Source organism: Roseimaritima sediminicola, assembly GCF_009618275.1.
GTDB classification, from domain to species: Bacteria; Planctomycetota; Planctomycetia; order Pirellulales; family Pirellulaceae; genus Roseimaritima; species Roseimaritima sediminicola.
This window is the reverse complement of record NZ_WIAD01000017.1, coordinates 1-57,671: the sequence shown is the minus strand read 5'-3', so window position 1 is coordinate 57,671 and position 57,671 is coordinate 1. Positions and strand designations below refer to the sequence as shown.

At 60.2% G+C, this 57,671-nt stretch carries 39 protein-coding genes, 1 tRNA gene and 1 pseudogene (1 of these 41 running past the window's edge); 21 read left to right on the top strand and 20 right to left on the bottom strand.

Annotated features, from left to right (window positions below):
* The 6 genes from GE027_RS10720 to GE027_RS10695 form a co-directional block, all read left to right on the top strand.
* Positions 1 to 1,880, top strand: the 3' portion of a protein-coding gene (locus GE027_RS10720; protein WP_162006677.1) for a flavohemoglobin expression-modulating QEGLA motif protein. The gene continues 67 nt to the left of window position 1, outside the view; 1,880 of the gene's 1,947 nt are visible here — the last part of the coding sequence; its start codon lies off the left edge, out of view; its stop codon occupies positions 1,878 to 1,880.
* Entirely contained in the window at positions 1,877 to 2,923 is a 1,047-nt protein-coding gene (locus tag GE027_RS10715; RefSeq protein ID WP_153557188.1) for a glutathione synthetase, read from the top strand. The genes GE027_RS10720 and GE027_RS10715 overlap by 4 nt, the downstream gene beginning before the upstream one ends.
* A 175-nt stretch (positions 2,924 to 3,098) precedes the next feature.
* Positions 3,099 to 3,557, top strand: a complete 459-nt coding sequence (locus GE027_RS10710) for a CsbD family protein (RefSeq protein ID WP_162006676.1) — start codon at positions 3,099 to 3,101, stop codon at positions 3,555 to 3,557.
* A 177-nt stretch (positions 3,558 to 3,734) separates the two neighbouring features.
* Entirely contained in the window at positions 3,735 to 5,756 is a 2,022-nt protein-coding gene (locus GE027_RS10705) for an AI-2E family transporter (RefSeq protein WP_153557186.1), read from the top strand.
* On the top strand, positions 5,743 to 8,640 hold the full coding sequence (locus GE027_RS10700) for a response regulator (RefSeq protein ID WP_153557185.1): 2,898 nt from the start codon (positions 5,743 to 5,745) through the stop codon (positions 8,638 to 8,640). Before GE027_RS10705 ends, GE027_RS10700 begins: the two co-directional genes overlap by 14 nt.
* A complete protein-coding gene (locus GE027_RS10695) occupies positions 8,633 to 8,995 on the top strand; it encodes a response regulator (RefSeq protein ID WP_153557184.1) in 363 nt (120 codons plus the stop codon). Before GE027_RS10700 ends, GE027_RS10695 begins: the two co-directional genes overlap by 8 nt.
* Positions 8,996 to 9,252: 257 nt before the next feature.
* Here GE027_RS10695 and GE027_RS10690 read toward each other — a convergent pair whose 3' ends face one another.
* From GE027_RS10690 to GE027_RS10660, 7 genes are all read right to left on the bottom strand, one after another.
* Complete coding sequence (locus GE027_RS10690) at positions 9,253 to 10,323, bottom strand: type III polyketide synthase (protein ID WP_153557183.1); 1,071 nt, start codon at positions 10,321 to 10,323, stop codon at positions 9,253 to 9,255.
* Positions 10,320 to 11,498, bottom strand: a complete 1,179-nt coding sequence (locus GE027_RS10685; protein ID WP_162006675.1) for an NAD(P)/FAD-dependent oxidoreductase — start codon at positions 11,496 to 11,498, stop codon at positions 10,320 to 10,322. The genes GE027_RS10690 and GE027_RS10685 overlap by 4 nt, the downstream gene beginning before the upstream one ends.
* Positions 11,495 to 12,163 carry a methyltransferase domain-containing protein gene (locus tag GE027_RS10680; RefSeq protein ID WP_153557181.1) on the bottom strand — a complete coding sequence of 223 codons (669 nt, stop codon included), beginning with the start codon at positions 12,161 to 12,163 and terminating at the stop codon, positions 11,495 to 11,497. Before GE027_RS10680 ends, GE027_RS10685 begins: the two co-directional genes overlap by 4 nt.
* 50 nt (positions 12,164 to 12,213) lie before the next feature.
* Complete coding sequence (locus GE027_RS10675; RefSeq protein WP_153557180.1) at positions 12,214 to 13,728, bottom strand: TrbC/VirB2 family protein; 1,515 nt, start codon at positions 13,726 to 13,728, stop codon at positions 12,214 to 12,216.
* 55 nt (positions 13,729 to 13,783) lie between these two features.
* A complete protein-coding gene (locus GE027_RS10670; protein ID WP_153557179.1) occupies positions 13,784 to 14,344 on the bottom strand; it encodes a hypothetical protein in 561 nt (186 codons plus the stop codon).
* Positions 14,345 to 14,474: 130 nt separating this feature from the next.
* Positions 14,475 to 15,290 carry an inositol monophosphatase family protein gene (locus GE027_RS10665; RefSeq protein WP_153557178.1) on the bottom strand — a complete coding sequence of 272 codons (816 nt, stop codon included), beginning with the start codon at positions 15,288 to 15,290 and terminating at the stop codon, positions 14,475 to 14,477.
* A complete protein-coding gene (locus GE027_RS10660; RefSeq protein WP_153557177.1) occupies positions 15,283 to 15,636 on the bottom strand; it encodes a Rieske (2Fe-2S) protein in 354 nt (117 codons plus the stop codon). Before GE027_RS10660 ends, GE027_RS10665 begins: the two co-directional genes overlap by 8 nt.
* A 250-nt stretch (positions 15,637 to 15,886) precedes the next feature.
* Between GE027_RS10660 and GE027_RS10655 the strand changes: the two genes are divergently transcribed.
* Both GE027_RS10655 and GE027_RS10650 read left to right on the top strand, forming a co-directional pair.
* On the top strand, positions 15,887 to 18,673 hold the full coding sequence (locus GE027_RS10655) for a M16 family metallopeptidase (protein ID WP_153557176.1): 2,787 nt from the start codon (positions 15,887 to 15,889) through the stop codon (positions 18,671 to 18,673).
* A gap of 92 nt (positions 18,674 to 18,765) precedes the next feature.
* Positions 18,766 to 20,190, top strand: coding sequence for an excinuclease ABC subunit UvrC (locus tag GE027_RS10650; RefSeq protein WP_153557175.1), 1,425 nt, complete (start codon positions 18,766 to 18,768; stop codon positions 20,188 to 20,190).
* Between the two features lie 962 nt (positions 20,191 to 21,152).
* Here the strand turns inward: GE027_RS10650 and tnpA are convergent.
* The 3 genes and pseudogenes from tnpA to GE027_RS10635 form a co-directional block, all read right to left on the bottom strand.
* Positions 21,153 to 21,617, bottom strand: coding sequence for an IS200/IS605 family transposase (tnpA, locus tag GE027_RS10645; RefSeq protein WP_153557174.1), 465 nt, complete (start codon positions 21,615 to 21,617; stop codon positions 21,153 to 21,155).
* Positions 21,618 to 22,276: 659 nt separating this feature from the next.
* Positions 22,277 to 22,762 (bottom strand): annotated as a pseudogene (locus GE027_RS10640) (DUF1501 domain-containing protein); the annotation flags it as partial.
* A 133-nt stretch (positions 22,763 to 22,895) separates the two neighbouring features.
* Positions 22,896 to 23,873, bottom strand: a complete 978-nt coding sequence (locus GE027_RS10635; RefSeq protein ID WP_153557213.1) for a DUF1559 family PulG-like putative transporter — start codon at positions 23,871 to 23,873, stop codon at positions 22,896 to 22,898.
* Between the two features lie 513 nt (positions 23,874 to 24,386).
* On the opposite strand from GE027_RS10635, the gene GE027_RS10630 reads away from it, so the two are divergent.
* From GE027_RS10630 to GE027_RS10610, 5 genes are all read left to right on the top strand, one after another.
* On the top strand, positions 24,387 to 24,830 hold the full coding sequence (locus tag GE027_RS10630; protein WP_153557172.1) for a hypothetical protein: 444 nt from the start codon (positions 24,387 to 24,389) through the stop codon (positions 24,828 to 24,830).
* 435 nt (positions 24,831 to 25,265) lie between these two features.
* Positions 25,266 to 26,207, top strand: coding sequence for a hypothetical protein (locus tag GE027_RS10625; RefSeq protein ID WP_153557171.1), 942 nt, complete (start codon positions 25,266 to 25,268; stop codon positions 26,205 to 26,207).
* Positions 26,208 to 26,924: 717 nt separating this feature from the next.
* On the top strand, positions 26,925 to 27,338 hold the full coding sequence (locus GE027_RS23735) for a transposase (RefSeq protein WP_162006674.1): 414 nt from the start codon (positions 26,925 to 26,927) through the stop codon (positions 27,336 to 27,338).
* Complete coding sequence (locus GE027_RS10615) at positions 27,313 to 29,124, top strand: glycosyltransferase family 39 protein (protein WP_153557170.1); 1,812 nt, start codon at positions 27,313 to 27,315, stop codon at positions 29,122 to 29,124. The genes GE027_RS23735 and GE027_RS10615 overlap by 26 nt, the downstream gene beginning before the upstream one ends.
* Before the next feature lie 386 nt (positions 29,125 to 29,510).
* Entirely contained in the window at positions 29,511 to 30,245 is a 735-nt protein-coding gene (locus GE027_RS10610) for a glycosyltransferase family 2 protein (protein ID WP_153557169.1), read from the top strand.
* A 168-nt stretch (positions 30,246 to 30,413) separates the two neighbouring features.
* Here the strand turns inward: GE027_RS10610 and GE027_RS10605 are convergent, their stop codons facing one another.
* From GE027_RS10605 to GE027_RS10580, 6 genes are all read right to left on the bottom strand, one after another.
* Complete coding sequence (locus GE027_RS10605; protein WP_153557168.1) at positions 30,414 to 32,108, bottom strand: DUF1573 domain-containing protein; 1,695 nt, start codon at positions 32,106 to 32,108, stop codon at positions 30,414 to 30,416.
* Between the two features lie 130 nt (positions 32,109 to 32,238).
* The gene (locus GE027_RS10600; RefSeq protein ID WP_153557167.1) at positions 32,239 to 33,294 is read right to left on the bottom strand and encodes a hypothetical protein; all 1,056 of its coding nucleotides are present in this window, start codon (positions 33,292 to 33,294) and stop codon (positions 32,239 to 32,241) included.
* A 1,038-nt stretch (positions 33,295 to 34,332) separates the two neighbouring features.
* Positions 34,333 to 35,235: a hypothetical protein gene (locus GE027_RS10595; protein WP_153557166.1), complete on the bottom strand. Its 903-nt coding sequence runs from the start codon at positions 35,233 to 35,235 to the stop codon at positions 34,333 to 34,335.
* A gap of 97 nt (positions 35,236 to 35,332) precedes the next feature.
* The gene (locus GE027_RS10590; RefSeq protein ID WP_162006673.1) at positions 35,333 to 36,778 is read right to left on the bottom strand and encodes an ArnT family glycosyltransferase; all 1,446 of its coding nucleotides are present in this window, start codon (positions 36,776 to 36,778) and stop codon (positions 35,333 to 35,335) included.
* A 584-nt stretch (positions 36,779 to 37,362) separates the two neighbouring features.
* A complete protein-coding gene (locus GE027_RS10585) occupies positions 37,363 to 38,826 on the bottom strand; it encodes a DUF1501 domain-containing protein (RefSeq protein ID WP_153557164.1) in 1,464 nt (487 codons plus the stop codon).
* A gap of 8 nt (positions 38,827 to 38,834) precedes the next feature.
* Positions 38,835 to 41,393 (bottom strand): PSD1 and planctomycete cytochrome C domain-containing protein, encoded by a 2,559-nt coding sequence (locus GE027_RS10580; protein WP_153557163.1) that lies wholly within the window; start codon positions 41,391 to 41,393, stop codon positions 38,835 to 38,837.
* 218 nt (positions 41,394 to 41,611) lie between these two features.
* Here GE027_RS10580 and GE027_RS10575 point away from each other — a divergent pair, with 218 nt between their 5' ends.
* Genes GE027_RS10575 through GE027_RS10565 form a run of 3 tightly spaced genes read left to right on the top strand, consistent with a single transcriptional unit; the run spans position 41,612 to position 46,185 of the window.
* Positions 41,612 to 42,445, top strand: a complete 834-nt coding sequence (locus GE027_RS10575) for an amidohydrolase family protein (RefSeq protein ID WP_153557162.1) — start codon at positions 41,612 to 41,614, stop codon at positions 42,443 to 42,445.
* Between the two features lie 22 nt (positions 42,446 to 42,467).
* The gene (locus GE027_RS10570; RefSeq protein WP_153557161.1) at positions 42,468 to 43,745 is read left to right on the top strand and encodes an aminoglycoside phosphotransferase family protein; all 1,278 of its coding nucleotides are present in this window, start codon (positions 42,468 to 42,470) and stop codon (positions 43,743 to 43,745) included.
* Positions 43,746 to 43,770: 25 nt separating this feature from the next.
* Positions 43,771 to 46,185: a protein-disulfide reductase DsbD family protein gene (locus tag GE027_RS10565; protein ID WP_153557160.1), complete on the top strand. Its 2,415-nt coding sequence runs from the start codon at positions 43,771 to 43,773 to the stop codon at positions 46,183 to 46,185.
* Positions 46,186 to 46,271: 86 nt separating this feature from the next.
* On the opposite strand, the gene GE027_RS10560 is transcribed toward GE027_RS10565, so the two are convergent.
* Positions 46,272 to 47,441, bottom strand: a complete 1,170-nt coding sequence (locus tag GE027_RS10560) for a 3-dehydroquinate synthase (RefSeq protein WP_153557159.1) — start codon at positions 47,439 to 47,441, stop codon at positions 46,272 to 46,274.
* A 239-nt stretch (positions 47,442 to 47,680) separates the two neighbouring features.
* Here GE027_RS10560 and GE027_RS10555 point away from each other — a divergent pair, with 239 nt between their 5' ends.
* From GE027_RS10555 to GE027_RS10540, 4 genes are all read left to right on the top strand, one after another.
* The gene (locus GE027_RS10555) at positions 47,681 to 50,722 is read left to right on the top strand and encodes a VWA domain-containing protein (protein WP_202617385.1); all 3,042 of its coding nucleotides are present in this window, start codon (positions 47,681 to 47,683) and stop codon (positions 50,720 to 50,722) included.
* Positions 50,723 to 51,200: 478 nt separating this feature from the next.
* Positions 51,201 to 52,205: an AAA family ATPase gene (locus GE027_RS10550; RefSeq protein ID WP_153557158.1), complete on the top strand. Its 1,005-nt coding sequence runs from the start codon at positions 51,201 to 51,203 to the stop codon at positions 52,203 to 52,205.
* A gap of 150 nt (positions 52,206 to 52,355) precedes the next feature.
* Positions 52,356 to 52,748 (top strand): hypothetical protein, encoded by a 393-nt coding sequence (locus tag GE027_RS10545; protein ID WP_153557157.1) that lies wholly within the window; start codon positions 52,356 to 52,358, stop codon positions 52,746 to 52,748.
* Between the two features lie 96 nt (positions 52,749 to 52,844).
* Positions 52,845 to 52,927: transfer RNA gene (locus GE027_RS10540), tRNA-Ser, on the top strand.
* A gap of 107 nt (positions 52,928 to 53,034) precedes the next feature.
* Here the strand turns inward: GE027_RS10540 and GE027_RS10535 are convergent.
* From GE027_RS10535 to GE027_RS10525, 3 genes are all read right to left on the bottom strand, one after another.
* Positions 53,035 to 53,391: a PGPGW domain-containing protein gene (locus GE027_RS10535; protein WP_153557156.1), complete on the bottom strand. Its 357-nt coding sequence runs from the start codon at positions 53,389 to 53,391 to the stop codon at positions 53,035 to 53,037.
* 261 nt (positions 53,392 to 53,652) lie between these two features.
* Positions 53,653 to 54,174, bottom strand: coding sequence for a hypothetical protein (locus GE027_RS10530; protein WP_153557155.1), 522 nt, complete (start codon positions 54,172 to 54,174; stop codon positions 53,653 to 53,655).
* A gap of 161 nt (positions 54,175 to 54,335) precedes the next feature.
* Positions 54,336 to 55,508, bottom strand: coding sequence for a zinc-dependent alcohol dehydrogenase (locus GE027_RS10525; protein WP_153557154.1), 1,173 nt, complete (start codon positions 55,506 to 55,508; stop codon positions 54,336 to 54,338).
* Between the two features lie 189 nt (positions 55,509 to 55,697).
* Between GE027_RS10525 and GE027_RS10520 the strand changes: the two genes are divergently transcribed.
* Positions 55,698 to 57,449, top strand: a complete 1,752-nt coding sequence (locus tag GE027_RS10520) for an FAD-dependent oxidoreductase (RefSeq protein ID WP_237607454.1) — start codon at positions 55,698 to 55,700, stop codon at positions 57,447 to 57,449.
* Positions 57,450 to 57,671: the final 222 nt, after the last annotated feature.

Sequence of the window (57,671 nt, the reverse complement as noted above, 5' to 3'; positions counted from 1 at the left end):
GACTGGCGAAGAATCGTCGTGTGCGCCGCAACCTGCCCGGCGGCGGCCGGCTGCGAATGGATCGTCAGTTGCCTTTTCTTTGCGTGTATCGCCAGCCACCCCGGTCCGATGCGGGAACACGCGAGTTGGTCACCAGTGAAGCGGCCTACTTGCACGCCAGCGGTCAGCCGCAACATCAACGCGGCATCGGCCAACTGTGTGGCCAGATCGCGTCGACCATGCGGGAACATTTCGGAACGTTCCTGATCGTCGAAGTCTGGTCCCAGCAGCAGGCGGCGGAAGCGAGCGGCGGCGACGTCCCGGATTTTCAAGTGCATTGCCGGGAAGCCAGCAGCATGCCGGGGACGCTCGAGACGTTTTGCGATGCGCTCGGTCAGATCGATGTCGATGGTGCGGCCGCCACGGTCGAGGTCTGCCAGACGGACCGAATCACGCCGCCGGAATTGCCTCCACTGGCACTTGCCTGCCAGGACACCGCGCTGGCCGGCGTGGTGCATCTGGGTATCGCGGTTCGGCCGTTCTATCGCGACAACCAGACCGGCGAGCTGTATCCGGTGGTCCTGGAAGAGCTGCGGGGGCAGTGGGCTTGGGCGCTCCGCCGCGCGATCAGCAAGTTCACCGGTGGCGACGGAAAAACCACCGCGATGCACTACCACACCCTGGGGCCGACGGCGCTGGTCAAAGCGGCGAGGTTGGTCGACCAACAGCTGTGCGAGGTTTCTCAGTCGTTTGATTTTCTGCTGCAGGTTACCCCGATCAACTCCGACGAAGCCTGGGCTGAGTTTCAGGCCAGCGGCTTTGCCGGCATGCCCCTGCTGCGTTACCGCCCGCTGCCCTACCGCATCAATCTGTTGAAACGGCGCCTGTTCGACATCGAGATCGAACGCATCGAGGACACCACGCTGGCAAAGTTGTTTTGGGAAAAGCAAGACGAGCTGGACTGCGAGCTGACCGCCCTGCGGCACCTGGACACGTCGCAGTTCCTGCACTCTTCGCTGCAGCTGTACGGCGGCGCCGAGGACGACCTGGTGCAGTTGGCCGCACAGCTGCTGGACCGGTCTTCGCAACGCCCGGCTGCCGGCACCGGCACGTCCAATCGCGAAATGCCAAGGGGTCGCTCCGCCAATGCAGCGTCTCTCTCGCTGGATGCCGTCGTCAAGCGGGCTCGCGAGGAGATCGATTACTACCACCGCCAGATGCCCAGCTTTAACGCGACGGTCGAAGTCTGCAACGAGATCGCCTCTGGCATCATGGTTTCGCAAGGCAAACTGTTGGTCGCCGAGACGCTGAAGCTTTCGCCTCGCCGGATCGGCCCGCTGCTGCATCATGAGATCGGCACTCATCTGTTGACGTACTTCAACGGCCGCAACCAACCCTTCCGCCAGCTGTACGCCGGCTTGGCCCGGTACGAGGAACTGCAAGAGGGACTGGCAGTCCTGGCCGAATACCTGACCGGCGGGCTGACCGCGGGACGGTTGCGGGGATTGGCCGCGCGGGTGATCGCCGCCCGCAGCATGACCGACGGCGCCGCGTTCTCCGACACGTTCGCCCGCCTGCACGAGGAACACGGACTGGGGGCGAGAAAATCGTTCGTGACCACCCTGCGAGCCTACCGTGGCGGGGGCCTAACCAAGGATGTGATCTACCTGCGCGGCCTGCGAGATCTGCTGGCCTATCTGGCTCGCGGTCACGATATCGAGCCCCTGTACGTCGGCAAAATCGGTTTGCCGCACTTGCCCTATATCCAGGAGCTGCGGCGTCGGGGGATTATCGAAGCACCGGCGGTCCTCCCACGGTTTTGGCAGCAAGCCGGCGCCCGCGAGCGACTCGAAGCCTGCCGAGGCCTTTCTGTTACCGAATTACTAGAGCACCAAACATGAAGATTGGATTTGTTGTCAACCAGGTGGAAACCGAACAGGCGGTCTATACCACGACGCGCCTGGCGATGGCCGCCACCAACATGGGACATCAGAGCTATCTGATGGGCGTGGGCGATTTCGTCTACGAACCCGAGGGTTCCATTCACGCTCATGCCCGCGAGCCTGCCGATCAACAGTACGATTCACTGGAAGAATACCTGGCCGCGGCCCAGGACAAAAGCAAGCCTCGGACCAAGGTCACCGTCGACGATCTGGACGTCTTGCTGCTGCGCAACGATCCGGCCGAAGACGCCACCGACCGGGTGTGGGCCCAGACCAGTGGGATCCTGTTTGGCCAACTGGCCGCCGCCCGGGGCGTGATCGTCTTGAATGACCCGAACAATTTGGTCAACGCCCTCAACAAAACCTACTTCCAGCATTTTCCCGAACAGGTCCGTCCCCGGACCTGCATCAGCCGCAGCCCTCAAGAGATCAAAGCCTTTATCCAGGAACAACACGACAAGGTCGTGATCAAACCGCTGCAGGGTTCGGGCGGCCAAGGCGTTTTCCTGATCAATGAAGACGAGCAGGCCAACATCAACCAGATGATCGAAGCCGTCACTCGCGATGGCTACTGCATCGCCCAGGAATACCTGCCGGCGGCGGTCAACGGCGACGTCCGGATGTTCGTCATGAACGGGCGGGCCCTGGAAGTGGACGGCCAGTACGCCGCCTTTCGCCGGGTCAATTCCACGGGCGACGCCCGCAGCAACATGCACTCCGGCGGCAGGAGCGAAGCGGTCGAAGTGACCGACCAGATGCTCGAGTTGGTGGAAATGGTGCGTCCCAAGCTGGTCCGCGACGGCATGTTCCTGGTGGGGCTGGACATCGTCGACGACAAGCTGATGGAAATCAATGTGTTCAGCCCCGGCGGTCTGGGCAGCAGCCAACAGCACACCGGCGTGGATTTCACCCAGGCGATCATCCGCGACCTGGAACGCAAGGTCAAATACAAGACCTACTACGGCGGCGGCATCCCCAACGTCGACCTGGCCACGCTGTAATATGGGCCGCAGCAAGCCGGCGGACCGGACCGATCCGCAGGCCCCCCGCCCACGGGCCGATCGCCGCAATTTGGCACGCGACTTGCTCCATAGATCTCCTCGGCAGGTCGACCGCAGCCGGTTGGCTGAGAGGTTGAATTACAGAACGAGTTATGGCGCTGAAAGGAAAGCAAGCATGGTCACGAAACAACAATTGAGTGGGAACTGGAACAAGATCGTCGGCGAAGTCAAAAAGAAACACGGCCAGATCACGGACAATGAACTGAAGCAGGTCGAAGGCAACGCGGACCAATTGGTCGGTTTGATTCAGCGCAAGACGGGTCAAAGTCGCGAGCAGATCGAAGCGATGTTGGACGATTGCTGCCAGGGCGACGATTCGACCCTGCAGCGCGTCTCGCAATCGGCCTCCGAAGCGGTCGGCGCGGCCGGCGAACAGGCCCGTGCCCAGTACGACCAGTTGTCCGCTCAGGCGCGTCAAGGCTACCAGCAATCGGTCGACACGCTGTCGAAGCATCCTCTGGAATCGGCCGGGGCCGCCTTTGGACTGGGGCTGCTGGCGGGCCTGGCGATCGGTTTGACCTTGGCCGGACGATCGCAACCGCCGGAATCGTTCTGGCAGCGTCGCTGGTCCTAGACGGTTTGACCGGGCCTGCCGCCCGCTCGTGCGGTTACCCAGCAGGCCGCTTCGTCGGCTACCCGCAGTATTGACCGGGACCATGTCCGCAGTTCTTGGGCATGCGTCCCGTTTTTGATGGTCGTTTAGGCTTCTCTCGCCGAGTCCTCGCAATTGCTCCGCCCCCAATCGACCTCGATGATCGCTCGCGTGTTTTTCACGCTGGCTACGATCTTGATGGTGATGCTGCTGCTGTACTTCGGCAAACCGGTACTGATCCCGGTGGCTCTTAGCGTCCTGTTGGCTTTCATCCTGACGCCCCTGGTGGACGTTTTGGAAGGCTGGCGCCTGAGCCGGACGCCCGCGGTGCTGTTGGCCACCGGATTGGCTTTTGCGATCATTGCCATGGCGATTTGGGCATTGGTCTCACAGGCCACCAGCTTGGCGGCCGAGCTGCCCAATCACAAAAACGAGATCCAAGCGAAACTCTCGGCGCTGAAGGTAGACGAAGGCTCCACCTACGGACGGCTGTCGGAGATGTTTCGCGAACTGCTGTCCGAAGAGGAGCCGTCGGCCGCTTCGGCAGAGAACGCCGACGCGGACCCGGCGGAGCTTCCGGTAGTTTACGAAGTCGGCGTCGAACCGCCCGCACCGGCCACCCCGCCTGCGCCGATCGTTGTTGCGGCCGAGCGAGAGAGCACATTCACGTCGGCGATCGATATCCTGCTGCCGATCGTCGAACCTCTGGCCACGGCGGCCCTGGTCGTCGTGCTGGTCATGTTTTTGTTGTTCCGCCGCGAGGATGTCCGCTACCGCATGATCTCGTTGATGGGCGACGCCGCCCTGACGGGAACCACGCGACTGATGCGGGACACGGCCGAACGGGTCAGCAAGTACCTGTTGAATCTGATGCTGGTCAACGCCGCGTTCGGGTTGTGGTTCGGTCTGGGGCTGTACCTGTTGGGCGTGCCCTACGCGCCTCTCTGGGGCTTTCTGACGCTGTGCCTGCGATTTATTCCGTTTCTCGGCAGCCCCGCTTCGGTTCTGTTTCCCTTGTTGGTCAGCTTTGCCACCTCCAGCGGCTGGGGCCAGCCGATCGCGGTGTTGGTGTTCTTTGTGACTTCGGAACTGGTCACATCCAACATCATCGAACCGATCCTGTTCGGAAAAACCACCGGCTTGACTCCGATCGCCTTGCTGATCGCGGCGCTGTTCTGGGCGTGGATCTGGGGTCCGATCGGATTGTTATTGTCCACGCCGCTGACGGTGTGTTTGGTCGTCATGGGACAACACCTGCCACATCTGCGTTCTTTGAAAGTGCTGTTGGCCGAGCAACCGGTGCTGGATGCCCGGCTGCAATTCTTCCAGCGTCTGCTGGCGGGCGATGCGGCCGAAGCGGGCCGTGTGTTTCAGCGCTATGTCGACACCTTTGGACGCTCGCGAGCCTTCGACGAAGTTCTGCTGCCCGCCTTGGCGTGGACGCGTCTGGAACGCTCGAAAGAATCCATCACTTCGGAAGAAGAGCACTTTATCTGGCAGTCGACTCGCGAGGCGATCCGCCAGCTGCCCGCCGAACCGCAAGCGGCCGAAGGCAACTCGAACGACTCGTCCCAACCCGCTGCATTCGAAACGGCCGCTTCGCCCCGACCGGCGGCGGCGCCAGCCGGCGCAGGCAATCTGCAATCGGCCAGTTCGGTCGTGGCTGTCCAGCCGACCGCGGTTGACGCCCCCGCAAGCACGACCTCTCCGTCCAGCACGACCGCAGGCGAAGAGACGGCTGACACGGCGTCGACGGCGGATCCGGAAAGCCGACCCGACGCGCCTCGACCGCGGGTGTATGGCTACCCGGTGCATCACGAATCCGAAGAGGTCGCGTTGGCGATGCTGGAGCGGCTGCTGGAACAGGATTACGAGGTCCGCTCGTGCACGACTCGGATCCTGCCCAGCAAAGCGCTCACCCAGATTGCCCAGTGGCAACCACAGGTGGTCGTGTTGGCGGTCCTGCCGCCTGGCGGCCTTCCGCAGGTCAAATACATGTGCCGCGAAATCCATCAACGCTGTCCCGAGGTGCACATCATGGTCGCGTACCTGGGCAAGGTCAAAGACTACGACAGCCTGCTGGTCAAAGTGCGTGAGGTCGGTGCCAGCTACCTGACCACATCGCTGACGCAAACGACTCACCAGATCCAAGGTCTACGGGAAGACCATGCCGCACCATGAACCTTCGCTTCGGCGGTCTCGCACGCTTCGCTGGTTCGGTCCGGCCGCGCTGGCGTTGGTGCTGTTGGTCCTACTCGGTAGCGCCGCGATCACGTACCGCAACCTGCGTCACGCCGCCGCCGCGGCCGAAGCGGTATCGCACACGCGTACCGTTCTGGCGACCATCGAAGGCATCCTAGCGGACCTCAGCGAAGCGGAATCGGCCGGCCGAGGATACCTATTGTCCAGCGATCCGGTGTACCGCACCCAGTTCGACGACGCCATCGATAAAGTCCTCGCTCGGCACGCCGATCTGGAAAGTCTGACGGTCGATAACCCACAGCAACAAGCCCGGGTCACGCGGCTGAGCAACCTGATCCAGCCAAAGATCGATCTGATGCGTACGTTCGTATCGTTTCGCGATGCCCCGCAGCCGGACAGCGTGCAGGAAGTCCTGCTGCTGAACGCGGAAACACAGGAAATGGCCGCGATCCGAGCTTTGATCCGCGAGATTCGCGACGCCGAAGACGAACAACTGGCCGCCCGGATCGCCCGTCGCGAACGCCAGTGGGGGCAGACCCGATTGATGTTGTTGGCCTCGACCATGGTCGGTTGCGGATTGGTTCTGGGCACCTACTTTCTGCTCCGCCGACTCTGGTCGATGCAGCGGCGTTCGGCAATCGAACGCCACAAACAGTCGCGCGAGATCATCGCTTTGGCGCGCTACAACGAACGCCTGCTGGAATCGACCGGCGAAGGGATCTATGGAATCGACAAACAGGGCACCTGTACGTTCATGAATCGTGCCGGGGCCATTGTCCTGGGCGGCCAGCCCGAAGATTTCCTCGGCCGTTCGATGCACGAGTTGGTCCATCACACCCGAGCCGATGGTGAAGCGTATCCGCTGGACGATTGCCCGATCTACCGTGCCACCACGACCGGTGACGGCTGCCGCGTGGACGACGAGGTGTTCTGGCGACTCGATGGCAAACCGGTACCGGTCGAGTACAGTTCCTTTCCTTTGCTGGAAGACGATGAAGTGGACGGTGCGGTGGTCACCTTTACCGATATCACCGGCCGCCTGCGTTCCCAGCAGGAATTGCAGATGGCCAAAGATGCCGCCGAAGCGGCCAACGAATCCAAGACCCAGTTCCTGGCCAACATGAGTCATGAGCTGCGCACGCCGCTGAACGCCGTCATCATGTACAGCGAACTGCTCAGCGAAGAAGCCGAAGACTTGAACCAGCCCGACTTCATTCCGGACCTAAAACGCATTCGCGGCGCCGGCAAACACCTTCTGGAATTGGTCAACGGTTTGCTGGACCTGTCGAAGATCGAAGCCGGCAAGATGGAATTGTTCCTGGAACCGTTTGACGTCCGCAAACTGGTCGAGGAAGTCACCGCGACCATCGAACCGATGGTCGAGAAGAACCAGAATCGATTGCAAGTACAACTGGATCCCGACGTTCAAACCATTCGGGGCGACGCCACGAAACTTCGCCAAGTGCTGTTCAACCTGCTGTCCAACGCGTGCAAGTTTACCGAACAAGGCACGATCACCCTGCAACTGGCCCGCGATGCCTCGACATCCAGTTTGGTCTTCCGCGTCCGCGATACGGGCATCGGGATGACGACGGAGCAGATGGATCGATTGTTCCAACCCTTTATGCAAGCCGATGCGTCGACGTCGCGCAAGTACGGCGGAACCGGCCTGGGGCTGGCCATCATCCGCCGCTTTACCGAACTGATGAACGGCCGCGTCGAGGTGGACAGCGTACTGGAGCAGGGCACGACCTTCACCGTCCACATCCCCGACCTTCCGCCGACCCAGCGCTCACCGGAAGACGCTCCCCAGGACGCAGCGGCCGCCGCTGCGACCTCTTCCGCCGCCGCGACTTCCTCCGCCGCTGCGACCTCTTCCGATGCTGCGACGCCTACTGCCGATGCAGCGGATGCGACGCCGGACACCGCCATCGATTCGACCGCCGCAGCGGATTCGATTGCGACCGACGCAAAGACCACGTCGTCAGCGGTCAAGACGGTTTTGGTCATCGATGACGACGCGGCGGTGCGGGACATCCTTTCGCGGGTGTTGATCGCCGAAGGGATTCGGCCGCTGACCGCCGCCGACGGCGAAGAAGGCCTGCAACGAGCTCGCCAGCATCGACCGGATTTAATTTTGCTGGACCTGATGATGCCCAAGGTCGATGGCTGGGCGGTGCTTTCGGCCCTAAAGTCCGATCCCCAACTGTGTCAGACGCCGGTCATCCTGCAATCGATTCGCGACGATCGGGATTTGGGATACATGTTGGGTGCGGCGGAGTACGTGGTCAAACCGCTGGACCGCAGCAAGCTGGTAGAGCTGCTGCGGCGTTACATCGGGCAAGGGGAGGGCACGGTGTTGGTGGTCGACGACGACGACGCCACGCGGCGGGCGCTCAACAAGACGTTGGCCGCCGAGGGCTGGGAGGTGGTCGAGGCGGAGCACGGCCGGCATGGACTGGACGCCGTGCGTCTGCGTCCTCCCTCGGTCATCCTGCTGGACCTGATGATGCCTGAGATGGACGGCTTCGATTTCCTCCACTCGCTCCAGCAACATCCGCCCTGGCGAGACATCCCGGTAATCGTGCTGACGTCCAAGGACCTCAGTCCCGAAGAGCACCAGCGGCTGACCGGGGGCGTCGAACGGGTGATCGAGAAGGGTTCGCTGAGCCGTAACCGCGTGCTGGACGAGGTGCGTCGGCTGGTGAACACGTTGACCGGCCGCACCGCACAGCCCGGTGCGGCGTCGACGCCTTGCCAGAGCGACCAGGAAAGAGCATCATCGCCACATGCCGAGCCCACGCCACAGCCCGAGCGCTCGCCACAGCCCGGATCAAGCGAATCAGGAAGCGGACATGCCTAGAATACTGATCATCGACGACAACGAAGACAACCGCGACGTGCTCGCTCGACGCCTGCAACGACGCGGTTTCGACGTCATCAGCGCCGACGGCGGCCGCCAAGGAATCCAGCTGGCCAGCGACGATTCGCCGGACGTCATCCTGATGGATATGAACATGCCCGAGCTGGACGGCTGGGACGCCACTCGCCAGCTTCGCCAGCAGGGTATCGACGTGCCCGTCATCGCCCTGACCGCCCACGCCATGGAGGGCGACCGCCAACGAGCCCTCGAGGCCGGTTGCAACGACTACCACACCAAGCCCGTCGAGCTGGACGTGTTGCTCGAGACGATCGAAACGTTGCTGAACGCCCCGTGAGCATTACTTGAGCCGTTGGGGCGATAATCCCGGTTGATAGCCCCAATTATCTGATGCCGAAACCGAGGCTAAGCACGTCGGCATGAATCTTTCGGTGAAACCCCGCGACAACACCCTCCCGCGCAGCGGGAGGGTCGGGCTCTTAGGCCCGGGAAGGGCCCTACGAAAACCCTCTCCGGGCCTAAGAGCCCGACTCTCCCAGAGGGAGAGTAAAGCCGAATCAAATGTTGCGACGTGCTTAGCGTCTAAACGGCTTACTACATCAACAGCACGGCTTCGGCGACGAGGCCGGGTCCGAAGCCCAAGATGACCCGCGGCCGCTTGGATTCGCTGGATCGGTCGAGCAACCGCTGGAGGATGAACAGGACGGTCGGCGAAGACATGTTGCCGCACTCCCGCAGCACCTCGCGTGAGGGTTCTAAGCGATCACTGCTCAGGGCCAACGCGTGCTCCGCCGCATCGAGGATCTTGGGGCCTCCAGGGTGCACGATCCAGTCTCCGACATCGGAAAGACTCAGACCGTGTTCGCCGATCCAACGCTCGATGAACGGCGCGAGATGCTGTTCGATGGATCCGGGAATCTCGGCCGAGAGCCGCATGTCGAACCCGTGGTCGCCCACCTGCCAAGACATCTGCTCGGCCGAATCGGGGATCCAGCAGGACGCGGTGTCTCGCACCACGGCGTGACCGCCCTCACTGCCGCGCAGGACCAACGCAGCGGCCCCGTCGGCGAACAACGCATTGCCGACAATGGCTTCTTCATCCCAGTTCATGCGGTAGTGCAAACTGCACAGCTCCACCGCGCACAGCAACACCGTCGCCCCAGGGTTCGCGGCTAGCAGACCTTGGGCGACGCGGATGCCATTGATCGCACCATGGCAACCCATGAAACCGACCTGCACGCGCTCGACCGTGGGCGGAAGATCGAGGGCGTCGATCAAGTGAGCGTCGATGCCGGGAGACACGAATCCGGTGCAGGAGATGGTCACCAGGTGAGTGATTTCGCCGCCGCCGGCCCCGGCCTGTTCCAGAGCTTGGCGGCAGGCGCTCTCGGCCAGGGGTGGAGCGTGCTGGGCAAAGGTCTGCATCCTCAGCGCGGTTCCCGCACCGCGGCCCGACTCCGGGTTCATCCGGCTCCACTCGTACCCGGTCTGCCAGGGCACCACGATGTGTCGATTCCGAACCCCCGAGCGGCGATACAACACGGCGACCAAGCGCCGCTGTCGTTCGTCCTCGCAGACCACATCCTGGGTCAGCGTCAGCGATTCCTGTTGCGAAATCGTCAGCCGGGGAAGTGCGGTGCCGAGTCCTACGATGGCACAATTCATACCTGTACTTCCTGATTGAGTCGTCGCACCACTCGGTCGCCAAGCGCTGGACATTGCTGGATGACCCCCATGGCCGTCCGAACCAGTCGCGGATGACGCAAACCCCACGCCAGGGCGCGACAAACCCGCTGTCGCCGCCGGATCAACGTTTGCACGGTCGCGGTCCACCGCTGCGGCAGTTCCGGATGCCAGCTTTCCAAGCCCCGCTCGACCACGTCCACCACCGCGCGTCCGCCGCGCAGCGCCCAGGCCATGCCTTCGCCGGTAAACGGTTCGACATACCCTTGGGCGTCGCCGACGAAGAACAGCCGATGCGAAGCGCACAGCGGCCGGCGGCGGGTCAGCGCAGGGGTCCCCTGCCAGGGGTGAGTCTGCCAGCCTTGCGGCACCGGCATGCCGGACGATTTCAGAATGGATTCACAAACCACCTCCGGCGAAGCCGCTTGCAGCGCCGCTCGATCGACGGCCGCCGCCACATTGACCGTATCCTGTTCCACGAGGCTCAAGCCCACATAGCCTTCTGGGCCCACGGCCATATAGATCGTGCCGGGCTGGTACCAGGTCTGCACGCCGCGGCACTGCGTGCCCAGACCGATCCGCGAGTGCCGATCGATGGCCACGCGAGTTGGCGGCTGGTCCACCTGTACCTGACTGCCCAGCCCCGTAGCGACGACAAGCGTCCTGGCGCTGAACGTCTGCTTTCCGTCCGCCGTCCGCACGCTCCGGCAAGCGGCCCGGTCGTCGTCCTCGGCAGGTTGAATTCGCACGCTGACCGGTGCCAGAAACCTCGCTCCGGCCTCCATCGCCGCTCGCAGCAACATACTGTCCAGGCGACTGCGGGCGATCGCCAAGCCCTCGGGCAGACCCAACTGCAACCGGCGCCCGCCGCTGGCCAGCCGGAAACGATCCAGGCGGACCCCGCCGATTTTGCGCAGCCGGCCGCTCAGCCCCAACTGTTCCAGAGCCGTGAGGGCGTCACCGTTCAAGCACGCCCCGCAAACCTTTTCTCGCGGAAAACCGGCTCGATCGACCAGCAAGACGCGGTGCCCGCGGCGGGCCAGCTGCAGCGCCGCGGCACACCCGGCCAGGCCTGCGCCCACGACGATCACGTCCCACACGTTCTGGGCGGCTTGCTGCACACTCGCGGTCGCGGGAATCGTCTCGACGGCATTCATGGCGAAGCTTCCCAAACCAATAAAAATCGTTCGGGCCATCGCTTCTCGACCCGCGCACCGCTCAGCCCACATTGTGCGACCAGGTCAACCACTTCGGCCACGCGGAACGCCGCTCGCACCGACAGGGGTCCATCGATGCGGCAGAGTCGATTGCGCGTCAACACTCGGCACCCCGTCCACGCCAGCACATACCCCAGACGCGTTCGCAACAGGTCGCTGATTAGGATTAACTGCGGACCGGCCGCGTGCATCCCGCGCAGCAGGTTCGCGGCGTCGTCGGTTTCCAAGTGATGCAAGAACAGCGAGCTGCAGATCACGTCGTAGCCGGCGGGCAGCGGTTGGGCGAGCACGTCGGCGCGAAAGAAGTTTGCCGCTACGGCTTGCCGCGCGGCATTTTGACGAGCGTAGTCGATGGCGACGTCGCTGAGGTCACAGCCGGCAACTTCCAAGGGCACGCCGCGACGCGAGCCGCGCCGGGCCAGCGAGATCGCCAGATCGCCGCCACCGCAGGCTACATCCAAAACCCGCAGCGGTCGCCCGAGGCGTTGCTGCGTTTCCGCAATCGGTTTCCAGATGGCCCCCACCGTGCCGCTGAATCGATTGATCCGCGACAGACCCTGGAGCGCGCCATGGTGCACGTCGGGCGCGATGCCGGGCTGGTCCATCAGTTCGTCCTGGCGGCACCGGTCGGCCAGGAACGCGGTGCTGCGATCGCCTATACCGACGACTCCGCGTCTCGCAGGTACACCGCCAACACCGACTCGAACGTCTGCGAATCGATCGCGTACTTCGGCTCGGCGTCGCTGTACTTGTTGCAGTGTTCGACCAGCACGCGGTAGAGAAAACGAAACAGGTGCCGAGGAACGCGAAGCGACTGAAACACGGCCAACAGGCGTGTGTAACCGATCTGTTCGTCGAACAACTCTTTGGGTTCGGGCGAGCGGCCTTCGGCGGCACAGGCCATCATGCGAGCCCGGGCCAGGTCGTACAGCGATTCCCCGGTCCAAGCAAACGCCGGGATCACGTTCTGTTTGTCCAGCCGTGCCCGTTCGTGAAACTCCGTCGATTCGCGTTCGATGTCGCGGTGCAGTTCCTGGGGCAGCATCATCTTCAGCCCCAGCCCGGGATGTTTCAGCAGTTTGTTGTCCAGCAGCGGCCAGACAAAACGCCGCATCAGCTCTGGCTTGCCTCCGGTCATGTGCGGCTCGTCCACGCGATCCAACAGCACGATCGTGCCGACAAAGCCCAGTTTGCGGGTGGCCATCTGCAGCTTGGTCAGCAATTCGAACCGATCATCGGTGCGGTTGAAACGCGGCAGCGGTTGGCTGGCCAGTTCGGTGGGTGGGATCCGCATCAGGACTTTTCGCAGCGAGCCGACCTCGCGTTTTCCCACCCGCATGTGCCGCCGCACGCCCATCGCCAACCGCTGGCATCGAAACCAACGCCACAGGTAGGGAGCAAAGCCGATGACACACAACAGCGGGACCACCCACGCGGCCGTCTGCCACGGCATGCGATCGGTCCGGAACAGGTATCCGACCAGCAAAACGGCCAACAGCGACGCGATCACGCCCAGCCACAGGTCCCACTGCACGTACCAGTTCGAATAGCCCAGTTTGCGGCGAAACTGTTCCCAGCGGCCGGTAAAGGACGACGCGGTGGATTGGTCGTAGCAGCAGGCCAACAGCAACAGATCGCGCGCGGTCGTGCGATCCAGCTTCCGCAGGTCATCGCCGTGAACGCGGGTCTCGCTGAGCATCGGCGAGTCCTCGTTCGCCACGGCTTGTTCCTCGTCGGAGGCCAGGGCCTGGTCGATCAACTGGGTCGTGCCGAGGCACAGGATGGCGTCCATGTGGTCCCACAACCGCCAAGCTTCCAAGACTCGCTCGGGCTTCTTGGATCGCCGCCAACGGAGGCGTTCGCAAAAGTGATCCAGGAACGGATTGAAGTCGTCGTAGCGGATCACATAGACGCGGCGATGGGGATGCTCGCGGTTGTAGGCCGCCAGATGGCGATCGATCTGCAGCCGCATGGCCGTTTTGCCCGATCCCTTGGGGCCGAAGACAATCGCCGTGGCCGGTTCCGAGGGATCCCCGTACACCTTGTCCCAGACCGGATGATAGGCGCTGAGGATGCAGTGTTCCTTGAACACCGGATCGGTCTGGGCGTCCTCCTCGGCAAAGGGGTTGCGTTGGACGCCATGGTGCTCGAGAAAACTCTGGATGTTCATCTAACGGGGAATCCTCAGAGGAAAACACAAAAGCCCGCGTCGGGCTCGTGCAAGTTTATTTGGCTTCGAAGCCTTTGACCATCTTTGCGAAGGCTTCGCGGTTGGCCTTCACGACTTTGGCCGGCCCGATCATTTTGATAAAGAACTTGCGTCCCTTCTCATCGACCAGGATCGCTCCGTTCATCGCGTAATCCTCTCGCTTGACGACGCGTCCACCGGCAAACGGGCCGCCCATGCGTTCGCTGTAGGTGCCGTCGAGTTCCACCAGATGCAGGGTCACGCCGTCGAGCTTCTTGGTTTCCTGTTTGACCGCGTCCTCGCCGGCGATGCTGAACTGGCCCTTCCAGCGATCGATATTGGCGTCGACCGATCCGCTGGCCGCCATCATCGTCACGCGGGCCGGCACGTCGACCTCTTTGCTGGTCGCGGCGAATTCGTGCTGGATGATGTTCACCTTGGGCCGCACGCTCTTCCACTGGCCCGGCGTGGTGATCGTGCCCACGTCGAAGACTTCGATCGTCTTGCCTTGCGCTGCCGTTGCGGCGTCCTCGTCGGCACCGACCGGAAGGCAAAACAGGGCGGCAGCGGTCAAGATCGTCAAGCTGATGCGCATCATGGGAAAGCTCCGTTGGGAAAGGACCAGGAAAGTACTGATGGGGGGCGAAGATCGAAAGCGATTGCGAACGTGCGATTGTAACAGCTGGATTGGCCGAGGCGAACGCACCAGCGGCGAAACGGCCCGTCGATCAGTCCTCGGCCACCAGCACGTCGCTCATCTGTTGCCTCAGGCCAGCGCCGGCTGCCACGTTGAACTGGGGGTCCCAGACACTCAGTTCGGTGCCATCGATACGAGTGACGTCGGCACCGGCTTCTTCGGCGATGATAAGGCCCGCCGCCGCATCCCAGCTCTTGACGCAGCTGGCCCAGTAGCCATCCAGGCGGCCCGCGGCCACATAGCACAGATTCAGGGCGCAGGAGCCCAAGCGGCGGATCGCCCGGCAGCGGCCCAGCATGTTGACAAAACTCTTCACCTCCTGGCTGTCCTTGGCGACGCGCGTGGCAAAGCTACATACCAAGAGGGCTTCTGACAGCTCGCCGCAGTCGCTGGTCTTGATGCTCTGGCCGTTCAGGTGGGCGCCCTGGCCGCGGCGGGCCGTGAACAATTCGCCGCTGCCCGGATCCAAAATCACGCCCAGTTGCAGCTGGCCCTCGGCGAACAGCCCGATCGAAACGGCATAGCCCGGCAAGCCGTGCACGTAATTGACGGTTCCATCGAGCGGGTCGACGATCCAGCACGGCGGAGCATCGGCATCGCCACGCCGGACCGACTCCGGTGGGTCGTTCTCGCCGTTCTCTTCGCCCACGAACGCGTCGCCGGGAAAGGCTTCGGTCAGGGTTTGGCGGATCGCTTGCTGGCTGGCCAGGTCGGCATCGGTGACCAGGTCTTTCGGAGCTTTCTCGGAAACCGTGTGGCTGGTTCGGCGCTGTATCAATTCGTCGGCGCCGCGGCGAGCGGCGGCGATGGCTGTTTCCAGACGAGCACCGTAAGGGTCGCTACTCATGAGAATTCTCCGTTTCGGATTGTGCGGGTTGTAACTGGATCCATACCGCCTCGCCACGCTGCTCGGCCGGATAGGTTTCGATCAGTTTCTGGTTGTGGATCGTCTGTCGGCCGCTGGCCAGTTCGTACTGCCACCCGTGCCAGGGACAGGTCACACAGCCGTGGGCGACGGTGCCCTTGGCCAGCGGACCGCCCTGGTGGGCGCACATCGCATCGAGCGCATACCACTGTTGTTGGTGGCGAAACAAGGCGATGACTTGGCCTTCGACCACGAATTCCGCGGCCTGCTCCTCCGCGACCGCGTCGGCATCGCAAACGCGATACCAACCGCTGGGCTGTTGATTCATCCATCGTACCTGCTTTGAGACCTGATTATTGGTTCGCCGCGACGGGTGTGCGGCGGGTGTGGCGAAGCTGGACGGAGCGATACAATCACCCCTACGCACGTCGCATTGTGGGTTTGCGCAACACCCGATGGGTTTGTGCAACACCCTCCCGCGCCGCGGCAGGAGGGTGTGGAAGCCATGCCGACGTGCTTTGCAATTGCCCTCGCCCGCGATTGCCGCTGCTGGAAACTGGAAACCTAGGGAGACCGATATGGATCGTCGCAAGTTGGGAAGTTCGCTGTTCGCTGTTGCCCCAGCACGCATCGTTGCTCCAGTGTGCCTGCTGGCGTTGCTGCTGCTGGCGAGCCTGGTGTCGGCTTCAAATCTATACGCTCAAGAGGAACCCATGAAGGTCACCCAGATCGAGGGCATATCGGAATACCGTTTGGAGAACGGTTTGCGCGTGCTGCTGTTTCCCGATCCATCGAAAGATCTCGTTACGGTGAACATGACCGTGTTCGTCGGTTCGCGGCACGAAGGCTACGGCGAAGCCGGGATGGCGCACCTGCTGGAACACATGCTGTTCAAGGGCACGCCCACGCATCCGCAGATTCCCCAAGTCTTGCAGGACCGCAGCGCCAAATTCAACGGCACCACGTCGGTCGACCGCACGAATTACTACGAAACGCTGCCCGCCAGCGAAGACAATCTGGAATTCGCCCTGCGGCTCGAGGCCGATCGCTTGGTCAACAGCTTCATTCGCGGCGAGGACTTGGCCAGCGAGATGACCGTGGTTCGCAACGAGTTCGAACGCGGGGAAAACTCGCCGGTCGGCGTGTTGATGCAGCGGATGCAGTCGGCGGCCTACGAATGGCACAACTACGGCAAGACCACGATCGGCAACCGCAGCGATATCGAACGGGTGCCGATCCTGAAACTGCGCCAGTTCTATCGCAAGTATTACCGTGTCGACAATGCGATGGTCATCATCGCCGGCAAATTCGACCCCGCGGCGGCGCTGGACCTGGTCGTGGAACACTTCGGTCCGCTGGAGGCCCCCGACACGCCGATCGACCAGACCTACACCACCGAACCGCCGCAAGACGGCGAACGCACCGTGGTCCTCAGACGGGTGGGCGAAGTGCCCTGGATCGGAGCGGCTTACCATATTCCGGCCGCCGCCCACGAAGATTTTGTGGCGATGAAGGTCCTGATGTACGTGCTGGCCGATGAACCCAGCGGGCGGCTGTACCAGGAATTGGTCGAATCCGGGCTGGCCAGCAACGTCTACGCACGAGCCACCGCTTACCACGATCCCGGCCTGTTCATGGCGCTGCTGCAGTTGCCGCCGGACGCGTCCTTGGAAAAGGCTCGCGGCGAATTGATTCGCATCATCGAGGAAGGCTTGACCGATCAACCGATCACCGATCGCGAAGTCGAACGCGCCAAACAACAAATCCTCAAAGACCGCGAACTGGAAGCCGCCGACAGCGACAAGATTGCCGTGGCCCTCTCGAACTGGGCCGCCCAGGGCGATTGGCGGCTGTACTTCCTGTACCGCGACCGCGTCGAAGCGGTGACTACCGACCTGGTCCAGGCGGCCGCCAACAAGTACTTCACTCGCAATAACCGCACGGTGGGGCTGTACATTCCCAGCGACGAAACCCAACGCGTGACGATCCCGCCGCCGCCTTCGCTCCAGAGCCTGCTGGCCGAGTACGAGGGCCGCGGTGAAATCGAGGTCGGGGAAAGTTTCGATCCGACGCCGGAGAACATCGAACAACGCACCGAGCGTGGTTCCTTGGTCGGCGGGATCCAGTACGCCCTGCTGCCCAAGAAAACCCGTGGCGGTGGCGTCTCCATCCGCGTTGCCCTCCGCTTCGGCACCGAAGGAACCCTCCAGGATCGCGTGGCCGCAGCGGAATTGTTGGGATTGCTGATGAGCCGCGGAACCGAAACCCTGGACTATCAAGCTCTGCAGGACGAGCTGACGCGGTTGCGGGCCGACCTGACGGTCAACAGCACGCCGGGCCTGCTGCAGTTGCAGGTCAACACCAAGAACGAGTTCGTGCCGGAAGTGCTGGACCTGCTCGAGCAGATTATTCGTTCGCCGCGGCTGGCGGAAGAAGAACTGGAAGTCATTCGGCGGCAGGTCGTCACGAACCTGGAAGCCTCGCTGAACGAACCCCAGGCCCTGGCCCCGCGACGCGTCCGCCGCCATCTGGCTCCCTACGACCAAGACAACGTCCGCTACGTTCGCACCCTGGAAGAAGAACTGCAGATGTATCGCGATGTGCAGGTCGAGGAGATCCGCGAATTGTACGAACGATTCATCGGCAATCAGGCCGGCGAGGTCGTGATGGTGGGCGACTTCGACGGCTCGGCCGCCCGCGAGCGCTGGACGGAAATCCTGGATGACTGGACGGCCAAAGTGCCCTACGAACGCTTTGGACGACCGGCCCATCCCGATGTGCCCGGCCAGGTGGACCTGATCGAAACGCCCGATAAATCCAACGCCATGTTGTTCGCCCAGCAGCAGTACGCACTGAGCGACGACGAACCCGAGTACCCGGCCCTGGTGATCGGCAACTTTATTCTCGGCGGTGGCTCGCTGAGCAGCCGTCTGGCCGATCGCGTCCGGCAAAGCGAAGGCCTGTCCTACACGATCCGTTCGATGGTGACCGGCCGCAAACGAGACGACCGCACGGACTTCATCGTGTACGCGATCACCAACCCCCAGAACAAAGACAAACTGCTGGAGGTGATCCGCGAGGAGATTCGGAAGATCCTCGACGAAGGCGTCACCGAAGATGAACTGCAACGAGCCAAACAGGCTTACCTGGGAACGCAGCGAGTGCAGCGCAGCGACGATGCCAACGTCGCCAGTTTGCTGCTGCGGACGATGTTCAACGAGCGGACGATGGCCTACCACGCCGAGCTGGAAGAGCAGGTCGAAGCGCTCACCGTCGAGCAGGTCAACGAAGCGGTCAGGCGTTACATCGACCCCGACCAGTTGGTGATCGCCGTCGCCGGCGACTTCGCCGCTAGCAAACAGTAGCTCGGCTGTCCCAGCCGAGACGAGCCCCCATAGTAGCTCGGCTGTCCCAGCCGAGCTGTCTTCTCCGTTGCCACGTTACCTACAATACGGGCATGAGCGCATCGCCCACTTCACCGTCCCCCGCGGACGACTCTTCCGACCACGATCCCTCCACTTCCGACAGCGCCCCGGCAGAGCCATCGGCGGCTGCGCCGGTGGGCGATGTGGGGATCGGCAATCGCCGCGCGGCCGTGAAGGTCAAAACGTTTCCGCAGACGCCCGGCGTGTACCTGATGAAGGACGTCTCGGGCCGAGTGATCTACGTTGGCAAGGCCAAGAACCTCCGCAGTCGCGCGAGCAGCTACTTTCTCAAAGCCGCCGCGAGCGACCAACGCACCGCCGACTGGGTGGGCGAGATCGCCGACATCGACTACATGCCCTGCGACAGCGAAGTCGACGCGTTGCTGGCCGAGTCGCGGCTGATCAAAGACATCCAGCCGCCCTACAACCGCGATCTCAAAGACGACAAGTCCTTTCCGTACCTGATGATCACCACGCACGACGAGTTCCCGCGGGTGGAGGTCACCCGGCAACCGCGTGACAAGGGCGTCAAGTTATATGGGCCGTTCACCAGTGCCGGCTCGCTGCGCGGCGCGGTCCAGGTGCTGCAGCGGATCTTCAAGTTCCGCACCTGCACGCTGGACATCTCGGAGAAGGACGAGCAGTGGCGATGGTTCCGGCCGTGCCTGCTGGCCAGCATCCAGCAGTGCACCGCGCCGTGCAATCTGCGAATCAGCAAGGAGGCGTACCGCCGCGATATCCGTCGCCTGCAGACGTTTCTCGAAGGCGGCAAGCAACGGCTGCTGGGCGAGATGAAGGCGGAGATGTTGGAGGCCAGCAAACGCTTGGACTTTGAACGCGCGGCAATCCTTCGAGACGAATTAAAAATGCTCGAGCGGCTGGACGAGCGCGGCGAACTGGACACGCACGCCCAACCCGAAGTCTTCTACATCGATCCCAAGAAAGGCTTGGCGGGACTGCGCAAAGTGCTGGGTTTGAAAGAGACGCCGCGAGTGATCGAAGGCGTGGACATCGCGCACCTGGGCGGCGGCGAAACGGTCGCCTCGCTGGTGCAGTTCATCGACGGGCTGCCCTTCAAACCGGGCTATCGCCGTTACCGCATCCGCGACGTCAAAGGCGTCGACGATTTCCGCAGCATCCACGAAGCGGTCTCGCGGCGTTTTCGCCGCTTGTCCGACGAACAGGAAGCTTTTCCGGACGTCTTGTTGATCGACGGCGGCAAAGGACAGTTAAACTCTGCGATGGCCGCGTTCCGCGACCAGGACATCCAGCCCCCGGTGGTGATTTCGATCGCCAAACGAGAAGAGGAGATCTATCGGCCGGGAGAGAGCGAACCGCTACGGCTGAGCCGTTCGTCGTTCGCCCTGCGGCTACTGCAGTACGTCCGCGACGAATCCCACCGTTTCGCCCAGCACTACCACCACATCCTGCGAAGCAAATCCACGCTGGATCGGTAGCCAATCGCGAAGCGATGTCCGTAGATAGCGCAGTTGCCAATCGCGAAGCGATGTCCGTAGATAGCCTGGGATGGAATCCCAGGTGGCCGACCGCCCCCCACCAAAGTTGCGACGCGACGGCAGGCTCCGCCTGCCGTCGCGTCGCATCTTAACGGGTTTTCGCCAACGCACACCTCGGATTTCATCCGAGGCTATCCACCACCATCGCTTCGCGATTCCGGATGCCCACGGTTGCTCAGGCCGGTTTCGTGCTCAAGGCACAATCTCTTCTTCGAACCCGAACTTCGAATCGAACGGCACCGGATGCTCTATCCGCACGCCGTTAATCGCGAAGCGATGTCCATCGATAGCCTGGGATGGAATCCCAGGTGGCCGACCGCCCACCCACCAAAGTTGCGACGCGACGGCAGGCTCCGCCTGCCGTCGCGTCGCAGCTAAACGGGTTTTCGCAAACGCGCACCTCGGATTGCATCCGAGGCTATCCACCACCATCGCTTCGCGATTCCGGAGACCCACCCTCGCGTCGCGATCCGTACGGCCCACGCTTCCTCGGGCCGGTATCGCCAACGCACACCTCGGATTTCATCCGAGGCTATCCACCACCATCGCTTCGCGATTTCGGATGCCCACGGTCGCTCAGGCCGGTTTCGCGCTTAAGGCACAATCTCTTCTTCGAACCCGACCTTCGAATCGAACGGCACCGGATGCTTGATCCGCACCCCGTTAATCGCGAAGCGATGTCCGTAGATAGCCTGGGATGAAATCCCAGGTGGCCGACCACCCACCAAAGTTGCGACGCGACGGCAGGCTCCGCCTGCCGTCGCGTCGCAACTTAACGGGTTTTCGCCAACGCACACCTCGGATTTCATCCGAGGCTATCCACCACCATCGCTTCGCGATTCCGGACGCCCACCCTCGCGTCGCGATCCGTACAGCCGGCGGTTGCGTGGCCGGTTTCGCACTCAAGCCACGATTTCTTCTTCGAACACGTACTTGGGATCAAACGGCACCTGATGCTTGTTCAGGATCGCGAGATACTCTTCTTTAAAAGTCTGTCCGCGATGGTGAGCTTGCTGGTTGTCGACGTAAAGCCGAACAGCATCTGCCTTGGATTGGCTTACCGAGAACGCTCCATAGCCTCGCTGCCATTGAAACTTTCCACGGAAAACGCTTAGGTCGTTGATCCATCGCGACGAGCCAGCCTTGACCATCTGGATCGTTTTGGAAATCGCGAACGACGGATGGATACGCACGAACAGGTGCACATGGTCTTCAATCCCTCCGGCATTCAGCAGAACCGCTTTGTGCTGTTTGAGCGTTCCGCCCATGTAGGCGTACATGTCCTTCTGCCATTTGGGACTCAACCATTGACGTCGATGTTTCGTTGAAAAAACAACGTGCAGCAGAATGCCGTGATGAGTCGACATGAGAAGTTGCCCCTATGGAAGATTTGCTTCGAAATGCCCAGGCCGTCGCCCATCCATTCTATCGATAGCGCATGTCCAATTGCACGCTTTTAATCGCGAAGCGATGCCCGTCGAGTGCCCGCGTTGGAATCCCAGGCAGTGCTAGTCGCGAAGCGATGTCCGTCGAGAGCCCGCGGTGAAATCCCAGACAGTGTGCCAATCGCGAAGCGATGTCCGTTGATAGCCTGGGATGAAATCCCAGGTGGCCGACCACCCACCAAAGTTGCGACGCGACGGCAGGCTCCGCCTGCCGTCGCGTCGCATCTTAACGGGTTTTCGCCAACGCACACCTCGGATTGCATCCGAGGCTATCAACCACCATCGCTTCGCGATTCCGGATGCCCACGGTCGCGTCGCGATCCGTACGGCCCACGCTTGCTCGGGCCGGTATCGCAAACGCGCACCTCGGATTTCATCCGAGGCTATCCACCACCATCGCTTCGCGATTCCGGACGCCCACCCTCGCGTCGCGTTCCATGCGGCCCGCGCTTGCTCGGGCCGGTTTCGCAAACGCGCACCTCGGATTGCATCCGAGGCTATCCACCACCATCGCTTCGCGATTCCGGACGCCCACCCTCACATCGCGATTTCTGCTGACGCCCCGTCCCCAGCTCCGCCCCCTACGCCATCACTTCCGGGATCGACTGGGCTCCGGCGACGCCCACCAGGCGTTGATCCAGGCCGCCATAGAAATAGGTCAGGGCGTTGGGATCCAGGCCCATCAGCTGGAGGATCGTGGCGTGCAGATTCTTGACGTGGAAGCGGTTCTCGACCGCGGCCGCGCCCAGTTCGTCGGTCTTGCCGACGCTGACGCCGCCCTTGGTTCCGCCGCCGGCCATCCACATCGTGAACCCGTAGGCGTTGTGGTCGCGACCGCTGCCTTCGGCGTACTCCGCCGTCGGTGGACGACCGAACTCGCCGCCCCACACGATCAAGGTTTCGTCCAGCATCCCGCGCTGCTTCAGATCCTTGATCAAGCCCGCGATCGGTTTGTCGGTCTCGGCGGCGTGCAGGTTGTGGTTGCGTTCCATGTCTGTGTGAGCGTCCCAGTTATCGTCGTTGTGCGCTCCACCAGAATAGATTTGCACAAAGCGGACGCCGCGTCGATAGGAACCGCAATCCGTAGAACCGCAATACTGCGATCGACCTCTACCGTGTCGGCCTCAGTCTCTATCCGCGATAGACCTGAAACTGGTGAACAGAGAAATCACTAGTTCCTTGCATGTCACGCTTGCCGCGTTAAAAGCCGGTGATTACGCGACCGTCATGCCGACTACCCCGGATCTGATGAACCTGCGGATCCACAGTAAAACTGACGGCCTGCACATGGCCATCACACATCGCCATGTAACAAATGGCCCCGTGGGCACTACCAAATTGCCGTTCATGATTGTAGGCATCCAACGTGTCGCGGAGAGGGGGCCTCAGGGTCCAGCGAGTTGTGTCAAGATCCACGCCTGAAAGCATTGCCCCATCATATCCCCGATCTTCGGGCTCGTAATAGCCATTCTTCGCCACGTGTTTCTCGCCGCACAGGTAGGTGTGGCTGGTGCCGTCGACAATATCCGACAACCGAGCCGACCCACGAAGCCATGAAACCCCACTCGCCTTCCGCACATCGGTCCACGAATAATACGGGTTATCACCTTCGGCTAGCGAACCTGGCCCTGCGTCGGTGTCGGTAATATAATCCCCCTCGTTAATCGCATAGTCCGTGCGAGAAATTAATTCAGGCCGATCAGCATTTACGTAGACTATGTCGTCGGACATCGGACCTAGCTGACTTCCGGGACGTGAGGGGCACTTGAAGGTTGAGACCGGCAACGACAACATCTCTTTGATCGCCCCAGCTCGAGCCTGCCCCGAAGTCCCCTCTCCAACCTGGGTGAGGTTGTCTTGGTCGACAAACGGCAAAAGTTGGTAGATCCAGCCGCCGGGTTGATTAGTGCCAACGCCACGCCCCGGCTCCGGAGCCCAGCTGTACCCCCAACCATTGGGCGGCAGTTGTTTATAAGTCGATTCAAAGGTCAAGCAACCGAGGGCCATCTGCTTGAGCCGGTTCTGACATTGCATCCGGCGAGCCGCCTCGCGCATGCTCTGCACTGCAGGCAACAACAAGCCGACCAGAACCCCAATGATGAACAGCACCACCAAGAGCTCGACAAGTGTAAAAGCCCTACGCAACCTAAGATGCCATCCGGTGCTCTGAAGCTTCATCTCGACCTCCACTTTGACGCGGCTTGAATTCTGCGTTCGCTAGGCAATCCAGTGTATCACAAATTGGTTGCGCCGACGATAAACGAGCACAGCATCTCAAGCCACACTGATGCTAACCTGACGCAGGACAGGCGAATATTGGCCGAAGACCTTTCGCTGTGTGGTAGTTCAGCGGAAACTGGAATCGGGCGTAGATTGAGACTTTTTCCCGCCTATATCAAGTTGCCGCGGGTACCTGTTCGCCTAAAGTGCAGTTTTTTGTGCCTACATCAGTTTTCCGGTGGTAGCTGTTCGCCTAAAGTGCAGCTGGGGCGTGAACGTGCGATTGCCCTGAGACGCACCCCTCTTTTCCATGCGTTTCGCACTGTCGGTCATTTACGAGGACACCCAAGCCCTTGAAACTGACGAGGCAAAAAAGCAAAATCACTTTGAATTCAATGTTGACACCGCGATCAAACTGGATACGATCAAGACACAAAAAAACGGTCCAATAAATTGACGGGGCGATCAAAGATGAGTTTCAGCGTCGCATCGTTAAGTCGCTTAGCCTCGCCGCTAAAGCACTTAGCGAGGGAGCTTCTCCTTGCGGTCGCGGTTGCCGCCCTGCTTTGCTTTGGCGTCGGCGCGTTCCTGGCTCATCGCTATGGGTCCCTTGCGTCAGGCGTGCAGGCGACGTTCGGCCGCAGTTTTTCCGCTCATGTCCTGTCGCTGGACTCTGCGCCGGGCGACACGACCAGTGCCGTGGTGCGACTGAGGAATTTGACCGCGAGAAGGGTGGGCATTGAAAGGATAACAACCGACTGCTCGTGCAGGTCTGTGTCGCCAGATCGGGCCGATATCGATGGGCTTGGTTTTAAGGATGTTGTTTTTCGTGGTGAGGTTGGTGGTGCTGAAGCCGTTAATCTTGTGCTTGAGCTCAAGCAGGGGCAGCGTGTGGTTGTTCCTCTGAAGTTCTGAGTGTCCTTGGATTCAGTGAAGATCCTTGCTGGTTAATTTGCGTTTGTTTCTCTTTAGGGGTCAAGGTAATGCGATACCGTTCTTTGCAATTGTTGGCTGGAAGAGCCTGTTTTCTCGCAGCTCTGATGCTCGCGATTGCGTTTGTGTTATGGCCAGCCACCGCCCAGGCCTCGGTTGGGTATTGCTCAAACAGTTGTAGCTGTACCTCTTACACGCTGTGGGGTGGCGCGTCCGTGCGATGTCGCTGCGAGGGTTATTGGTCGTTCTCTTGCTCGGGGTGTGATGGGTGTCCTGCTAGGCCCGACGCAAATACTGGGATGTGCATTGGAACGTGCAGCTAGGTTCGCTTTTATATCCCAAAGTCGCTTGAGAACTAAACCGCCTGCGCCTGCTGGGCGGTTTGCGAGATAGGCAAATTGAGGCAGAGGTGACGCATTGCTTAACTGGGTCAAATGTTTTTTTTTGTTGGGTATGTGTGGTTTCGCTCTGCCGGTGAGCTCACAGGAGCCTGAGGTGGACCAGGCTGCCCTGACAGAGCTAAAGTCTTCTTGGAAACAGCTGCGCGAGAAATACCAAAATTTTCGAGCTGAAATCACCGACCATGCAGTTGCCAAGGGAAAGCAAGTTACACTGAAGGTCGTCGTCAAATCGCGAGGCGAGCAACACGCCACTGAAGACACAACCTACCTCAGGCATGATTTTCAGCCTAGGTCGCTTAACACACGCAAGGTGCGGGGACAAAACAGTAGCTACCATTTCGCCTTATCGGGGCGGAGCGAGCCAGGGTCTTTTCAGCTTGAGAAGTATGTTCAGTCGGGATCTCTGGAGTCAAGTACCGAAGAGAACCCTAGAACACTAACCTCAGACTACATTTACCCCCTGAGGGCGGGTGCTACGCCGGTTGATACCTTAGTCGAAAATTGCGAGATCGTCAGCCTGCAGCGTCACGACATTGATAGCGATAAAAAGCTTTGGCAGCTTGAGTTACGAACTCGGGACATTAGCAGCGCGCCGCCAGACGCACTCACAATCGCGTCTTCGAAGTTCATCCTTGATGCGGACAACGATTGGAGCATTGTCAACTACTCTCTTAAGTATGTCGGGGAGGATTCGGTTGATGGCACAAAGACGTATCTTCGGCAAGGTTCGGATTCCCTCCCAGGCGTCGAGACTAGGGGAAAGGAGTCACACGGCCGAACTGTTTCATTCGATAAATTTGAGTTTACCGAAGTTCCATATGAAGAGTTTGAGCTAGCCTATTATGGCCTCACGCCACCTTCTGGCTCCACCTGGAGGCGTTTCGCGGCCTTGACCGGAGCATTTGTTCTGCTTGCTGTTGGTTTTTACTTGACCTATCGAGCGCGGTCGGTGAGTTAAACAATTCGAACTTGTTTCGGACTGAGTAGCCGGTACTTCAGGCTGTTCGATGGCTTTCCTATGGGCAGGTTTCGCTCCACGACACGGGTTTAGATCAGTCCATAGCGCTGAGTCTTTTTCCTAAGCACGTGAGCGGGTGTATTTTCATGAATTCGTTAAACGGCTTGCAGGCATAGTCCAATGGGGAATCTTTACGCATTTGCTAGCAAGCAGTCTGATGATCAGATGCCTTACGCATGGCGATTTCCTCGCGGTATGGGTTGGAGAAGATCCGTGAGCGAGGGGCCAGCAAGTGTGTTCGCTCAGGTCGAAAACCAGCAACCGCGCGAGCGTTTGATTGCCCTCTGGAGGGAGCACCCCATCACTACACGCGGATGCGGGGGCATGCCATCGTCGTAAGCGACGCGCGTTGCGCTCGGAGAATCAATCTAAGCTGGAAGCGATTCCAACGCAGTCTCCGTAAAAAAGGGGACTAATGATCAATCCGCGTCTTGCCGAAGACGAGTTCGCTGGATTGCCTTCTGGGCCCCGCTAGATGTTGTGCATTTCGATGAGGCGGGCTTCTCGCTCAAAGGAGTGGTTCCCTACGCTTGGCTTTGAGTACCCAAACGAAACCACGCAAGCGTATCCGCACAAAGGTTACGTCAACGCCCAAACGGTCATCGCGATCATGGACGACGCATGCGAGACGATTGAACAATCGAACAAACAACCGTTGTGATCTTCGACAACGCCTTTTGTCACACTGGCAGCGTTTTCAGGCCGTCTCTGGAGCGTTGGGCGGAGCGAGGTCTGCTTACCTACCATCTTTCGCCGTATAGCTCCGAACTCAATTCGATCGAACGCTTTTGGAGAAAGCTGAAATACGAACCGATGCCCGCCGAAGCGAGGGAACGATTCACGACCCTGCTGCAAACCCTGACAACCAAGCCGTGCGCGATTGGTGAAGTCTCGGGCATGCCGTCTACACAAAGTTACGCCGCGCAATTCATGCACACGTGCTTGTGGCAACGGCTAACTCGACAGTGCCTAGCTGGACGGCCTCGATTGGAGCCTACTACGGTGGCCTCATGGCTGATTGACCAATTTTCCGATATAGAGGCCAATGGATTTGGTGGCAGGTATTCTTGATATGTTCCATCTCTATCGCAGGCGTTCGATCCATTTATTCATGCTTATTGCCGTCCACGCTTGCCTGCTGGGCTACGGCGCATGGGTTCATGGGCCTGGAGTGGATGAAGTGGGCCACCTCCCAGCGGGCTTAAGCTTCTGGCAAACCGGCGACACGACGCTTTACAGAGTCAATCCGCCATTGGCAAGGGTCGTTGCCACGTGGCCACTATCACTTTGCGAGTGGCCTCGCATCGATGCGAAAACTGCAGAGGGGTCAACCGAGAGACCTGAATTTTTTGCAGGAAGCATGCTCTGGACGCGATACGGACGAGATGCCTTTTGGTATTTAACCGTTGCCCGCCTAGCAAGCGTGCTGTGGAGCGTTTTGGCACTCACCGTGATATTTGTTTGGGGCAACCGGCTTTATCAAGGAGGAGCGGGTACCTTCTGCGCCGCAATCTGGAGCTTTTCGCCCCTGGTGCTAACCAATGCCCAGATGATTACGCCCGATACCTGCGCCGCGGCTCTTGGATTGTGTGCAGTCTACGGATTTTTAAATTGGCTACGGAAACCTTGTCTTCTAGCAACCTATCTCGCAGGCCTGCTGCTTGGACTAGCCGAATTATCCAAGTTCACTTGGGTGATTCTGCCCGGAGTATGGGTGATGTTGTGGACCGCAACATGTTTCCGGCGAAGAAAAGAATTGAGCAAGAAAGAGGTTCTGCGACAAACGTTCTTGCTCGTTATTTTACATGCGATCGCGTTGGCCGTGCTCAATCTTGGTTATGGCTTTGAGGGCACATTGACAAGACTTGGTGGTCATAAATTTGTGAGCGCCTCGCTACGAGGCAACGCGGCTGATGGTCATTATGGAAACCGTTTTTCTTCTAGTATAATTGGCGCCGTTCCCACCCCCTTACCAAGCAATTATGTGTTGGGTATCGATCGACAAAAACTTGACTTTGAAGGAGGATACAAATCCTATCTTCGCGGGAAATGGCGAAACAGAGGCTGGTGGTACTACTACGCATACGGCATGCTGGTTAAAGAGCCGTTAGGATTTGTTGTATTGTTTTTGGCAGCAATAGCTATTACTATACGCAGCAAATTGAGCAGCGAAGAAGTGGTCCTGCTCGCTCCATCGGCCGTCTTATTTTTGCTAGTAAGCTCACAAACGGGTTTCAACCATCACCTGCGTTACGTGCTGCCCGCCTATCCGATGGTGATTGTTTGGATGGGGAAAGTATGGCAATACTGTGGCAATCGCCAGAAGCTGCGTTATGCCGTGCTGTGCTTGGTGCTGTTTTCAATTTCGCGGAGCATGTGGGTTTACCCGCACAGCCACGCCTTCTTTAGCTTGCTGATTGGTGGCTCGCACTACGGGCAATACCATTTGTCCGACAGTAATATCGATTGGGGGCAGGACATCCTATTGCTGTCAAGGTGGTCAGCGTCAAATCCCGACAAGCCACTCGACGGAATTGCGTATTCCTTAGATTTACTTGATCTATCAAGGCTGGGACTAACCAAGGAAAAGCCTCCGAGGGGTTACGTCGCTAGCGCGGACGCCCTCAGTTCCGAGGGTTTAGATCGCACGAAATTCGGACCTAAGCCTGGCCGGTATGCGATTTTTGCCCGGAACTTAATTGAACACTCTAGCGGCTATGAGTACTTCAGGGAATTCGAGGTCAAAGAAATCCTTGGATACACCATCTATATATACGAGTTGAATGAACAGGATGTTGCCAACTACTGGGAGAGGCGGCTAACGCAAAAACAAGAAAATGTTCCGGACATCGATTGAATCAGATTTTAGCGACAGTTCAAAAAGGGCCCATCACCGCGTTTTGCCTCAGCTGAACATATTGCGTTATCCGGGTGCTAAGTTTGATGCGATGGCCGTGCCCACATCGCGGACCTACCGGCTTACGGTTATCACTACATCCTGGGCGCGAAACCAGGTGGCCACGCACTTCGGTATGATGCCGTAATCGAAGCAGGCGACAACGATCGACTGCATGCGGTTACGACCAAATGACAGCACGGCTGGACGGGTGCGATTTGTTGTTCCGCGATACGCAATCGCGTAGACTATGGGCCGTTATCAAAATCGATTGAAGGAACGCCACAACGCCTAGAACTTCCGACACTGTTATAGCCAACCGCCCTTGAGATTCGACAAAACTAATTATGTCCTATGCCTCACCGAAATTACAGACCGCGGAATTGTCGATTGTCGTGCCGTGCTACAACGAACAGCAAACCGTCGTCAAGCTGCTGGATTGCCTTCGGGAGATACTGCCCGACGCCGAAATAATCGTTGTCGACGACGCATCGACGGATTGCTCTTTAGAACTGATCCGAGAAGTCCAGTCTACGCTGGATTTAAAGGTTATATCTCTAAAAGAAAACGGAGGCAAAGGCACCGCCGTGCGAACGGGCCTGCAATCAGCGAGCCGTGGGTGGGTAGTGATCCAAGATGCTGACCTGGAATACGATCCACAGGACTTGCGAGAAATGCTAACAGCGGCCCAACAGGGCTCATTGCCAGCGGTCTACGGGTCGCGGTACCTGGGCCGCGGCCGCGCAACCGGCGGAGCGGTCCTCAATTTCTGGGGCGTCAAAATATTAGCCCTGCTTTCCTACCTGCTATTCGGCAAGTGGCTTACCGACCCACACACCTGCTATAAAATGGTGCAACGAGATCTCATGGACACCCTGAATCTGCGAAGCACTGGGTTTGAGTTGTGTGCTGAAATAAACAGTAAGTTACTTCGTCATGGAACGCCAATTGTCGAAATACCAATTAGCTACCAGCCCCGGGATCACGCAGCGGGAAAGAAAATTGTCTTAGCCGATTTCTTCAGGAGTGCACTGACCTATCTGGAATGTCGTTTTTCGATTGATAACCGAACCCCCAAATAGCAATCGCATTAGAATTGTCTGCGTTATCACACCACCGATCTGAAACGACCGAGCATTTAGGATGTGTCGTGAATGAGCTTCCAGCACGACGCATTTCCCGCTTTCTGCTGCCTGGTCGTCATGTTGACCAGACACCCTGCCAGATCCAGGATGTTTACGACTGCCGCGTTATGGCCCTACACTTCCAAGGGAATGAACAGGAATGCTGATCTTCTCCTTGCCACCAGCTAGCTTCAACACAACATACGCCGCTTCTTCCCCCGAATACTGGATGTCATTCAAGGTAAGCCTCACCTGGCCTGAATCGCCTGTGACATGAGGGCGAAAACTCAAACTGGCGGCCCCGGACCTGGTAACCTGAAGTGATTCGAGCCCCCCAACCAAAGACGATATTCGAATCTGAGGCGGACCATACTGATCGTCACTAAGGACCAAAACCTCTGGCGAAACCGACACGGCCGGGGCAAAATCGCCGTGGACGTTTACGATATATGACAACAAGCCCATTTTCGGGTGATCGACGACACTCGATATCCGCAGCTTCGACGTAAAGACACCAATCTCTGATTGAGGACTGCAAGATACTTCCAACCGCAAAGTCCCCGACTCTGAGATCACCTGCGGGTCAAGGAGCTTGACATGCACGGTGTCATGCCCACTAAGGGTTTCGGCGCGCACGGGTAGAGGGGGGCCTTCATAATCGACAACTGCAAGCTCGAATATCTGCCTCGACTTACGCCCGAGAGGATAGCTCGCAGTTTGGAACTGTGTTGGCTCCAACCGACTGGTTTGCACCCCCTCGTAATTAATCGTCACAGCAAACTCTCGGCCGTCCTGGGGGATCACCGCGAGGTTCAATGCGGTGACACCGACACTTTCAACCAATATTTCTACAGGGATCGTTATCTCCTCACCGGGTGCTACACGGCGTTCGAAGTCTAATGGCGTCATGCAACTACACCCCCCCAGAACTTGATCAATAAGAACCATCTCGTCACTGCTGTTTCGAACCGCGACGGCGACGGTCTGTGTCGTTCCCAGGGGAACCGCGCCCATGGAAACGGCCCGCTGGACAGGCTCCAACCCTCTGCCTTCCGGTACAATCAAGATCATGACGATCACACCCACGCCGATCAGGATGCCGGTCCCTACCACGACCCGGACAACTTTTTGACGCGTCTCACGTTTTATCCCCGGTAACATTAACTTGGCTCGCCCTGCAAAGGCCCCTATCAGAGCGAGCAAAAGCAGTAGAGGCGCGAAAAAGTAGGAAGAAATTGCATAAGTGATCGCACCGAATACAAAGTCAAATACCGTCGGATCCACGACACGCCTCACCGCGTATGGTGACCCCACGACCAGCACAGGGACATCCGCAAAACGTGCATCAGCATACTGCACCCGTTCCACCCTGCCACCGCCCGCAGTATCAATAATTTGCATCGAATCCTTGTCCCCGCCCAGAACCACGACAAAGTGAGCGTACGGTTTTCCTGGCAGAGGAATCGCCGCGATTGCAGCCGCTCCGGTATGCCAGCCCTGGAGAGACGAAGCAATCTGTTGCATCTCGCTGGTGCTAACGGCTATCGCGGCACATTCCAGCCCATTAGACTCGAACAGCCCCCGCAGCTGAATAAGCGAAGTCTGATCTTGATAGTCTAGAGCCCGATCTACCGATTCAATTGACTTCTCGAACCCCAGCCGTTGAAAGACGAGATATGCAGAATCTCTGCCGCACTTAACATTGGGAAGGCTCGTTTGCGCAAAACCAACACTGCTTTGAAGACCCACCAACAGGCCGAGGAGCCAGCACGTCAGAGACGCAAGTGGAAAATTTCGAGTAGGCTTGCTAATCACCACCATAGAAATGCCCAAAGTTCTTCCGGACTAACTGTTTAATCGACACCCTCTACAAAACATCGCAACCACTTTCGCCAACACACCCAGCGGCCCAACTACAATCTGGCTGATAGCCATCTCTGCCGCCTGCGGTTCACCGTGATTTCTGCCTTTTGATGAACAAAAAACACACTACACCTAGCACTGCTACGACATTAACCAGAACGATCCATGCTCGAGCCGTACCGCCAAACCGTGCGGCACCTGTCGATTGCGCAAGCCGCAATATCTGTGCTCTTTCCATCTCCCGAACATCCGAAGGTATTTGAATCCTGACCCCGCGAGCCATGTCATAACCGCTGCTACCAGGGGGCCAGTCGGGGACCCAGGTTTCTCGATGCTCGCTCGCGTTCAGTCGCCGAACTTCGGTCACCGAGAACGTGTAATCCAGCGACTCATCGCCTGACACATTGGTCTCATGGTAGGTGCCGCCCAACGGATAGGCCCCCTTTGAATCACTTCCGATCTCCGTCACTTCAAACGCGACGTAGCGTACTGCCGGATCGCTCTGCTTTTGCGCGACATACTCCACGATAATGCACTCGGGCAACGCTACCCCCACTTGATACTCCACTCCTAAATCCGGATTGGAATACGCAAGTAAAACCACATCTCGGCCGGAAACGCGGTTTTCAGCGACCTCAACAATTCGAATATCATACGACGAAAAGTTCTTCTTATAGAACGTTCGATGGTGATCTAAATACCGAGGAACCCCTAGCAAATCCGTTACTAACACCTCATCGAACACATTTTTTTGGTAGTGCACAACTTGTTCGGTTGGCCAACTCGTCGCAGCATGCTGGGCTCCTTCTCCGTAATTCCTGCTAAACTTTGCGAACTGCTGTCCGTTAAACGCGTAATACTCGACCAGCAACTCCTCTCCGTCCAATTCCTCGACACTCAGATATTTCTCCCACTTCCGCCACGGAGCTCGCTCGCCAGCGCCATTGCTGCGCAAGACCGAGAAGATGTTAGTGCTGATTTCCGCCCCATCTCCCTCAGGCTGCATTGTCGCCTGATAGGAAAAGGCAGTGTCTAGATAGCTCTGCTGTTGCTGCTCGACCCCGGCTGATATGACCTTCGGTGTCAGCCCATGTTGAGCCGGCTGAGGTTCTGTGAAAATAAAGCAAATGTATAGTGGCCACATAACACCGATGAACCTGAGTTGTAAGCAATTGCAGCGGCTAGCTAGCAGCACCCTCCCAAAACAAGGCTTGCTTGCCCCATCACAGATGGACCCGCCTGACAGTTGGAGAATTGAACCGCTACCTGCTTAGCGACGAAACTTTAAAAAACACCTTGGCTGAGTGCCACGACTGGCGCCGTGGCAGAACGTGTTCTCGGAGTTACCGCATGCGATGTTGCGACTTAGCCCCTCCGCCGCATGAGGCCCCCAATACCTAATTAGTTATCGCAGTCAGGATACGTTCCACAGGCAGTCGAATCCACAGTGCCACCGCACGTCCCATTTGCCGAGCATGCTGTCTCCGAACCTGGGCAGTTCGATGTTTTAGCAACACAGTCGAACCCGTAGGCAGTAATCTTGGTGCACCCGCGGTGCGGCTGGCCACCAGGACACCATGCCGGTTGGCCGCACGATGCACCAACCGCCGTGCCAGGAGGACAAGCGATCAGTCCAGGACGCGCCTTACCATTCGCAGCACACTTACCAAAGGGCTGGTCTTCACAATCCATGTCGTACCCGCGCCCGACAACAGCCTCCTGCTCTGCGACGGTCAACTCGCGAAAGTCCCCCCTCGTCGCCGTGGCAACGGAATAATACGACACGACACAGGCAATCGATAGACACAACAGGTTTCGAAGCATTTCTGACTCTCCATCATACATAGACGACGTAAACATAGCACGCCCGTATCCGAAACGAGCATGTGTCGAGCAACCTAAGGCATCGCCCCCCCCGTGTCAATTTTTTATTCGGACCGTGACAAGAGAGTTTGTTGCGCAAGCCGACGCCGCTTCACGTCCAATCCTGCTTTCGCCACGGCTGCAATTGTATTTTCGTTGAGAAAAAGGCCCAAGGAAAAGCTGGCAACGACAACCTTTGGTGGTGGTGATCAGCCGCGGCGAGACCTGACGCAAACGCAGAATGGTAATTCCTAACGACATGCTCCGAAAAATCCATCGACTGGTACCTGTTTACAGAAACCCCGGATCGCCCCATCGTTCACCGGGACTTGCCTGAGTGATCTCCGGCGAACAGCGTTTCCAGAAACTCGTCGGCAGCCTGGCCATCGCTAGCACGGGTAATCCTACCCTCATCGATCTCAAAAACCGCCGGACTTGCAACAAACGGAGCCGCCTGCTCCCACTTCAATACGCCCGTTGGTTCAGCACGATTTTGGATCGTGTCCAGAGAAAACGGCCAATCGTTTTCCCCGGCCACAAACAAGACCGTACGCTCGCCCGGACGATGACGCTGCGGATCTTTAAAATGCGTTTCCAAAACTAATTTACAGTGCTCACAGTCGCGGCGAATGACAACCGCAAGCCAGCTTCCGGACTCTAACACTTCAAGCTGGGGATGCCTGCTAGAATCCAGTGGCCACAGGCGACCGACAAGCTGGCCGGCAAGCAAGAATTTCAGCGGATCCGTTCGATCGACCGTCGTTAGTCGGTAATTCACATATGCGGCACCCCCAATACCAAGCACGCCAGCAAGAATAAGAACAACGGATGTCGTGGGTTGCCTGGCTGTAGGAGCGACGGGGCGAAACGCTAGACACAGGCACAGCACACCCACATCCACGACTAAACTCGCAACCGGGGGAACTTTTCCACCGAAGCAATTACAACTGACTCCACTAAACTGCGCATAAGCGGCCACAAGAAACAGCCCAGAGAACAGGGATACAGTAACCGCCCAGGAAGCACGCACCCCCAACCCCGCAATGCTTATAGCGCAGGCAAACTCAACAAAAACCACTCCCAGCAGCACGGCAGGGAATGACAGTAGGCCTCCCATCGAAACAAACTCAGGCGCATACAACGCTTTACTTACCGCCGCGGCCAACAGGATGGTAACCGGTATCCAACGCAGGAGATGCCAAGCCGGCCTCTTGTCATTCATTAGCAATTCCTATCGGGTTGCGAAGTATTGAGTCCTTCGCAGGGAAGGCACCTGCAAGAAGCGGGCTTCCGCCTGTCGCTACGACGATCCGTTAAAACTACCTTTGCGGCTCATTAGCAGAAGGCGGAGCGATTTCTGGGGCGTCTGTAATTTGGAATACAGAGGTAGTCACGGACAGCCTCTCAGTTGGCGAATGCTTGCGAAACCAGCGATTTTCGTTTCTCAGCAGGGGATATTGAGTAACGATCCACCACCCAGAGCGAGTGGGCCCCTCCGGCGTGACAAAGCCGCGTCCATCAACCGCCTCCATCCCTAACATCTTAAAATCTGTGCGCACGTCGTAAACCATGTAAACGGGGCGTTTACCTGGGTTGGCTTCGATCCATCGCTTTGCCGTCAGCAAATCCTGCCCCCAGTCGAGATTGCTATCTCCAATGTACTTCCAGCCGTTTTCGCTGCCACCGATTGCTTCCGTAAAGAAAGAATAGGTGCGTGGCATGGCCGACAAACTGCTGACGGCATACCAGCAGGCAAGCCCTACGCAAACCGAAGCCAGAGGGCGGCTAATCCGTGACAAGGGTGCCGCTACTAGCAGATACAGACAAGGAAAAAAGGGGAGCACGTAGCGTAAGTGATGATTGAAGCCTGTTTGGCAGCTAACAAACACGAACATCGTTATGCCGGGCGCGAAAACAAGCAACTGTGAGACACGGGCCGTCCGACTCTCTGACACACGCGTGCGGCTTACTAACCGCCACCCCCAACCGGCAATCGCAATCACCCAAATTGCCAGCGGCTCTTTCAAAAAAACCGCCACCGCGTAATAGTGCAACCAGCCATGGTCACGCCACCGTCCGAGGAAGTACGAATCCATCCGACCCTCAAAGTCGCGTTTCTGAATATCAATCCCACGTATGTAGTCAGCCGGCAAAGGAGCGGGTAGCCGGGCTAGCCAAGAACCACGGAATCGATTGGCGGATACTGCGGAAATATCTCCCTCGCTGGTATCGCCCCTCAGCGTTTGACTGACAAATTCAAAATCGCCGAGAGGGCGCAGGACTCCCTGAAACTCATAACCGCCGTGTATGAACAACCAGCACGTGCCAGCAACCACGCCGGTCTGCTTCAGTCGTTTCCCCCAAACCCAGTGCTTTCGGGCCCTGTAGGCATACCACGACGTGAGCCCAACAATAATCGGTGGCAGGATTAGCCAGGAGGCTTTGCTTAGCATTGCCAAGCCACTTGCGATGCCCAGCAAGAAGGCCGACCAGTCGGTGCCTAAACGCAGCCAAATATACAACCGCCAAGCGGCGAGCAAGCCGAATACGGCTGCAGTAACATCCGGGGAAATGGATGCTCCAAAAGTCAGCACCGTGGGGGATAACACCCACAGAGTTGCCGCCAGCGATCCAGACTTTGCTCCATAGAACCGACGCCCGATGTTCCATATTAGATAAGTGCCCAGCAAGGCGACGGGAATCATCGCGGTGCGTGCAAGCGACACCCAGTAAAAGACTCGCTCGCCATGCTGCTGAGCATACACGTGCGAAAGCGTCCACTCTGGCCGTGCTCCGGGCGCCTCTGCTATGTGTACGCCTACAATCCCTCCCCCGGTCATCCAAACGGGAATAGCGCTCCAGATCCTCGCTAGCGGCGGATTCACACTATAGGGTACATAACTACCATACTGGATAGTATACAGGGCACTGGGGAGATGAGACCACTCGTCCCAGCCGGGGCCGGTTTCCCAACTAATAATACCTAGCAAAATTGCCTGCATAATCAGTAGCACGCCAAGATACCACTGGGAAACCCTGGACTTGCTTGTATCCGTGCAGCTCATCATCGTCCGTTATCGTCGGGCAGTTAGCAACGGCTGTCAAATATTGACCAACCTGCCAATCGAGGGCGTTCCACAGCTGATGGCTGTGATAACCAACCCCCACTCGCATTGCAACTTTTTTCCGCGGACAAAACGAAAAACAGCTCCGCTACACGCGGCCCGGCCCTGGCACAGATGCGGGCCCGCTTTGTCGACTCCCCGAGCGCACGACACCCCCGCCCGCTGAAAGCGGACCGCCATGCCTAACGGGCACAACCAGGTCCATCTATCGTCTTCGGCGTCCCTCAGGCGATCACTTCCGGGATCGACTGCGCTCCGGCGACGCCGACCAGGCGTTGATCGAGACCACCATAGAAGTACGTCAGGGCGTTCGGATCGAGGCCCATCAACTGCAGGATTGTGGCGTGCAGGTTCTTGACGTGGAAGCGGTTTTCGACCGCGGCCGCTCCCAGTTCGTCCGTTTTGCCGACGCTGACGCCGCCCTTGGTTCCGCCGCCGGCCATCCACATCGTGAACCCGTAGGCGTTGTGGTCGCGGCCGCTGCCTTCGGCGTACTCGGCCGTGGGCTGACGACCGAACTCACCGCCCCATACGATCAACGTCTCATCCAACATCCCGCGCTGCTTCAGGTCCTTGATCAAGCCCGCGATCGGTTTGTCGGTTTCGGCCGCGTGCAGGTTGTGGTTGCGTTCCATGTCGGTGTGCGCATCCCAGTTGTCGTCGTTGTGCGCTCCGCCGGAATAGATTTGCACAAAGCGCACACCGCGTTCGACCAATCGCCGCGCCATCAAGCACTGCTTGCCGAACGTCGCGCTGGTGGGATCGTTCATGCCGTACATGTCCAGCGTTCGCTGGTCCTCCGAGGCCAGATCCACCGCTTCGGGCGTGGTCGCTTGCATCTGATAGGCCAACTCATAACTGGCGATGCGCGCGTCCAGATCGGTGTTGCCGGTCCGCGCCGCGGCGTGTTGGTCGTTGTAATCGCGCAGCGTATCGAGCAGATTTCGCTGCACCGCGTCGCTGACGCCTTCGGGCCGCTTGAGGTTCAGGATCGGCGTCCCTTTGCTTTTCATCACCGTCGCTTGATAGTGCGCCGGCATGTAACCACTGCTCCAGTTCTTCGCGCCGCTGATCGGCCCACCTCGCGGATCCAGCATGACGACAAACCCGGGCAGGTTCTCATTGACCGTTCCCAGACCGTAATTGACCCAAGACCCCAGGCAGGGACTACCGCTGAGGATCCGGCCACTGTTCATCTGCAGCATCGCCGAACCGTGAATCGGCGAATCGGCGGTCATCGAGTGCAGGAAGGCGATGTCGTCGACGCAGGTTCCCAAATTCGGAAACAGGTCGCTGACCCATTTGCCGCACTGGCCGTACTGTTTGAATTTCCAGCGCGGCTCGACGATCCGGCCCTGGTTGCGATGTCCGCCGCGGCCGAAGGTTTTGACTTCGATCGTCTTGCCGTCCATCCCGATCATCGACGGTTTGTAGTCGAAGGTATCGATATGGCTGGGGCCGCCGTACATGTACAGAAAGATGACGTTCTTGGCCTTGGCCGGCAGCGGTGGTTGTTTGGCCCGCAGCGGATTGACGAACGGCGTGCGGCCGTCGGCCGCGACCGCTTGGCTTTGCAAAAATCCGTCGCCGCCAAGCAGTCCAGCCAGGGCCGTTCCGGTAAAGCCGCAGCCCAGCTCCCACAGCATCTGGCGGCGGGTGCGTCCACAGAATTGATGGTTCTTATCCATGATCGTTCTCAGTCCAGATGCACGAATTCGTTCAGGTTCAAAGCCAACAGGCAAAACAATTCCAGCGACGTCCGCGGATCGCTCGCGTGCCCGTCGCGAAGATCTTCGACAAACGCGATGCCCCGGTCCAGCTCGTCGGCGGTGGGTTCACGCTGGGTCACGCGGCGCAGGACCTCGCCGACCTGCTGGTCCAGCGTCGCATCGGGGGCGTCGTGCAGGATGTCGTCCGCCATGCGGTCGGCGATCTCGCGAGCGTACCGCCCATTCAACAGCCCCAGGGCCTGCGTCGGCTGGGTGGTGGCAAAACGCACCGGGCAGGTGAAATCGGCGTCGGCAGCATCGAAGGCGGCCAGCAGCGGCACCAACAACGAGCGTTTGATATGGATGTACACACTGCGCCGCGCCCGCTCGGCCGGGCTGCTGTCGCCCCAGCCGTGCCCCGGCCGGCTCTGCCCGGCCATCACTTCCGGTTCGATCACCGGATACATACTGGGACCATGCTTGGACAGGTTTAATTGTCCCGACACCGCCAACATCGAATCGCGAATCTCTTCGGCGCTCAACCGTCGCGGATCGAATCGCCAATAGGTGTCGTTGATCGGATCCACGGCAAAAGCCTCGTCCCGCATCGCGGAACTCATCCGATAAGTGCTCGACATGACCAGCATCCGGTGCAGCGGTTTGATGTGCCAGTCGTGCTGGACCAGCCGGCTGGCCAGCCAATCCAGCAGTTCCGGATGCGTCGGCGGGCTACCTTGAAAACCAAAATCATTCGGCGTGCGGACCAGGCCGCGGCCGAAGTGGTACTGCCACAGCCGGTTGGCGGTGACGCGAGCGGTCAGGGGCTGAGCCTCCGGATCGGTGATCCACTGGGCCAGGGCCGTGCGGCGTCCCGAAGTGCCGCCGTGGGGCGGCGGCGAATACTCGGCCTGTTGGCCGCCCAGCACGACCGGGAAGCCCGGCGTCACCGGTTCCGCTTCGGCATGCGGGTTGCCGCGGGTCAACACGAACGTCGGCCGGGCTTCGCTGCCGACCTCGGTCACGCACAGCGCCTTGGCCAATTGCCGAGGCTTGTTGCGTCTCAGTTGGCGCCGGGCCGTCAAGTCTTCGCCGTACTGCTTGACTTCCGCTTCGCTGAACAAGGTTCCGATCCGTGTTTGGGCGATCGCCGGACGGTTCATCTCGTGCGGGTAATCGTCCTTCTCCACGTTCTCCAGCGTCGGCTTCAGCTTTTTCTCGATCGCCTCGATGCGTTTATTCAATTTCGTCAGCTGGCCACGATAGCGATCGACGGCCGCTTGATTGGCCCGGGCATCGGCCGGCGGAGCCAAGGGGCGCAGCGACGCTTGAGCCACCGATTGCGCGCCTCGCACGCCGTAGCGTTGGACGCCTGAAAAGAAGGACAGCATCCGGTAGTAGTCGGCGTGCATGATCGGATCGATCTTGTGTTCGTGGCATCGAGCACAGTTGATCGTCAATCCCAAGAACACTTGACTGGTCGTGGCCACCAGATCGTCCAGATCGTCGTACAACGCCAATTTGGGATCGGCCGGTTCGTCATCCCAAATCCCCAACCGGTAATACCCCGTAGCGATCAACCGTTCGGGACTGTATTCCATCTCGTCGCCGGCTAGCTGTTCGGCGGCGAACCGATCGAAAGGTTTGTCCTGGTTGAACGAGTCGATCACGTAGTCGCGGTACCGCCAGACTTCGGGCTTGGCGTCGTCGCGTTCGTAACTATTGGTTTCCCCATATCGGACCAGGTCCAACCAGTGTCGCCCCCAGCGTTCTCCGTACTCGGGCGAGGCCAACAAGCGATCGACGATTTGTTCATAGGCCTGCGGCGAAGGATCGGCGACAAACCGCTGGACCAATTCCTCCGAGGGCGGCAGCCCGGTCAGGTCGTAGTGCAAGCGGCGAAGCAACGCGACCGGGTCGGCCGGCGGGTTGGGACGCAGATCAGCGTCTTCGCGGCGCGCGGCCACAAAGGCATCGACGGCGTTGGTCATCCAGGCTTTATCGATCGGCGTCGGCGGCACCGGATCACTGAGCGGCTGGAAGGACCAAAACGCCCGGTCGGCGTCGGTGATCCGGGCACCGGGTGCCTCGACCCGTTGTTCGTTCTCATTCCCCAACCGGTCTTCGGGGTAGGGCACGCCCATCGCGACCCAGCGTTCGATGATCGCGATCTGCTCGTCGGGCAGTTTGCCCCGCGGCGGCATCTCGTACCCTTCGTACCGCACCGCTTCGAGCAACGTGCTGAATTCCGGATCTTCGAAATCGACCACCGCGCCCGCTTCCCCGCCGCGAATCAAGCGGCTGCGCGTATCCAGCTGGAACTCGCCCTTGGCCTCTTCCTCGGCGTGGCAGGAAAAACAATGCGTTTCCAGAATCGGCAGGACTTCGTGTTCAAAGAAGGCCGCACCTTCGGCGTCCACCGCCGGCGGTTCGGCTTCCTGCTGGGCCGGTTCCTGCTGGGCCTGAACCGCTGGTCCTCCCAATAGCACAAGGCCGATCCACAGCATCGCTGCACGACGAATCAAACCGAAATCATACACGGTATTCACAAGCAACCCTTCGTCGCCAAACAGGGGGCGGGAAAGAATGAGGTGGGATGAAGGCGGGAGGGGACCGTACCACTAGCCAAAATGCGGACGGAGCTCCTTCGGATCCATTATAAGCCAATAACGGCGGGCCAGTAACCGCGTTTCCGTTAGAGTCAGAAACTTCTAAACTCCCCATACGTCCAACCCCCATTCCGAAAATCGCTTGCCTTACCCGAACCATGCGAATCGATAGCCATCATCATCTCTGGAATTATTCGCCCCAGCAGTACGCCTGGATCGACGAATCGATGTCCCAGCTGCGCCGCGACTTTACTGCCGAGGACCTTGCCGAAACGGTTATGCCGCACGGCGTCACCGGCGTGGTCACCGTGCAGGCCCGTCAGTCGCTCGAGGAGACGCGCTGGTTGCTGGACCGGGCGACGTCGCATTCGCTGATTCGCGGCGTCGTGGGCTGGGTGCCGCTGATGGAGGATGACATCGCCGACACGCTGCAGTCGTTCGCGGACGAAGGCAATCTGAAAGCGGTCCGGCACGTGGTCCAGGACGAACCGGATGAGCAGTTCATCTTGGGCGATGCGTTTAACCGCGGCGTAGCGCTGCTGAAAACACACGACCTGGTGTACGACATCCTGATCTACGCTCGCCAGCTGGAAGCCTCGATCCGCTTCGTCGATCTTCATCCCGACCAGCCGTTCGTCTTGGACCACATCGCCAAACCAACGATCGACGGCCGACGAATGGACCACGCCTGGCAACAGGGCATCCGCGAACTGGCTCGCCGGCCTCATGTGCGGTGCAAGTTTTCCGGTGTCACAACGGAAATCGTCGACCAGGATAACTGGTCGATCGAGACGATCCGTCCGTACTGGGACACGGTGCTGGAGGCGTTTGGTGCCCAGCGGCTGATGTTTGGCAGCGACTGGCCCGTGTGCCTGCTGGGCTCGTCGTACGAACGTTGGATCGAGACGGTGGAGCGATTGGTCGAACCGCTCAGCCCGTCCGAGAAACAGGCGTTCTGGAGCGACAACGCCATCGCCGCTTACCGGCTTTAAAGAACAAGGCTCGCTCGCTCCGATGCCCGATCCCCGCTCGCCCGATCTACCGCCTCGACCATCGCTGCCGGCCGCCGTGCTGTCGGCGTTTCGTCTCGACGCCGCCAAGATCCGCGCCGAAAAACTCGACGGTGGCTTCAGCGGCGCTCTCCTGTACCGCCTTCGACATGCCGGTGGAGCAGGGCAGGGCGGCGGGGCGACCGGAGCCCCGAAGTTCACCGTGCTGCGGCGCTGGCCGCAGGGCACGGCGGCCAGCCGGGTGCGGGAGGTGCAGACGGTCACGGCCGCAGCACGCCGACGCGGCTGCACACTGGTCCCTGCGACGCTGCACGACGCCGACGAGGTCGTCGCGGCGGACGGCTATCTTTGGCAGCACAGCGATTGGGTTCCCGGCGTCCCCTGTGCGTTCTCGCCCGCCGAACCGGAGGCTTTCGTTTGCGCGATCGGCCGGGCCGCCGCGGCGGTGGGCCGCTTCCATGCCGCCGTCGCTGACCTGACTCCTCACACCGCTGCATCGCCGCACGCGGAACCTATCGTCCCCGCTCATTCGGTTGGTCCCCCCGGGCCGCCCGCCGTGATCCAACGATATCAGCGCCTGCGTTATTTCGACGATTGGCTGCCGCGGTCCGATTCGGCCTGCGGCTCCGCATCGGCGCCGGCTTGGGCTCTGCGTGCCGAGGCGACGCTGCGGATGCTCTGGCCCCGGCACGTCGCCCGGTTACAGGCGGCCCTGCGGAACGCCCACGAATCCGAGGCGGCCACACCGCTACAGTACGTCCTGCGGGATTGCCACCACGGCCACATTCTGTTCGACCGCGACCGTTTGCAGGTGACGGGATTGATCGATTTTGATGCACTTCGCATTGACACGCCGGCCACGGATCTCGGCCGCTTAGTTTTCAGTTTCGCAGCCTGCACGACGGCCTCGCAGGAGCTTCTCGGTGGGGAAGGGCAGGGCGAAAACGTGAGCCAGCGGCCGATCTCCCCTGCCATCGCCACCGGACTCGAGGCCGCCGACGCCCAGCTCGACGCTTGGCGAAACTGGCTCCGCGAGGCGCTTTGGCCTGCGGCGGTGGCGGGAATTCGTCAGGAATGCTCATTTTCAGACCAACAAGCGAACCTCGCGATCGTGCTGGGGGAGGCCACGACCCTCCTGGCACTGGCAAACTGGGTAAAATGGACCAAGGAAGCCTGTTCTACCGATTCGCCACCGGGCCCGGCTCGGCTGGATTCGATACGAAACAGGGTCGAAGCATTGAGCCAGTTTGCGATAAACTATTTCTCTTCCGCATTGTCTTGAATGGACCGTGAAAAAGGCCACCGCAATGGTATTGGTTAATCGATCAAATCGGCTTGCCCTGTGGGTGTGTTTACTGGGGTGGCTGGCGCTGCCCGGTCTAGCCGCTGCGCAAGAGCCCTTTGGCAACGGTTTCACACCCACGTTCTCAGGAGCCGTCGCAGAGGACGAGGAACCGATTGAGCTGGAAGCATCGTTCGAGATCGCCGAAGGCACCCGGCAGGGACGCGTCCACGTCGATGCCACGCTGCGGGACATGTGGCACGTGTACTCGGTCACTCAAGGCGCAGGCGGTCCGAGCCGCACGGTGTTGAAACTGGCCAAGGACGCGCCGGCTCGCCTGACCGGTTCTTTCGTTCCCGACCACGATCCCAAACGCAGCGTCTCGGCCCAGTTTCCGGGCGTAACGATTGAAGAACACGAGCACGAGGTGCGTTGGACGGCGCCGATCGAACTGGACGAAGGTGTCGATCCGGCGAAGACCACGCTGACGATCGACGCGCGCGGCCTGACCTGCTTGACCGACGGCAGTTGCCAACCCTTCGAACAAACGCCTGAGGCGAAACTGGCGGGCACCTACCAACCGCCGCAGGCCGACGCCACGTTCCGCGACGGGGATTACACCGTCGAGTGGAAAGGCAAACTCACGCCGGCGACGGCTGCGCCGGGCAGCGTAGTCCAATTAAAACTGACGGCCGTCCCGGACCGCGGCTTCCACGTTTATCCCGCAGCGATCGACGACTCGGATTTTTCCACCAACTTCGTCATCACTCGCCGCGGGCCGCTGGCGGCCAGCGAGCCGCAGCCGTCCGAACCGCCGGTTACCGTCAAAGGCCCGGCCGGAACGTCGACCTACCAAAAGGGCAAGGTTACCTGGACGATTGATTTAACCATTCCCGAAGACGCGACCGCCGGCGCCTACCCACTGGAAGGCTTCATCGCCTATCAAGCCTGCACCGACAGCAGTTGCCTGTTGCCCAAGGCCCTGCAGTTCACCACCCAGCTGGAGGTGGGCTCGGAGGCCGAAGCCGCGCAAACCGCTCCGGTGCAATTCTCGGTTGCCAAACGTCCGCAGGTCATGGACTTGATCGCCGAAACGCCGTGGGAAGAGAAGGAGTCGCAGCTGAAGTCGCCCACGGTCTACGGTGGCGGAGCCAAGAAACAGTATTCCTTTGCGATGATGCTGTTGATGGGTGCCGGAGCAGGGTTGATCCTGAACCTGATGCCCTGCGTGTTGCCGGTCTTGGGATTGAAGCTGATGTCCTTGACCGACCAAGCCGGCCAGGATTCGCGTTCGGTGTTCATGAGCAACCTCTGGTACTCGCTGGGCGTGTTGACCGTATTCTGGGCTTTGGCGGCCGCCGCCTCGCTGCTGTCGTTGAAGTGGGGTGAACAATTTACTTATCTGGAATTCAAGCTGGCGTTGACGGTCCTGCTGTTTGCCATGGCCCTCAGTTTCCTGGGGGTTTGGGAAATTCCTGTCCCGGGTTTTGCGTCCGGAAAAGTCTCGCAGGACCTACAGCACAGCGAAGGTGCCGTGGGCGCCTACAGCAAGGGCCTGTTCACGACGATCATCGCCACGCCCTGCGGCGGCCCGCTGCTGGGGTTGGTGCTGAGCCTGTTGATGGGCCAATCCACGACGATGATCTTCGCCGTGTTCACGGCCATGGGCATCGGCATGTCGCTGCCGTTTCTGTTGATCGGCATCAATCCGCGATTGGTCAGCTGGTTGCCCAAACCAGGCGTCTGGATGGAAACGCTGAAACAGCTGATGGCGTTCGTGTTGCTGGGAACCGTGGCGTTCTTCTTCAACATGTTCTCGGACGAATACAAACTGCCCGTGTTTGTTTCGCTGATCGGTGTCTGGTTCGGGTGCTGGATGATCGGACAGGTACCCAACTGGGAAAGCCTGCGCAAACGACTGACCAGTTGGACAGCCGGGATCGCCAGCGCCGCGGCCATCGTGTGGTTCGCGTTCAGTGCGTTGGTCCCGGGCGACGTGGTCGTTCCCTGGCAACCCTATGACGAAGCCAAACTGGCCCAGCTACGCAGCGAGGGCCGAACCGTCATGATCGACTTTACGGCCAACTGGTGTGCGACGTGCAAATGGAACTATCACACGGCGCTGAACACCGAAGAAACACGCGAGATGATCGAAGAACTGGACGCGGTCCCGATGTTGGCCGACTGGAGCGATTACAACGAAGAGATTCGCAACAAATTGGACGAACTGGAAAGCCAGTCGATCCCGCTGTTGGCGATCTATCCGGGAACGGCGCCGGACCAACCGATAATCCTGCGAGACTTGGTTAACCAGGAAGACGTGTTGGGCGCCCTGCAGTCGGCCGGCCCTTCGGTCGATAGCGCGCTGGCGGACAGCGGACCCGAACGAGCGGATGAAGCCGCCGTGACGCAGGTCAGCAGCGGCGGACGATTGCCGTAAGGGACTCCGCCCGGCGGCAGCCGGCTTTTGCCGAAGATTGAATAGGGGCGGTGCAGAAATCCAAAGTCTGGCGACTTCAGCTACGATCACCGCGGTGGCTTTTCTAATTGGTAAGCGCGCACCGCTTCGATGGCGGCCTGCATCTCGGGCCAGTCCACTTCGTGTACGTCGATCGGTTTGCCGATCGCTTCGAGCAGGGTGATCGTCAGCCGGCCGCCCAGATGCTGGCGAAATTCTTCCAATCCCAAACGCAGTTGTTCGGGATCGTCCAGCAGCGGATGCGAGACCGGCAACCCGAGGTCCGTCAAACAGTCCAACACGCGGCGGGCGTCGGACGCCGGAAAACCGTGCATCCGAGCGCTATACATCGTATCGATTGCCACGCCGATCGAGACCGCTTCGCCGTGCCGCAGCGTGTAATCGGTCAGCGGCTCCATCCGATGGGCCGACCAGTGGCCGAAGTCCAACGGGCGGGCTTCGAGCATTTCGAACGGATCGCCGCCTTCGGTGATGTGACGAATGTGCATCCTCACCGCCGATGCGATGGCCTTGGCCGAAGCCACCTCATCGCGGGCGGCGATACGCGGTGCGTTCTCACACAACCGATCAAACGCTTCGCGGCTTTTCAACAGCGTCACTTTGACCGCTTCGCTGAACCCACAGCGGAAGTCGCGGTCGGGCAGGGTCTCCAGCAGTTTCCAATCATTGATCACGGCCCAGGGCACGGCGAACGTGCCCTTCCAGTTTTTTTTGCCGAACCAGTTGACGGCATTCTTTACGCCGACCCCGGAATCGGCCTGGGCCAGCGTGGTCGTGGGCAAACGCACCAAGCGGATGCCACGGTGGGCGATGGCCGCAGCATAGCCCACCGCGTCCAGCACCGCGCCGCCTCCGATCACCACGATATAGCTGCGGCGATCCAGGTCGTGGCGGTTGAAGTGCTCGAGCATGCCTTCGATCAATGCCGGATCGTTCTTGCAGGGCTCTCCTCCGACAACGCTTTGCACGCTGCCAGCCATCTGCACCTGCTCCGGCCGCGAAGCCAGAACCGACTGGATTTGCTGTGGCAACTCGGGCCGGCAATCCAACAGATGCGAATCCACCCAGACCTGCACCTTGGCCGGCAATGCGCCCGACGGCTGCAGCACGTCCAGCAGCACCGCCGCATCGGGTCCCAGAACATCCTCGGTGGTGCGAATCCGATGTGTTTGTGGGATGACGAACGGGATGTCGATCGACGAGTAGTCGGTGGGCATTGTGTACTGCAGGAGGGAGCGTCAAAACGGAGAGCCGCTCATCATAGTTGCTCGGAGCCGAATCGTCAGCGACCCTTGGCCGCCGGCGTTACGCGTCGGGGGCGGGACTTGCAAAAGCCCCCCTACCGCACAACAACGCGGATCGGTGCGGTACAATGCGATTTCGCTGTAGCGGTGGCCATTTCGGCCGTGACACGGGGAACCGACCGCATTCTGCTCGTCTTTGCTGGTTCTGGATCATGTTGAACTTCCGCCTGGGTTTCGAACATCCCGTTTATCTGTGGTTGCTGCTGGTCCTGCCCGTGCTGTGGTGGACCGGGTACCGATCGTTGGCCGCTCTCGGTCCGCTCCGCCGCAGCCTGGCGTTGTTGCTTCGCACCGCCGTACTGACGGGTTTTATCCTGGCGTTGGCCGGAGTCCAGTTGGTCTGGACCAGCGACCGGATGACGGTGATGTACCTGCTGGATCAGAGCGAAAGCATCCCCGAAGCCAAGCGGCAGTTGATGCTGGATTACGTGATCCGCAATGTCCGGCGGCATCGCGATGTGGCCCGCAACGACCGCGCCGGGATCATCGTGTTCGGCCGCGAAGCGACGATCGAGATCCCGCCCTTCGATGACGACATTCCGCAACTCGGTCGGCTGGAGAGTTACATCGGACGCCGCGACGCGACCAGTCTCGAATCCGCCCTGGTGCTGGCGCAGGCTTCGATGTCCGACGACACCTCGCGGCGGCTGGTGATCGTGACCGATGGCAATGAGAATCTGGGCAATGCGCAGAAGCTGGCCGCTCGCCTGGCCGATTCGGGAATTGGTATCGACGTTGTCCCGGTGGTGCTCCAGTCGCGGGCCGAGGTCTTGGTGGAAAAGATCGACCTGCCTTCGGACATCCGCAAGGGGCAACCCTTCGAAGCCCGCGTGGTGGTTAATTCCTATACCGACGAAGCCGACGCGGCGCCGGTCAGCGGACGGCTGCAGGTCACGCGCATCGATAGCGAAGCGGGAACCGGGGCTCAGGAAGAGTTACTGCTGGACTTTCCGACAACGCTGGCTCCGGGCAAGAGTGTGTTTCCCTTGGAACACCAGATCGATCGGCCGGCTCCCTACACCTTCCGCGCTCGGTTCGTTCCCGATGACGAACAAGATGATGGGCTGAAAGAGAACAACGAAGCTTCGGCGTACACCTACATCCGTGGCCAGGGTCGGGTGTTGATGATTGAAGACTTCAGCCGCCGCGGTGAATACGATCTGATGGCCGAACGGCTGCGGGCGGCGAATATCGAAGTGGTGATCCGGCCCAGCGATCAACTGTTCGGTTCGCTGGCCGAACTGCAAGCCTACGATGCGGTCATCCTGGCCGGCGTACCGCGCGTAAGCGGCAGCGCCGATGATACGATCGTGACCTTCGATGACGACAAAGTCGAAATGCTGGTCCGCAACACACAACAACTCGGCTGCGGACTGTTGATGATCGGCGGCCCAGAGGCCTTTGGTGCGGGCGGCTGGTCGGGCACGAAACTGGAAGAGGCCATGCCGGTGGACTTCCAGGTGAAAAACAAAAAGGTCGAAGCGGTCGGTGCCCTGGCGATGATCATGCACGCCTGCGAAATGGCTCAGGGCAATTACTGGCAGAAAGTCATCGCGCAGAGCGCTATCGAACAACTCGGACCCGCCGACGAGGTGGGCGTGCTGTACTGGAACATGACCGGCGACAGTTGGTTGTGGGGCGGCCGCAAGGGTTTGCTGCCGGTGGGCCCTAACAAACAAGCGATGATGGCCGCGGTGCGGCGAATGGCCCCCGGCGACATGCCGGCGTTTGACAATGGCATGCGGATGGCCGCCACCAGTTTGGCGCGCAGCAACGCTTCGATGAAACACTGCATCATCATCAGCGATGGCGATCCCTCGCCACCCTCGCCGGCAACGATCCGCGCCTTTACCGACAACAAAATTACCGTGACGACCGTAACCGTCGCAGGACACGGCTCGGTGGAGAGCCAACGCATGCGGTCGATCGCCAATCAAACCGGTGGCAAGTACTACGAAGTGCGGAACGCCAAGGCGCTGCCCAAGATCTTTCAGCGCGAAGCCCGCCGGGTGGCTCGTCCCCTGGTTCACGACATCCCCGGCGGCGCCTCGCCCGAGGTCGTCTATGCGCATCCTGCGCTGCAAGGTATCGACAGCCTGCTTCCCCCGATCACCGGCCTGGTGCTGACACAAACCAAGGACAGTCCGTTGTCGCAGGTCCTCGTCCGCTCGCCCTCGCCCAGCGAACCGGAGAACGCGACCGTGCTGGCGGTTTGGAATTACGGTCTCGGCCGCACTGCGGTGCTGACGACCGACACCGGGGCGCGCTGGGCGCAGGCTTGGACCGACTGGGGCGATTACGACAAATTCTACAGCCAACTGGTCCGCTGGCTGATGCGACCGACCGGCGACACCGGCAAGTTCGACTTGGCCACGCAAGTCCGCAACGGCCAGGTGCAGGTCGTCGTTTCGGCCCTCGACAAAGAAGACGCGTTCTTGAACTTTTTGGACATGAATGCATCGGCCGTGGGCCCGGATCTGAACGATATTCCGCTGACGATGAAACAGACCGCACCGGGACGTTACGTGGGCACGTTTCCGGCCGATCAAGCGGGCAGCTACTTCGTCAACATTGCTCCCCAGCCGGGCAGCGCGCCTTTGACCACCGGTGTCACCGTGCCGTACTCCGATGAGTTCCGCGTGCGGGACACCAACGACGCGTTGCTGGCGACGCTGGTCAGCACCAAGCCGCGTGGTGGCCAGCCCGGTCAACTGGCCCCGCCTCTGGAACCCGACACGATGGACGATCTGGTTCAGGAGAACGCGTTCCGCAAAGGCTTGGCTTTGGCTCGCAGCATCCGCGACGCCTGGCCCTGGTTTGTCTTGGCCGCGTGCTGTTTGTTCTTAGGCGACGTGATGGTGCGCCGCGTGGCGATCGATTTCGCCTGGCTGGGCCGATTCATCAAGCGTGACCAGAAGGCGGCCGACGAAACACCGTCGCGGTTGGCGGCGCTCCGCGAGCGCAAAGAAGCGGTCAGCCAATCGATCGACCGCCGGCGGGCGGCCGTGCGGTTCGAACCCACACCAGAAAGTTCCGACGCGGCTCTCGCCGAGGAACTGGACCCGGCGGGCGGCAAATCCAAGTCCCGCTCGACTCCCTCGGCATCCCCGTCGCTGCGTCCGGAAGACGACGGCAAGACCTATACCGAACGCTTGCTCGAGGCGAAACGCAAGGCCCGCAAACAGAACGACTGAGGCATCGGCCCAAGTTTGCAAGGCCCAAGTTTGCAACGGCTCAGCGGACACCGTATGTTTGACGCGTTCCCAGCTGAAATCTGAAATCTGAAATCTCAAATCTCCTGACTCCGGCGGAATCTATGTATGAGAAGAATCGTTTTCTCCCCTCTCCCCCGAAGCCTGGCGAGCCTAAGCGAGTCAGGATTCGGGGGAGAGGGGTCGGGGGTGAGGGGGACCAGCAGAGCAGCACCACTTCGGTATTCCGATGCGGTGCGGGAATCGGAAAGGCGTACGCAAACAGTCATTCCGTTGCCTCCGAGCCCCCTCACCCCCGGCCCCTCTCCCACCACTGCTTCACTCGCTGACGCTCGCGGCGCCGCGGGGGAGAGGGGAGAAAACATTGCCTTCTACCGCTCCGAGCCCTACATAGAATCCGTTAGAGTCAGCAAATTTCAAATCGAATTCTCATCCGTGATCCTTCAAAAAGACTTCGCTCATGACCACTGTCGCTGAATCGATGCAAGAACGGGCCGACCAATTCCGGCAACGCTACACCGCGGTCAAAGAAGCGGTGGGGCAGGTGATCGTGGGCCATGAAGATATCGTTCACGGAGTTCTGACCGCGATGCTGTGCGGCGGCCACTGCTTGCTGGAAGGCGTCCCGGGCTTGGGCAAGACGATGCTGGTGCGGACGCTGGCCGAAGTGCTGGATTTGAACTTCAACCGCATCCAGTTCACTCCCGACCTGATGCCGGCCGACATCCTGGGCACGAACATGATCGTCGAAGACGAGCACGGGCATCGGCGGTTTGAATTCCAGCGCGGTCCGGTGTTCACTCAGATCCTGTTGGCCGATGAGATCAACCGAGCCACGCCCAAGACGCAGTCGGCGATGCTGGAAACGATGCAGGAAGGCACCGTGACCGCGGCCGGGCATCGGTATCAGCTGGAGCAACCGTTCTTTGTGCTGGCCACGCAGAACCCGATCGAGCAGGAGGGAACGTATCCGTTGCCCGAAGCCCAACTGGACCGCTTTCTGTTCAAGTTAGTCGTCGGCTACAGCGGCCGCGAAGAGCTGGCCACGATCGTCGACCGAACGACGCGGGGCGAGAAAGTCGAGCTCCAGAAGGTCATGAACGGCGACGAGATCACCGAGTGGCAGCAGCTGGTCCGCGAGGTGATCCTCGCCTCACACGTCCAGGATTACCTGGTACGGCTGACCCTGGCGACGCATCCCGAAGGCCCCTATGCAGCCGAAGCGACCAACCAATACGTGCGCTGGGGCAGCAGCCCGCGAGGCGCCCAGACGCTGGCCCTGGCGGCCAAGGTCCGAGCCTTGCTCGAGGGCCGCTACAACGTCAGTTTCGAGGACGTCCGCCGCGTCTACTTGCCGGCGATGCGGCACCGCGTACTGTTGAACTTCGAAGCCCAAGCCGAAGGCATCGAAGCCGACCAGGTCCTGCTGGAAATCCTCGAAAAGGTCCCCGAGAAAGCCGAGTAAATGCTCGAGGTCCGATCGGGACCAGCTCCTCTCGCCAGCCGCCGCTCCGCCAGGACGGTGGATCGCGGGGAAGGGGTAGAACCGGTGTAATTCGGATAATCGTTACGGTTTCGCTGCAGGCCTTCGCCAGGGGCTGCCGATGCCAACACAATGATGAATATCGCCACCCCTTTTGCCGCGGCCACCGCCGCTCGCCTCGGCGGCAGCGCTGTGCGTGCGGTCAGCGACGCGGCCAGTGATTTCGCTGCGCTGCTCGGCGGAGCGGATTCCGCCGAAAACAATGAAACGGCTGCAACCGCCGACGGCTTCGGCAACGGCATCGCCGGACTGTACCAGCGTGCGGCCTCGCGCGTCCGCGAACTGCTCGGTGGACGCTCGGCTGACATGCCTTCGCAGATCTGGGTCGAAGGCGGCCGTGTCGCCGAAACGCCGGGCCTCGCTCCTGAAGTGCAAAGCCGGCTGAATCAAGACCCTCAGCTGACCGATCTCCTAGGACGGCTGAACCCGGGCCCCGGCAAACGTGTCCTGTTGCTGGGTGAGTGACGCGGAGAATCCTGCCGAGCGGGCAAGAAACCGCATCAATCGCCCGAACTACGCTTGACGGATTCGCTTCATCGGGCAAACATATCAGGCGGCTACGGAGGGTATCCGAATTGGTGAGGAGGCTGATTCGAAATCAGTTGCCCAGAAATGGGTTGCGGGTTCGAGTCCCGTGCCCTCCGCTGTAGTCTTGGCTTGGGCCTAGGGCATTACCGTGCCCTAGGCCCGACAAGCCGAGTCAGGCCGGCAAGCCTACCTTCTTGAGCGATATCCGCCGGCTGCCCCTGCTTCATGCACCTTCTTGTCGACGGCTTCGGATCCAGCGTCTCAGCGACGTCGTCAACCGTCGCCAACTCGCCCTCAGCCAGAGTTCGCCGCGATCGGCCAGTCGAGCGATCACGGGAAATTCCAAAGCGATCAGAGCCAATCCGAAAAAGGCGATGAATCCACCGGGACCGGGCAACCAGCCAATCGCGACGCCCAACAGAATCAGGGCGATCCCGGCTGCGAAACTGCCCACTCGCGACCAACCAAACCCCGGCCCGCGGCGGCTGCGGCGATAGGCAACATAGCGGCAGAAGCGGTTGCCCGGCGGGCAGTGTCGCAGTCTTCCGTACTCGTTCTTCAGTCTTTGCCACATCGTCATTTGTGCTCGCGCTTGGTTCCGTGTCAATCCGTTCGGTGTACGGCGTGTTCGTTCACCAACTGGAGCCTGCACACGCAATACCCAAGCGCGGTTTTTCGCGTTTCCTTTCTCGTCGCGAGGGTCGCGAGCAGATTGGGCTAGCCGCAAAACGCCGCAAAACGCCGTTAGACGCCATGGCCCGCAGCAATCGAAGCAGGGGCGGCGGGGGCCCCAGCCGATGGGCTCGCGCCCATCGCAACGTCCTACCACCGCTCTGCCAGGCTACGCCTTACGCACAAAGCCCAGAACGGCGTCCGGGATGAAGCTGGCAACCCATTCCAGCGGGTCCTGCTGCTCGTTCCAGCTGCTGCGATTGCGGAAAGCCAGATAGATCGCTTCATCGGCGAGCAGCAATTCGGTGATCGAATCGATCGCATGCTGCTGGCAGTCATTCAGCTGTGCCGCTCGGGCCGTAACCCGTCGCCGCAAGCCGCCGGCCAGCGATTCCGGCGAATTCAGATAAGCATCGACCGCTTCGCGCAAGCGTGCCTTGACCGGCAACAGCGCGGCTTCGAAATAGGCGTAGTTCAACTCCTCCACGCCCCGCCGGAACCACTCCATATTGATCGGCGTATGCTGCCCCAGACGAGCCAGTGTCGTGGCTACCCGATTGACCCCTTCTCGTGGCGACAGTTCTCCCGCCGCCTCGGCTATGCCCGGTTCCTCACCGGCGAGCCGCTGAATCGAATCCGTCGATCCGGGTCGCACCACCGACTGCGAACCCTGTTGCGTCGTTGCACTCATCACTCCTGACATCATTTCACCTCAGGTTAATGGATCACCAAATGCCGTAGTTTCCCCCGCCCGGCTCCGGCCCCCAACGCTTTCGTTGACCATACAGCGAAAGCGATTAAGTATCAAGCAAACGGCGTGCCGTGCGGCTGGATCGTTTTTGATCAGGTCGCTCAGGGTGCTAGCACAACCTTTAGGCAGTCATCGCTGCGTTCTGCAAAGGTTTTGTACAACTGCGGCGCATCCTCCAGCGATCCCCGGTGGGTAATGATGAACGAGGGATCGATCTGGCCGGCGACCACCTTGTCGAGCAGGGGTTGGAGGTAGCGCTGGACATGCGTCTGGCCGGTCTTGATGGTCAGCGCTTTGTTCATTGCCGGCCCAAATGGCAGGTTATCGACCATCGCGGTGTAGACGCCGGGGACCGACAAGGTGCCTCCCTTGCGGCAACACTTGATGGCTTCGGCTAGCACGTAGGGATGGTTCGATGGCAGCCGGGCCGCTTCCATCGCGTCGTCGGCCGCCTCCCGCAGCGTACCGGCGGCGTGGGCTTCGGCCCCCACGGCGTCGATACAGCGATCCGGCCCCCGCCCTTTGGTCATCTCCATCAACTTGTCGTACACATCCTGCTGCTCGAAGTTGATGGTTTCGGCCTTGCCGTGTTTGGCGGCCATGGCCAACCGATCCGGCTCGCGATCGATGGCGACGACGCGACCGGCGCCGAGCATCCAAGCACTTTGGATCGCAAACTGGCCGACCGGCCCGCAGCCCCAGACGGCCACCGTATCCCCCTGCTCCATGTCGCAGTTCTCGGCGGCCATGTAACCGGTCGGGAAGATATCCGACAGAAACAGGACCTGCTCGTCGGCGATGCCCGCGGGCACTTTGATCGGCCCCACGTCGGCATAGGGGACACGCAGGTATTCCGCTTGCCCGCCCGCGAAGCCGCCCAGCAGATGCGAGTACCCCAGCAATCCGGCGGGCGACTGCCCCATAATCTCCGCAGCCTGCTGGGCGTTGGGATTACTGGTATCGCACAACGAGAACTGCTGTCGTTGGCAGAAGAAACAACTGCCGCAGGACAGCGTAAACGGCACCACCACGCGGTCGCCGACGCTCAGGTTCGTGATCGCGTTGCCCACCTCGACGACCTCGCCCATCGGTTCGTGCCCGATCACGTCTCCGGATTCCATGGCCGGCATGTAGCCGTGATACAGATGCAGATCGCTGCCGCAGATCGCCGTCGAGGTGACCCTGATGATCACGTCTCGAGCATCCAGAATCTTGGGATCGTCGACACGATCCACCCGAACATCTTTTCGTCCGTGCCAACATACAGCTTTCATGGCCAGCCTTCTTCCATAGCGATAACGGGGGAAGCAACGCCGGAGCGGTCCTCCAGCGGCAAAAAATAAAACCGACCGAGAAACCGCAAAGGCCATACCAGCGGTCCAGCAAACGCCCGTCGTGCTCTATACTGGGCCCCAGCACGGTTTCTGAACATTCGTCTCCCCTCGTTACTATCTTGTGTTTCCATGGCCAGTCATCCATCCTCTCCATCCTCATCCGCGTCTACCCTGGGCATGCGTCGCCGCCGTTTTCTCGAACTCTGTGGACTGACCGCTTCCTCCTCGCTATTGCTACCGAGCGCTGCGATCGCGCGGCCGATGCTCTCGGGCGATGAAGTCGAAGTGGACGTGGTCATCGTCGGCGGTGGTTTGGGCGGATGCGCCGCGGCACTGGCCGCCACACGAATGGGCAAGCGGGTGCTGTTGACCGAGCCGACCGATTGGCTGGGCGGACAGCTGAGCCAACAGGCGGTGCCGCCCGACGAGCATGGACATATCGAGACCCACGGCTGTACGGCCAGCTATCGGCAATTCCGAGAACACGTCCGCGATTACTATCGTGGCCACTATCCGCTGACCGATGCGGCGCGTCAGAACCCCCGACTGAACCCCGGCAACGGCAGCGTCTCGCGGCTGTGTCACGAACCGCACGTGGCCGTCGCCGTGCTCGAAGGCATGCTCGCGCCGGCGGTCAGCACGGGCCGGTTGATCATCCTGCTCGGCGCGCGTCCAACCGGGGCGGACGTCGACGGAGACCGTGTCCGCAGCGTGACGATCGCCACCGCCGATGGCCGTTCGCTCGAGGCGTCCGCGCCATACTTCATCGACGCCAGCGAACAAGGCGATCTGTTGCCGATGACCGGCACCGAATACATCACCGGGGCGGAATCGCAACAGCAAACCGGCGAAGCTCATGCGCCGGCCGAAGCCGAACCCGACAACATCCAATCGTTCACCTGGTGCTTTGCCATCGACCACCTCGACGGCGAAGACCACACCATCGACAAACCGGCCCAGTACGATTTCTGGAAAGACCACACCCCGGACCTGACGCCGCCCTGGCCGGACAAGCTGCTGTCGCTGTGGTATTCCAGACCCAACACCCTGAAACCTCACGAACTGTCGTTCGTACCGCCGAGCAAAGACGGCTCGCTGCCCAAGACGCCTTCGCTGAACCTCTGGCTTTATCGCCGCATCATCGACCCGCGAAACTTCCTTCCCGGTTCGTATGACAGTGGCGTGACGATCGTCAATTGGCCCCAGAACGACTACATGCTGGGCAACCTGATCACCGGCGACGAGGCGGACATCGCCAAACACCTGGAAGGCTCGCGCCAGCTCAGCCTATCGCTGCTGTACTGGTTGCAAACCGAAGCGCCGCGTCCCGACGGAGGCACCGGCTGGAAGGGCCTGCGTCTGCGAAAGGACTTGGTGGGAACCGATGATGGGTTGGCAAAGTATCCCTACATCCGCGAATCCCGACGCATCCAAGCCGAATTCACCATCCTCGAACAACACATCTCGCGAGCCGAACGGGCGGCCGTGGCCGACCCGAACGTCAAACATCTGCGGGCGACGCCGTTTGCCGATTCGGTCGGTGTCGGCTACTACCACCTGGACCTCCATCCCAGCAGCGGCGGCGACAACTACATCGATTTCCCCAGCGTGCCGTTTCAGATCCCGCTGGGTTCGTTGATTCCCCAGCGGATGGAAAACCTGATCCCCGGCTGCAAGAACATCGGCACGACGCACCTGAGCAACGGGTGTTACCGCTTGCACCCGGTGGAATGGAGCATCGGCGAAGCCGCCGGTGCCCTCGCCGCTCACTGCCTGGACCGAAACGAGCGGCCCCGCGGCGTTCGCAACCAAAGCCAAGCCCTGGCGGATTTCCAAGACCTGCTCCAGCGCCAAGGTTTTGAGTTGACCTGGCCGGCGTAAGCGACCGTTCCCCCCCTGAACCGTAGGCGTTAGCCTCGGGCCCCTGAGCCGTAGGTTGTTTTCTCCGCGGCAATGGTGCGCAACCGCCTTGGGTGCGGAAACGTGTTTTGCCGCGGGATGATCCATTGCCGCGAGACCCGACACTAGCGCGTTCGGCTTGGGTCTTTCGGTGAAACCCCGCGACAACACCCTCCCGCGCAGCGGGAGGGTCGGGCTCTTAGG

Bases quoted from the DNA above. Each gene is read 5' to 3' on its own strand.
- GE027_RS10715 (WP_153557188.1), top strand. From the start codon at position 1,877: ATGAAGATTGGATTTGTTGTCAACCAGGTGGAAACCGAACAGGCGGTC.
- GE027_RS10710 (WP_162006676.1), top strand. From the start codon at position 3,099: ATGGTCACGAAACAACAATTGAGTGGGAACTGGAACAAGATCGTCGGC.
- GE027_RS10705 (WP_153557186.1), top strand. From the start codon at position 3,735: ATGATCGCTCGCGTGTTTTTCACGCTGGCTACGATCTTGATGGTGATG.
- GE027_RS10700 (WP_153557185.1), top strand. From the start codon at position 5,743: ATGCCGCACCATGAACCTTCGCTTCGGCGGTCTCGCACGCTTCGCTGG.
- GE027_RS10695 (WP_153557184.1), top strand. From the start codon at position 8,633: ATGCCTAGAATACTGATCATCGACGACAACGAAGACAACCGCGACGTG.
- GE027_RS10690 (WP_153557183.1), bottom strand. From the start codon at position 10,323: ATGAATTGTGCCATCGTAGGACTCGGCACCGCACTTCCCCGGCTGACG.
- GE027_RS10685 (WP_162006675.1), bottom strand. From the start codon at position 11,498: ATGAATGCCGTCGAGACGATTCCCGCGACCGCGAGTGTGCAGCAAGCC.
- GE027_RS10680 (WP_153557181.1), bottom strand. From the start codon at position 12,163: ATGGACCAGCCCGGCATCGCGCCCGACGTGCACCATGGCGCGCTCCAG.
- GE027_RS10675 (WP_153557180.1), bottom strand. From the start codon at position 13,728: ATGAACATCCAGAGTTTTCTCGAGCACCATGGCGTCCAACGCAACCCC.
- GE027_RS10670 (WP_153557179.1), bottom strand. From the start codon at position 14,344: ATGATGCGCATCAGCTTGACGATCTTGACCGCTGCCGCCCTGTTTTGC.
- GE027_RS10665 (WP_153557178.1), bottom strand. From the start codon at position 15,290: ATGAGTAGCGACCCTTACGGTGCTCGTCTGGAAACAGCCATCGCCGCC.
- GE027_RS10660 (WP_153557177.1), bottom strand. From the start codon at position 15,636: ATGAATCAACAGCCCAGCGGTTGGTATCGCGTTTGCGATGCCGACGCG.
- GE027_RS10655 (WP_153557176.1), top strand. From the start codon at position 15,887: ATGGATCGTCGCAAGTTGGGAAGTTCGCTGTTCGCTGTTGCCCCAGCA.
- GE027_RS10650 (WP_153557175.1), top strand. From the start codon at position 18,766: ATGAGCGCATCGCCCACTTCACCGTCCCCCGCGGACGACTCTTCCGAC.
- tnpA (WP_153557174.1), bottom strand. From the start codon at position 21,617: ATGTCGACTCATCACGGCATTCTGCTGCACGTTGTTTTTTCAACGAAA.
- GE027_RS10635 (WP_153557213.1), bottom strand. From the start codon at position 23,873: ATGAAGCTTCAGAGCACCGGATGGCATCTTAGGTTGCGTAGGGCTTTT.
- GE027_RS10630 (WP_153557172.1), top strand. From the start codon at position 24,387: ATGAGTTTCAGCGTCGCATCGTTAAGTCGCTTAGCCTCGCCGCTAAAG.
- GE027_RS10615 (WP_153557170.1), top strand. From the start codon at position 27,313: ATGGATTTGGTGGCAGGTATTCTTGATATGTTCCATCTCTATCGCAGG.
- GE027_RS10610 (WP_153557169.1), top strand. From the start codon at position 29,511: ATGTCCTATGCCTCACCGAAATTACAGACCGCGGAATTGTCGATTGTC.
- GE027_RS10605 (WP_153557168.1), bottom strand. From the start codon at position 32,108: ATGGTGGTGATTAGCAAGCCTACTCGAAATTTTCCACTTGCGTCTCTG.
- GE027_RS10600 (WP_153557167.1), bottom strand. From the start codon at position 33,294: ATGTGGCCACTATACATTTGCTTTATTTTCACAGAACCTCAGCCGGCT.
- GE027_RS10595 (WP_153557166.1), bottom strand. From the start codon at position 35,235: ATGAATGACAAGAGGCCGGCTTGGCATCTCCTGCGTTGGATACCGGTT.
- GE027_RS10585 (WP_153557164.1), bottom strand. From the start codon at position 38,826: ATGGATAAGAACCATCAATTCTGTGGACGCACCCGCCGCCAGATGCTG.
- GE027_RS10575 (WP_153557162.1), top strand. From the start codon at position 41,612: ATGCGAATCGATAGCCATCATCATCTCTGGAATTATTCGCCCCAGCAG.
- GE027_RS10570 (WP_153557161.1), top strand. From the start codon at position 42,468: ATGCCCGATCCCCGCTCGCCCGATCTACCGCCTCGACCATCGCTGCCG.
- GE027_RS10565 (WP_153557160.1), top strand. From the start codon at position 43,771: ATGGTATTGGTTAATCGATCAAATCGGCTTGCCCTGTGGGTGTGTTTA.
- GE027_RS10560 (WP_153557159.1), bottom strand. From the start codon at position 47,441: ATGCCCACCGACTACTCGTCGATCGACATCCCGTTCGTCATCCCACAA.
- GE027_RS10555 (WP_202617385.1), top strand. From the start codon at position 47,681: ATGTTGAACTTCCGCCTGGGTTTCGAACATCCCGTTTATCTGTGGTTG.
- GE027_RS10550 (WP_153557158.1), top strand. From the start codon at position 51,201: ATGACCACTGTCGCTGAATCGATGCAAGAACGGGCCGACCAATTCCGG.
- GE027_RS10545 (WP_153557157.1), top strand. From the start codon at position 52,356: ATGATGAATATCGCCACCCCTTTTGCCGCGGCCACCGCCGCTCGCCTC.
- GE027_RS10535 (WP_153557156.1), bottom strand. From the start codon at position 53,391: ATGACGATGTGGCAAAGACTGAAGAACGAGTACGGAAGACTGCGACAC.
- GE027_RS10530 (WP_153557155.1), bottom strand. From the start codon at position 54,174: ATGAGTGCAACGACGCAACAGGGTTCGCAGTCGGTGGTGCGACCCGGA.
- GE027_RS10525 (WP_153557154.1), bottom strand. From the start codon at position 55,508: ATGAAAGCTGTATGTTGGCACGGACGAAAAGATGTTCGGGTGGATCGT.
- GE027_RS10520 (WP_237607454.1), top strand. From the start codon at position 55,698: ATGGCCAGTCATCCATCCTCTCCATCCTCATCCGCGTCTACCCTGGGC.